Source organism: Azospirillum sp. VT-I1, assembly GCF_055698305.1.
The window spans coordinates 230,369-284,657 of the sequence record NZ_CP168802.1; the positions used below are offsets into that span (position 1 = coordinate 230,369).

A 54,289-nucleotide genomic window follows, 5' to 3' on the forward strand; every position below is an offset into this window, starting at 1 on the left:
GGGGACCACGCCGGCGGCGATCGCCATGCGCACCAGGGTCGGCAGGCTGTCGGCCCGCATCTTCTCCATCACGCGCGCGCGGTGGATCTCAACGGTGCGCGGGCTGATCGACAGTTCGAAGGCGATGACCTTGTTCGACTTGCCGGCCACCAGCCAGCGCAGCACATCCAGCTCCCGCGGCGTCAGGGCGGCGAGGCGGTCCAGAACCTCGGGCGGGGCGGCGGGCGGCGGGGCCGGCTGTTCCGGGGCCGGAGCGGGCTGCGCGGCTTCCGCCCTCCGGCTGTCCGCCGCGCGGGCAAGGGCAAGGGCGGAGCGCACGGCGGCGAGCAGCGCCTCCTCCTCGAACGGCTTTTCGACGAAATCGACCGCCCCCGCCTTCATGGCGCGCACGGCGAGCGGCACGTCGCCATGGCCGGTCATCACCACCACCGGCATGGCGTGGCCGCCGCTGGTCAGCCGTTCCTGCACGTCCAGGCCGCTCATCTGCGGCATCCGCACATCGACCAGCAGGCAGCCGGGCCGCGACGGCGCGCCGGAGTCCAGGAAGGCGAGCGGGGTGGAGAAGCTCTCCGCCCGGAAGCCGGCGCAGTCCAGCAGAACCTCCAGGGAATCGCGGATCGCGTCGTCGTCGTCGACGATGAAGACGGTAAGGTCGGAGTCCGCATGAAGCGTGGCGTCAGCGGGCATCGCCGGCCTCCTGAGTGGCATCGGATGCGGACAGCGGAACGGTGAAGACGAAGCTGGCGCCCGAAACGGGCGGAGGGGCCGCCGGCTCCAGCCACAGGCGTCCGCCATGGGCCTCGATGATCGACCGGCAGATCGACAGGCCGAGCCCCATGCCGCTGCTCTTGGTGGTGACGAAGGGCTGGAACAGCTGGGCGCGCACCGTCTCCGGCACGCCGGGGCCGCTGTCGCTGACGGCGACGCGGCGGAAGGCGGGCTCGCCCGGCTCGGCACCGGTGTGGACGGTCAGCACCCGTTGCGCCCCTGCCGGGCTTCCTGCGCCATCGCCTCGATGGCGTTGCGGACGAGGTTGAGGATCACTTGCTGGACCTGGACCTTGTCGATCAGGACCAGCGGATCGGCGGCGTCGAAGTCGAAGCGCACATGCAGCTCCCGCTCCTTGGCGCCGACCAGGGCGAGCGCGCTCGCCTCCTCCACCACCTTGTTGAGCGGCTCGACCGAGCGGTGGGTCTTGCCCTTCTCGATGAAGCTGCGCAGGTGGCGGATGATCTGGCCGGCGCGGGTGGCCTGGGCGCTCGCCTTGTCCACCATGTCCATCGCCTTGGCCACGGTTTCCGGCCGTTCCATCAGCCGCTTGGCCGCCTTGGCGTAGTTTATGACCGCGGTCAGCGGCTGGTTCAGCTCGTGCGCCAGCGTCGAGGCCATCTGCCCCATGGCGCTGACCCGGCTGACATGGAGCAGTTCCGACTGAAGCTCCTGCAGGCGCCGTTCGGTGGCCTGCCGTTCGGTCAGGTCGCGGACGAAGCCGGTGAAGCGGCGCTGGCCGGCCAGCAGCACCTCGCCCACCGCCAGTTCCATCGGGAACACCGACCCGTCGCGCCGCTGGCCGGAAACGATGCGGCCGATGCCGATGATGCGCCGCTCCCCCGTCCGGCCGTAGCGCTCCAGATAGCCGTCATGCTGCTCGCGGTAGGGCGAGGGCATCAGCATGCTGATATTGCGGCCGACCACCTCCGCCGCCGCATAGCCGAACAGACGTTCGGCCGCCGGGCTGAAGGATTCGATCAGACCCTTCTCGTCGATGACGATGATCGCCTCGGGCACCGTCTCCAGGATGGAGGTCAGGCGGGCCTCGCGCTCCCGCAGCGCCGTTTCCGCCCGCTTGGCCTCGGTCAGGTCGCGGATGATGCCGATATAGACGGGGGCGCCGTCCTGGCTCGCCTCGCCGATCGACAGATCCATCGGGAAGCAGGAGCCGTCCTTGCGCAGGCCGGTCACCTCGCGGCCGATGCCGATGATGCGGCGCTCGCCGGTGCGGTGGTAGCGCTCCAGATAGCCGTCATGCTCCTCCTGATAAGGCGACGGCATCAGCATCTTGACGTTGCGGCCGATCACCTCGGCGGCGGTCCAGCCGAACAGCCGCTCGCACGCAGGGTTGAAGGTCTTGATCCGGCCGCGGGCGTCGATGATGACGATCCCGTCGGGCACGGTGTCCAGCATCGCCTGCAACTGCGAAAGAGCGTCCAGGTTCTCATCCCGGATGTCGTCGGCCACGTCCAAACCCTCACATGATATCAATCGGCTGTCGTCCGTCTCCACCCCCAGAGTAGTTGAGTGCAACCGTGGGTCAAGGCTGCAGATCGGGCGAGGCGGACACCGCCCCGCTGCCCAGCGCATCCAGCTCCAGATCGTCGACCGCGAGGTTCTTGGCCTTGGCCTCCACCTCGAAATCGGCCCAGGAGAGATGGTCGGCCACCAGCCGGTTGACGGCGCGGTTCCACATGCGTTGCGAGTGGGCCCGCAGATCCTTCGTCGTCAGCCCGCGCGCCGCCAGCGCGGCATAGTCCGGCAGGCTGTCGGCCGGCCAGTCCGCCAGCAGATCCTCGCGCGACACGCTGATGTGGGCGACCGGACGCACCCCGCGCCAGGAGCCGATGACGACGGCGATGCGCGGATCGTCGGGACGCAGATACTCCCCCTGCGTGCGGACCCAATGATGGTGGAGGTCGAGCACGATCGGCACGGCGTCGGCCAGCGGCAGCAGGTCGTCCAGGCCGAAGGACATCTCGTCGTTCTCGACGGTCAGCAGGTTGCGCGCGTCCTCCGACAGCAGGGCGAGGCCGCGGCGGAAGCCGGCGATCCCCTCCCCGCGCCCGCCGCCATGGATGTTGACGTGGGCGCCCCGCGGGTGCCAGCCGCCGGCCAGCCCCATCATCCGCAGGATGTCGGCATGGTATTCCAGCTCCGCCACCGCATTGTCGAGGGTGGACGGGTTCGCACTGTTCAGCACGCAATACTGGTCCGGGTGCAGCCCGATGCGGATGCCCGCCTCCATCGCCTTGCGGCCGGCATGCTCCAGCCCGCTCTGCACCAGCGCCTGGATGCCGGGCTGGCGGTAGAGCGGCCGTCCGACCTCGTGGGTGTAGGCCGGCAGCAGCCCGCTGTTGACGCGCAGCAGGCGGCGGTAGGCCGGATGCCGGGCGACCTCGTCCAGCTGCAGATGCAGGGCCAGCAGGTTGCGGCGCAGCACCTCCGTCAGCTTCTCCTCGGCACGGGAGGGGCCGAGCTTGCTCAGCGTCGCGATGGTGACGGTGCCGGGATTCATGCGCTTGGCAAGGCCGGCATCGCCATCGGGCGGCACGAACTGGCAGCACCAGCCGAAGCGGGGGGCGGACGAAGGCGGGATCGGAGAGCTGTCGGGCATCGGTCGGCAACGTGAAGCGGACGGGCCATTTGATATGGACCGCCGGCAGACGCCGTCCACCGCATGGGCCGAGCGGTCTCATCCCATCCCGCCCATCCGACGCAGCGCCCCGGCCGCGACCGCCGGCAGATCCGTGCCGCGGGCATCGCGCGGGCCAGCCGCGGCGAGCGTGCCCAGCCGGTCGGCCAGCGCGCGTTCGGGGGCGCACAGATCCTCGCACAGGGCGCGCATCTCGGCGATGGAGGGACGCCATTTGCGACTGCGGCGCCAGCTGCGGGCGGCGGCGTCGATCACCCAGGCCGGGTATTCGCCCAGATCCTCGGCCCAGTCGAGCGCCATCATCCGCTCCACCTCCGGCGACAGCCCCTTGGCCGGGAAATGGCTGAGCAGGGTCAGCACGCGGCCGAGCAGATGGTCGCTGTCGGCCGGGGCCAGCACGGTGGCGTACAGCTCCTCAAGGCTCTGGCGGGCGAGGGCGGCCTCGGCGGCGGTGACGCCGTCGGGCGGCGACCACAGCTCGATCATGCCGTCGAAGCCGTCGTCGCCGAAGCGCGGGCGGCGGTCGGTCCGGCCCTGGGCCAGACGCCGCTGGAGCGCGGGCGGCAGCGCGGCGGTCAGGCGGGCCTGTCGAAGCGGCGCCGGCAATCCCGGTTCGAAGCTGGCCGTCAGCGAGGGTGGGACCGGCGGGGTCGGGACGGGGGAGTGCCGCAGGGCGGTGACGGTGGCGCTTCGCTTGGGGCGGCTTCCGGTTTGGACGGTCATCGGTCTCCCCTTTCTCAGGACCAGGAGGGGACGGGGGAGGGGGCGGCGCGGCGGCGCAGATCCGCGGCGGCGGCGGCCCAGGCGCCCAGCCGCTGTTCGGCGGCAGCGGCGGCGGATGGGCGGGCGGGCGGAGCGGCCAGCGGGGATGAGGCGCCGTTGCGGACGACTGGAGCCTTGCCGGCCGCGGCATCCTGGGCCAGCCAAGCCCGCCATGCCGAGGAAACGTCGCGGTAGCGGTAGCCATGGGCACGGCAGCGCAGGATGAACCCTTCGACATGGCGGCCGAGGTCGATCTCGGCATGGCGGGCCTTGGCCCAGGCGAGGTCGTCGGCGGTCGGCATCCAGTCCTCCGGAACCGCCTGCGCCGGGTCGCGTCCGCCCGAAGCGTGCGAGTCCGGAATCTGTTTGGAATGGACCTGTTCCTGACTCGCTGGCGGACAGGGGATGTGCATGTCCGAGTCATCCCTGTCGGCGGGCCGGACAGGGCGTGCCGAGACGGACTCCCGGTCGGAGGCTTCGGTGGCATCGGCCACGGCATCGGCCGGGGTGAAGCGCAGGCGGTAGAGGCAGGACAGGCGGGCGCCGTCGCGGCCGCGGCGGTGCTCCACCCCGACCAGCCCGATGTCGCTGAGGCCCTGGATGATGCGGTTGATGGTGGGGCGCGACCGCTTCAGCTTGGCGGCCAGCGTGGATTGCGAGGGCCAGCACAGGCCATCCTCGTCGGCGAAGGTGGCGAGCGCCGCCAGAACGGCGAATCCGTCGGCGTCCAGCCCGGGATGGTCCAGCCACCAGGCGGGAATCCGCCCCCACCGTCTGGCGTCGAGGGGATTGGTCGCCGGTGTGGCGGTCGTTGATATGGGCATGGGGAAGAACTCCGCGTAGCTTTGGGGCCGGCATGGATGGAGCCGGCGAACTTGCGCGAAGGATTCCGCCGCTCGGCGCAGCCGTCGAATCGCGGGCAAAAGGGACCGAGTCGGTTGTGTCCCAATGGCCCGCGGTTGTGTCCCATCGGCCCGCGACTGTGTCGCCGCCGGTCGCGGATATGTCCCCTTTGGTCGCGTTTGCTCTGCGAATCGGATTCGATCCCGTTTGCCCGCGCTTTGCCGGAGGCCGGCGGCAGCCGCGGCGGGACGGGCTGTCCCGCTTGCCCGCGGTTGGGGCCTTGGCCTGCGGTCCGGACCGCGGACTGTTGCCGCGGAAGAAGGCTGCCGGCCAGCCCCGCCGGCCGGATCTGTCCCATTTGCCCGCGTTTCGCCGTCCGGCAGGGGGGCCCGCGAGGTTCGCAGGGGGTTTCATGTGTCCCCAATGCTCGCGGTTGGGAGCCTTCCGTCGCCGGGACTGTCCCGTTTGCTCGCGCTTCGTCGTCTTGTGGCGGGACGCGGCGGTCCCGAGTCTCTGTCCCATTTGCCCGCGTTTCGCCCAACGACCCCGCGATTCGCAGCGGACCGCCCGCTCCGACGCCCGCCGGGCGGCGCCATCCGGCGGGCCGGGAGCGAAGTGCGGGCAAACGGGACACAGCTGCGGGCATTTCCTACACAAGCGCGGGCAAACGGGACACAGGGCTGCGGACGGACTCCGCCCTGCCGGTTGCCACCGTCCGACGGCACCCCCTATCGTGGCCTTTGGCGAGGAGGGATGAGCCATGAGCAAGGCGAACGCGGTCCAGCTGACTCTGTTCGAGATGGAGGACCGCAGTCAGTCCCATATGATCGCGCTTTACGACACGGCGCCGCGCTTCGTCTTCGTGTCGAAAGGCCGGGGGACCGAGCCGGAGCTGCCGGCCGCCAACGCGTTCGTCCAGTCGGTGCACAAGGAGTTTCCCTTCAAGGACGCCCTGTTCACGCTGACCCTGCAGCCCGCCCGCATCTATCGCCCGGCCAAGCCCGGCCCCGGCGAGGATCCGGCCGACAAGCGCATGGTCGAGTATGAGGTGTTCCCGTCGGAGCGCGAACAGATCGTCGAGCAGGTGGTCCGCCGCCTCGCCATGGACCGCTCGCGCCTGTCGCTGATGGGGGACAAGCAGGACCGGGTGCGTGTCCATTTCTCGCTCTATGAAATCCGGCGGGAGCTGCGCGCGGTCAACCGCACCATGGACACGGCGGAGATCCGCGAGGCGCTGGAGATCCTGGCCCGTACCCGCATGATCATCAGCAAGGTGCCGGAGAACGGCCGCAAATCGGCGCGGCCGGTGCTGGAATCCTCGGTCTTCCCCACCCTCTACATCCGGCCGCGCACCGGCGAAGGCGGCGAGGATGACGAGAACGACACCTATCTGGAGTTCAACGCGCTGGTCGCCTCGGCCATCCGCAACCTGGAATTCAAGCCGATCTCCTACCAGTGGATCATGCGGCTGAAGAGCCCGGTGGCGCGCTGGCTCTACAACCGGCTGTCCATCGAGTATGGTGACCTCGATCTCGCCCGCCTGCCCGACGGGGGGCACAACGTGCCGCCGATGATCCTGTCGGCCGACGACATCATCAACAACAGCGGCATGAACGAATGGAGCCGCCGGCGCGACACGCTGCGCACCGTGACCTCCGCAGTCGATTCCCTGGTGGAGGAAGGAATCCTCGACCGGGTGGAGAAGACGGTGTCGAAGGACGGCCGGCGGATCAACGACATCGAATACATCATGATGCCGAGCCGGAAGTTCCTGGATCAGGTCCGCCGCGGCAACGACGTGCAGGAGGCCAACGCCGCCACCTATCGCGCCATCGCCGGCAGCGACGAGCGCCCGAAGGAGTTCCTGCCCATCACCCCCGGCCAGAGCGTCGAGGTCCGCCGCCGCCGCGGCACCCTGCTGGGCGCCCGCTCCGGCCAGGGCGAAGGCTGACCCATCCTCAAGCGTCGGCGCATCGCCGTCCGGCATCTGCTCTAATCGGGCGCCCTTGGCGAACGATGCGGGAGATGAGCGATGCAGACATCCGATGGACGCAGCGAAAAGGAAAAGATGCTGGCCGGCGATCTTTATGACGCCTCGGCCCCGGAGATCCAGGCGGATCAGGCCGCCGCCAAGGAGTGGATGGTCCGCTACAACGCGGCCCTCGCGCTGCCGCCCGGCGAACGGCGCAAACTACTGCTGGAACGTTTCGCCGCGGTGGGCGACGGGGCCGTGATCCGCCCGCCCTTCCACTGCGACTACGGCTTTAACATCAGCCTCGGCGCGGGCGTCTTCCTCAACTTCAACTGCATCATCCTGGACGTCGTGGCGGTGACCATCGGCGACAGGACGCAGATCGGGCCGGGCGTCCAGATCCTGACCGCCGACCATCCGCGCGATTTCGCCGCCAGGGAGGCCGGGCTGGAGTTCGGGCGGCCCATCCATATCGGCCGCAACGTGTGGATCGGCGGCGGCGCGCTGATCCTGCCCGGTGTTACCATCGGCGACGATGCCATCGTCGGCGCCGGCAGCGTGGTAACGCGCGACGTGCCGGCCGGGGCCACCGTGATGGGAAACCCGGCGCGGGTTCGCTGATCGCTTCCGCCGGACCGGTGGCGGCACCCCGTTCCGGCGGCGGATCCGGCGGGCGGTGCGGATGATTCTCCATCCGCACCGCGTCCAAATATTACGAAGTAATCCTCCCTCTGCCGTAAAGCGGGAAATGCCCTCTACGGGATGGTTGTTTTTCTTCTGTCACATCATAGAATAAAACGATCCTGGCCGGCCGTTCGGATAATAAATAATTCGAAACAACTTGCGGCGTGAATCACCGCCGCATGTCTTTCAGAAGTCCCGGGCTATGACCTGTCCGTAAGGTGGATACGGAGGCATTTTGCCGGGGATTTCGTCAGGGAGGATGCCGCCATGCGAGAAGCGCAGTCCGGTTCATTGCGCGGTTTTCTGCATCGTGCCTATGGTCTCCGACCCGGAAGCGGATGGGAAGGCGCGCTCCATTTACTTCCCGTCTCCGGCGGTGTCCGGCCCTGTTTTGCCGTACTGGGTGTCCTGGCCCTTCCCCTTCAACCGGCCGATGTGTCCGCCCGGCTCGGTCCCGATGCCTTCGGCGCGGGCTGCTGCCTGCTGCGGACCGGGGCGGCGGAGGGACCGGCGGACAGCACGCTGGAATCCTGGCTCGGCACGCGGGAGAAGGAGCCGGCTCCCGCGCCGCAGACCGACGCGGCACCCACCCGGACGACGGTGATCCGGAAGGAGGGCGAGGCGGAGACGGATTGGCGGCTGATCCCCTTCATCGCGGCGCAGGCATCCAGCGGCATTCCGGGACAGCCGACCCTGCTGTCCATCGCCGTCACCTCGCCCTACGGGCAGCCGAACCCGCAGCATGAGGCGATCACCTATGTGCTGATCGACAACCTGCCGCCCGGAACCACCCTGTCGGGCGGCGACAGGATCGCGGACGACACATGGCGTGTGCGGCTGGAGGAATTGCCCGGACTCACCATGACCCTGCCGCCGGAGACGGCGGACAGCGTGACGCTGCACCTCACCGCGGTGACCGATCACGGCGGCGGCGTGATCGCCAAGCAGGCCCGGGATCTGACGATCCCGATTCTGTCGGCGGCAACCGAGACCGCCGCGGTCGACAGCGCCGCCACGCCGGAACCGGGCGGCACCCCGCCGCCCGCCCAGGGCGGCTCGTCGCAGAGCATCGAAACCGCAGCGCTTGGCGACAGGACCGAACCGGACCCGGCAGCATCCGGGCAGTCGGCTCCGCAGGCGGCGCAGGAGCCCGCCGAAGGTGAGGCAAGCGCACCCGCGCCAGCCCCCATTGCGGAGGCGGCACCCGAACCTGCGCCGGCACGGGCGCCGGAACAGCCGGTTGAGGCGGCAGTCGTGCCGGTGTCGGCTCCTGCCCCGGCGGCAGCACCGGAAATCGCCCCGGAACCGCCGGCCCCTGCGCCGGTCACCACGGTCGCCGTGGCTGCCCTCCCGGCGGTCGCCGCCCCGCCGCCGGCCCCGGAGCGGGTGCCGCCGCGGGAGGCGGCAGTGCAGCGCCCGGCGCGGCTGCCATCGGCCATTCCCGAGACGACGCTGATGAAGCGGGGCGACGACCTGTTCGGTCAGGGCGATCTGGCGGGCGCGCGGCTCTATTACGAGATGGTCGCCGAGACCGGCAACGCGGCGGCGGCCCTGGCGCTCGGCCGGACCCACGATCCGCTGGTGCATGAGCGGCTGCGCGTCCGCGGGCTTCCGCCCGATCCGGAACAGGCGGCGGTCTGGTACCGGCGAGCAATCGCCGCCGGCAGCGGTGACGCCGAACAGCAACTTCAGAAGCTGACGGTCTGGCTCGCCGCCAAATCCAGGTAGCAAGATGACGGAAATCGGGGAGGGAGCCATCATGAAGCCATCGATCGTCCGCGCTCTTCTTGTGGGGGCGTGCCTGTTCGCGGGCGCCGTTTCTCCGGCATCTGCCGCCGACCCGCGCGGTGTCAGCGCCAACAGCGGGACCGTCGGCATCGTGTCGGGCGGGGTCGAGGGGACCTATGTGCGCATCGCCGCCGATCTGGCCGCGGTGCTCGACGACGGCGACGCCCTGCGCGTCCTGCCGATGCTGGGCAAGGGGTCGGTCCAGAACCTGAAGGACATCGTGCTGCTGAAGGGGATCGACGTCGGCATCGTACAGTCCGACGTGCTGGCCTATGCCAAGCGGGAGCGGCTTCTGCCCAACCTTGACCGGCGCGTCAAGTACATCGCCAAGCTCTACAACGAGGAAATGCACATCCTGGCCGCTCCCGACGTGACCCGCATCGAGGATCTCGCCGGGCGCAAGGTGAACTTCGACGTGCAGGGCAGCGGCACGCACATGACGGCGTCGCTGGTCTTCGACATGCTGGGCATCAAGGTTGAGCCGCAGGGCAACGACCAGTCCCTGGCCCTGGAGAAGCTGCGTCGGGGCGAGATCGCGGCCATGGCCTATGTCGCCGGCAAGCCGACCCGCCTGTTCCGCGACCTGAAGGCCGGCGAGGGCCTGCATTTCCTGTCCATTCCCATGAGCGCCGCCCTGCTCGACACTTATCTGCCGTCGCGCCTGACCAGCGCGGATTACGAGGGGCTGATCAAGCCCGGCGAGCAGGTCGACACCGTCGCCGTCGGCGCCGTCATGGCCGTCTATGGCTGGGAACGCGACCTGGAGCGGCACCGCAAGGTCGCCCGCTTCGTCGACGCCTTCTTCGGCAAGTTCGACGAGTTCCTGAAGCCGCCGCGCCATCCGAAATGGAAGGAGGTCAATCTGGCCGCCGACGTGCCCGGCTGGACCCGCTTCGAGCCGGCCGAGCGGTGGCTGCGCCAGGAAGGAGGCGACAGGACGGCCGACGGAAAGACGGCCGTGAAGGAACTCCAGCCCGCCACGCTGGTGTCGTCGCCCGTCTCCCGTTGATCCGGCCCGCGCCGACCCGTCAGCCGGCCGCCCCCGGTCCGGGAACCGCACCCGGCGGGCATTTGCCGAGGATGATCATCCCCAGCACCTCGTCCTTCGTCACGTCGGCGACGCGGGCGGTGCCGACCAGCTTGCCGTTCTTCATCACATGGATGCGATCGGCAAGGTCGAACACGTCGTGGATGTCGTGGGAGATCAGGAAGATGCCGATGCCTTCCTGCTTCAGCTGCTTCACCAGCTCTCCCACCTGCTGGGTCTCGGCAGGGCCCAGCGCCGCGGTCGGTTCGTCCATGATGAGGACGCGGGCGTCGAAATGGATGGCGCGGGCGATGGCGACCGACTGGCGCTGGCCGCCGGACAGCGCCTTCACCGGCTCCTTGAAGCGGCGGAAATGCGGGTTCAGGCGGCCCATCACCTTGCGCGCCTCCGCCTCCATCGCGTGGTCGTCCAGCGTGCCCCAGGGGGTCAGCTTCTCGCGGCCCAGGAAGATGTTGGCGGCGGCGTCCACATTGTCGGCCAGCGCCAGCGTCTGGTAGATCGTCTCGATGCCGCAGCGCTTGGCGTCGCGCGGGCTGGTGATGTGGACCGGCTCGCCGTTCACCCGGATCTCGCCATGGTCGGCGGCATAGGCGCCGGACAGGATCTTGATGAGCGTCGATTTGCCGGCGCCGTTGTGGCCGAGCAGCCCGACCACCTCGCCGGGATAGAGGTCGATGCTGACGCCGTCCACCGCCTTGATGCCGCCGAAGGCGATGGAGACGTCGCGCATCTCCACCAGCGGGGCGGTCACGGCCGCCGGGACTGCCGTTGCCAGAGCGGTCATTTGATCCCCCTGCGGTAGAGCGTGTCGATGTAGACCGCGGCGACAAGGACGATGCCGACGACGATGTTCTGCATCGGCGCGTCCACCCCCAACAGGACCATGCCGGACTGCAGCGACTGCATCACCAGTGCCCCCAGCATGGCGCCCAGGATGGTGCCGACGCCGCCGGCCATGGAGGTGCCGCCGATGATCGCCGCGGCGATGACGTACAGCTCGTCCAGCGTGCCGTTGGCGTTGGTGGCGGCGTTCAGCCGGGCGGTGGCGATGCAGGCGGACAGGCCGCACAGCGCCCCCATCAGCCCGAACACCATCACCATCACCCGCCGGGTGTTGATGCCCGACAGCTCCGCAGCCTCCGGATTGCCGCCGATGGCGAAGACGTAGCGGCCGAAGCGCGTGCGCCGCGACAGGAAGGTCACGCCCACCCCCACCGCCAGCGCGATCAGCACCGGGATGGCGAAGCCGTGCGCCACGAAGGGAAGCCCGCCGTCTGTGGCCAATCCTTGCGCCTCCATCATCCGGCGCACCACCGGGACCGGCAGGGGATAGGAATTGACCACCATCACCGCGCCGACGATGGCGGCGGCGACCAGCAGGATCACCACCCCTTCCGCCCACAAGGGCCGCACGGGGAAGCCGAAGCCGGCCCGCCGGCGGCGCGTCACCAGGATGGCGGCGACCGACAGCAGGATGGCGGCGATGCCGACCGCCCAGCTGGGGCCGGCGCCGATGGCGCCCTCGAACCCACCGCCCAGCCGCTTGAACAGCCCGTCCATCGGCGCCACCGTCTGGCCGGTCGTCACCCACCAGGCGGCGCCGCGCCAGACCAGCAGCCCGCCCAGCGTGACGATGAAGGACGACACGCCGAGATAGGCGATGACGGCACCCTGCAGCGCCCCCACCGCCCCGCCGACGGCGACGGCCGCCATCACCGCCACCACCCAGGTCAGCGGATGGTCGAAGCCCCAGATCTCCGGCAGGATGCGGGCCTGGAGCACGCCCACCACCATGCCGGTGAAGCCCAGGATGGAGCCCACCGACAGGTCGATGTTGCGGGTGACGATGACCAGCACCATGCCCGTCGCCATCACCGCGATGGAGGCGGTCTGCACCGACAGGTTCCACAGGTTGCGCGGGGTCAGGAAGGCGCCGCCGGTCAGGATGTCGAAGCCGATCCAGACGACGGCCAGCGCCCCGATCATCCCGACCATGCGGGTGTCCAGCTCCAGCGCGCGCAGGGCGTCGCCGATGCCGGCCCGCCGTCCGGCCGGCGCCTCCGTGGAGGCGGCCGGGGACAGGGTGGTGGACGGCTCGGCCATCAGTTGCAGACCTTGACGCTGCCGGGCTTGACGCCTTGGCAGACCACGTCCTTGGTCACCCAGCCGGCATCGACCACGAGGTCGAGGTTGTCCTTGGTGATGGCGACCGGGGTCAGGAACAGGGAGGTCATCTTCTGCTTCTTCGGACCGCCGTCGAAGGTCGTGGCGCCGGCGATCTCGGTCATCTTCTTGCCGCCGGCAAGCTCCATGGCGATCTCGGCGGCGCGGCGGCCCAGTTCGCGGGCGTCCTTCCACACCGACACCGTCTGGGTGCCGAGCGCGATGCGGTTCAGCGCCGCCTTGTCGCCGTCCTGGCCCGACACCGGCACGGTTCCCGCCAAGCCCTGCGCCGCCAGCGCAGCGACCGCGCCGCCCGCCGTGCCGTCGTTGGAGGCGACCACGGCATCGACCTTGTTGCCGGTCTTGGTCAGGATCTGCTCCATGTTCTGCTGGGCGATGGCCGGCAGCCATTTGTCGGTGTAGGCCTCGCCGACATTCTTCACGTCGCCGCGGTCGATGGCGGCCTTCAGCACCTCCATCTGGCCGGCGAACAGGAAGTCGGCGTTGGGATCGGTGGAGCTGCCCTTGATGAAGGCGTAGTTGCCCTTGGGCTTCATCGCGAAGACGCTGCGCGCCTGCAGCCGGCCGACCTCCTTGTTGTCGAAGGTGATGTAGAAGGCCGACGGGATTTCGATCAGCCGGTCATAGCCGACGACCGGGATGCCCTCCGCCGCCGCCTTCTCCACCGCCGGGCGGATGGCGTCGCCGTCCTGCGCCAGGATGATGAGGGCCTGGGCGCCGCGGGAGATCAGCGATTCGATGTCCGACAGCTGCTTGGCCGGCGAGGATTGGGCGTCGGCCGACAGGTATTTGCCGCCGGCCTTCTCGATCACCGCCTTGATCGCCGCCTCGTCGGTCTTCCAGCGCTCTTCCTGGAAGTTGGACCAGGAGACGCCGACGGTGGTGCCGGCGGCGAGTGCGGTGGTGGAGGTCATGGTGGTCACGGCGGCCAGCGTCAGGAACAGGCCGGCGGCGGTTGCGGCGAGGCGGTGCTTCATCGTGTTTCCTCCCTGTGTGGCCGCATCTGGGCGGCGGATTTGTTGATCGACGAAAGCAGTGGAGTGGGCATCGCCCCCTCTCCCGTCCCGGGAGAGGGAAGGGGCCCGCCGCGAAGCGGTGGGAAGGGTGAGGGGTGGTGCAAGGAACCATGCGGTTCTGGAGTCTTGGATTCCCCCTCACCCTCCCCGCCTTCGGCGGGTCCCCTCCCTCTCCCGGGGCGGGAGAGGGCATACAAAGCGCGCCCTTCAGACGTACCGGTTGACGATGTTCTCCAGATATTCCTGCCGGCCGGAGCTCGGCTGGGGGTTGACGTTGCCGGTCAGCGCGCGGTCGGCCAGCGTGGCGAGGTCGCGCTTGCCGGACAGGATCGCCTGCCCCTCCGCGCCGTCCCAGCCGGCGTAGCGGTCGGCCAGCGGCTTGGTCAGGGCGCCGTCCTCCAGCATCTGCGCCGCTTGCAGCAGGGCGCGGGCGCAACTGTCGACGCCGCCGATGTGGCCGTGCAGCAGATCCGCCGGGTCGAGCGACTGGCGGCGGATCTTGGCGTCGAAGTTCAGGCCGCCGGTGGTGAAGCCGCCGCCCTTCAGGATGTCGTGCATGACCACCGTCAGCTCGCCGATGTCGTTGGCGAACTGGTCGGTGTCCCAGCCCAGCAGCGGGTCGCCGCGGTTCATGTCGAGCGAGCCGAAGATGCCCAAGGCCAGCGCCAGCGCCACCTCGTGCTGGAAGCTGTGGCCGGCGAGGATGGCGTGGTTCTGCTCGATGTTCACCCGCACGTCGGCCAGCAGGTCGTAGCGTTCCAGGAAGCCGTAGACGGTGGCGACGTCGAAATCATACTGGTGCTTGGTCGGCTCGCGCGGCTTCGGTTCGATCAGGATCGGGCCGTCGAAGCCGATCTTGTGCTTGTGCTCCACCACCATCGCCAGGAAGCGGCCCATCTGGTCCAGCTCGCGCTTCAAGTCGGTGTTCAGCAGCGTCTCATAGCCCTCGCGGCCGCCCCACATGACGTAGTTGGCGCCGCCCAGCGCGTGGGTGGCCTCCAGCGCCGCGCGCACCTGCCCGCAGGCGTAGAGGAAGACGTCCGGGTCGGGGTTGGTCGCCGCACCGGCCATGTAGCGGCGGTGGGAGAACAGGTTGGCGGTCCCCCACAGCAGCCGGACCTTGGCGGTCTCCATCTTGGCCGCGAACAGCTCGGTGATGGCCTTCAGGTTGTCGACGCTCTCGGCCAGCGTGTCGCCTTCCGGGGCGGCGTCGAGGTCGTGGAAGCAGAAGAAGGGGATGTCGAGCAGGCGGAACATCTCGAAGGCGACGTCCGCCTTGGCGCGGGCCGCCGCCATCGGGTCCTGGCCGGGGCGCATCCAGGGGCGCTGGAAGGTCTCGCCGCCGAAGGGGTCGCCTCCCGGCCAGCAGAAGCTGTGCCAGTAGCAGGCGGCCAGCCGCAGATGGTCCTCCATCCGCTTGCCCAGCACGACACGGTCCTTGTCGTACCAGCGGTAGGACAGCGGGTCGCGGCTGTCCGGACCGCGGTAGGCCACCGGGGACAGGTCGCCGAAGAAAGAAGCGGTGCTCAAGACGCGAACTCCTTGGCAAGGGGGTAGAGCCGGCGCCAGCGCAGCCAGGACTGGCTGTACGCCTCGGCGCGGGCCGGATCGGGGGTGAAGGTCTCAAGACGGCGGGGCTTGCGGCAGACGGTGGCGGGGGGCTCCCCGGTCGCCGCCATGCGGCCGAGATGGGCGGCGCCGAGCGCGGCACCGACCTCGCCATCCTCGATGCGGTGGATGGTGACGCCCAGCGCGTCGGCGCAGATCCGCGCCCACAGCCGCGAGCGGGAACCGCCGCCGGCAAGGTCGAATGCCGCAGGGGCGCCCGCCCCCAGTGCCACCAGATTGTCGCGGGCGGCGAAGGCGACGCCTTCCAGCACCGCCTGGACCATGGCGTTACGGTCGGTCTCGGCCGAGAGGCCGGCGAACAGGCCGCGGACGGTGGCGTCGTTGTGGGGGGTGCGCTCGCCCGACAGGTAGGGCAGGAAGGCGACCGGCGAGGGACTGTCCACCGCGTCGCCGAGCGGGGCCAGCAGCTCCGCCTCCGGCGCGCCGAGGGTGGAGGCCGCCCAGGCCAGCGAGGCGGCGGACGACAGCATGACGCCCATCTGGTGCCAGACGCCGGGCAGCGCGTGGCAGAAGGCATGGACCGCCATCGCCGGGTTGGGCAGGAAACGGTCGGTGGTCCGCCACAGCACGCCGGAGGTGCCGAGGCTGAGAAAGCCGTCGCCGGGCGTGATGGCGCCGAGGCCGACGGCGCTGGCGGCGCAATCGCCTGCCCCGCCCGCCACCACCGGCGGCTCCCGCATGCCCCAGCGGCGGGCGAGCTCGGGCGACAGCCGGGCGACGGCGTCGGAGCCTTCGGCGAGGTCCGGCATGTGGGCGCGGGTCATGCGGGTGGCGGCCAGCAGATCGTCCGACCAGTCGCGCCGGCCGACGTCCAGCCACAGCGTGCCGGAGGCGTCCGACATCTCCTCCACCATCGCGCCGGTGAAGCGCCAGCGGACGTAAGCCTTGGGCAGCAGCACCTTGGCGAGGGCGGCGAAGACCTCCGGCTCCTCCTCCGCCACCCACAGCAGCTTGGGCGCGGTGAAGCCGGGCATGGCGATGTTGCCGCTGATCGCCCGCAGCGTCGGGAGCGTTTCCTCCAGCGTCGCGCATTGGCGGTGGGAGCGGCCGTCGTTCCACAGGATGGCCGGGCGCAGCACCCGGTTGTCGGCGCCCAGCAGAACCGCGCCGTGCATCTGGCCGGAGAAGCCGATGCCGAGCACGGCGGCGAGGGCTGCCGGCTGCCGTTCGGCCAGCTCGTCCACCGCGGCGACGGCGGCGGAAACCCAGTCTTCCGGCTCCTGCTCCGACCACAGGGGATGGGGGCGGGAGACGGTGCAGGGGCGCGACGCGCTGCCGGCGACGGCCCCGTCGGCGTCGGTCAGCACCGCCTTGACGCTGGATGTGCCGATGTCGATCCCGAGAAACATGTCTTTCGACCCTATTTGTCGCCCGTCAGGGCAGGTTGTCGCGCAGGATGACCTGGACCCGGATATGCTCCTGCGCCGCGACGATCTCTTGTCCTGTGACCAGGGCATGGAGCACCCGCGCCATCGAGCGCGCCTCGTGCCCCGGATCCTGGGCGACCAGGGCGGCGAAGGTGCCGTCCAGCAGCATGCGGCGGGTGGCGGGCGTCAGCTCGTGCCCGACGCAGAGGATCTTGCGGGCCAGACCGGCCTCGGCCAGCGCCTCGCCGATGCCGACGGAGCCTTCGCCGGTGTTGTAGATCGCCACCAGATCGGGGGTGTCGGCCAGCATGCGGCGGACCAGATCGCGGTTGCGGTCGGGGTCATCGCGGCCCTCCACCGGGATCAGGCGGGTCAGGTGGGGATATTCCTCCGCCAGCACCTGCCCGAAGCCGAAGCGGCGTTCGGCATGGTCGCGCAGGCTGCCCGATCCGGTGACGATGCCGACCGCGCCGCCCGGCTCACCTTCGCGCGGCGGGCCGAGGAAGCGGCCGACCAGCGACCCGGCGGTGCGGCCGGCGGCGATGTTGTCGATCCCGACATAATGCTGGCGCCGCGACGACGGCGCGTCCGATACCAGCGTCACCACCGCCATGCCGCCTTCGACCAGATCGTCGATGGCCGCGCGGATGCGGGGATGGTCGAGCGCCACCAGTGCCACCGCGTCGAAGCGGCCGGGCAGCCCGGCCAGCTCCGCCGCCAGGGTGTCGGCGTCGAACACGTCGGTCTCGACGATCTCCACCCCGATGCGCCGGGCGCGGAACCAGTCGGCCTGGGCGCGGATGTTGTCGGCGATGTCCATCATGAAGCGGTTGCCGCCGCCGGGCAGGACCACGGCGAAGCGCCAGGAGCGCGACCGCGCCAGCTCCGCCGCCGCCGCCAGCGGGCGGAAGCCCAGCCGCTGCACCGCCTCGTGCACCTTGCGCGCGGTCTTGGCGCTGACGCCGGGCCGGCCGTTGACGACACGGTCGGCCGTCGCAAGGCTGACCCCGGCCGCCGCCGCCACGTCGCGCAACGTCAAAGGTGCATCGTTGATTTGATTGTTCATGAAGCGAACCATATTCCGGCGATTTGAGGTGCGCAACTCAATTCTTGAGGTACGCGCCGCCCTCTGCCTTTCGGGTTATCCGCGCCGATGCTGGGCAGACCATCCGGTGGCAGCTTTCAGGTGCGTACGTCAGTATGCGGCGGCCCGTCGCCATCATAGGGCTTAGGCGGCGCGAATCGCTGCCCCCGACCGGAGGCGGCGCTACTCCCGATGGGGTCCCTCACCTCCGATTGCACCCATGACCGGGGGACTCGCGGGAATTTAGGCTTGCTCCTCCCTCGCGCCACAACGAGAGCAGGGTGGAATGCCGCAGCTGAGAACCCATCAGCAACTGGTCAGCGCCATCGCCAACGCCATCGGCCAGCAGCAGACGGAGGTTCGCGACGTTCTGGCGGCGGTTACGCCCGGCGGGGGGAAGTCGCTGCTGCCGGTCATCATGGCGGCGGCGCTGCACAAGGCGGGGCGGATCGACCGGGTGTGCTGGATCGTGCCGCGCGACAGCCTGCGCCAGCAGGCGGAGGAGGCCTTCGTCGATCCGCGCTGGCGCGAGGTGTTGGGACACACCCTCGCCCTGCGCGCGGCGGAGAATGGGCGGGACCTCTGCCGCGGCCTGCAGGGCTACATCACCACATATCAGGCGGTGGCGGCGGCGCCGGACCTGCACCTGCAGGAGTTCCGCCGTCACCGCTACCTTCTGGCGGTGGACGAGCTGCACCATCTGCCGGCGGTGTTCGACACCGACCGGATGGCTGCGGTGGAGGAGGAAACCGCCTGGAGCCGGTCGATCCTGCCGCTGCTGGAGAATGCTTCGGCCCGGCTGCTGATGAGCGGGACGCTGGAGCGCGCCGACGGCCGGCCGATCCTGTGGCTGCCCTACCGCGCGCCGCAGGGAACCCGCAAGGTGCGGGAGATCGACTTCAAGGCGCCGGGCTGGGCGGTGGTCGGCTATTCCCGCCGGCAGGCGCTGGCCGAGAAGGCGATCCTGCCCGTCACCTTCGGCGCGATGGACGGGTCGGCCTCCTGGCTGGATGCGGAGCGCACCAACCGTTGGGTCGATGCCCTGTCCAAGGCGGGGGAGAACACGCGCGACGCCCTTTTCACCGCGCTGCGCACCGGCTTTGCCCAGGCGATGCTGCGCGAGGCCTACCGCTCCTGCCGGGAGCACCGGGCGAAACGGCGGGCGGAGCTGAAGCAGCCGGCGGGGCGCGAGGGGCCGGGGTTGGGTAAGCTGCTGGTGATCGCGCCGGACCAGGAGACGGCGCGCTTCTATCTGGAGACCCTGCAGGGCTGGATGCCGAAGGAGCAGGCCGGGCGCATGGCGCGGCTCGCCATCTCCGACCGTCGCGACGCGCAGGAGGTGGTGGCCGCCTTCCGCCTGCGGCCCGAGCCGGCGGTGCTGGTCTCCGTCGCCATGGCCTATGAGGGGCTGGACGCGCCGTCCATCACCCATGTCGCCTGCCTGACCCACATCCGCTCCCGCCCCTGGCTTGAGCAGGCGATTGCGCGGGCGACGCGGGTGGACCCACATGCCGGCCCCTACGACCAGCAGCGCGCGCTGATCTACCACCCCTCCGACGCGCTGTTCGAGCAGTTCCGCACCATGGTGGAGACCCAGCAGGGCACCCGCGCCATGGTGAAGACCCGCCGTCCCCAGCAGGAGCTTCCCTTCGAGCGCAGCACGGACCGCGAGCCGGAGATCATCCCGCTGGAGTCCAACGCCACGGCGCTGCGCTTCGCCGTGGTGGCGCCGGGGCCGGATTTCGGGAGCCAGTCCCGCGATCCGGGGGAGCTGCCGCTGACGCCGAGTGCGGCGGAGCATCATCTGCGCCAGCGCATCGGCCAGTTGGTGGCGGCACAGGTGATCGAGGACGAGGACAACAACCTCGTCGCCGAGGGGCCGACCGGCTACCACATCTACAACGCGGTGCTGAAGCGGCTGATGAAGAAGGCGCGTTCCGAAATGACCCTGTCGGAACTGGAGGCGACCGTCGGCTGGCTGGAGCGCAACCGGCTGTCCGACCACCGCCACCTGATCGCCGACGACCCGCAATTCCAGTGGTCCACCCGGCGGCGGGGGCATACCATCGCATATGGCTCCCTCTCCCGCCCCGGGAGAGGGAAGGGGCCCGCCGCGAAGCGGTGGGAAGGGTGAGGGGTTGAGCACGAAGCCGTGCGGTTCGGGATCCTTGCTTTACCCCTCACCCTCCCCACGCCTATAGGCGTGGGTCCCCTCCCTCTCCCGGGGCGGGAGAGGGCGTTTTCGGTCACTTCGACCGCGGACACCGCCCCTCCAGCAGGTCGCGGTCGCGGGTCAGCGCGTCGGCCATGAAGTCCAGGAAGGCGCGGACGCGGCCCATGTGGCGCAAATCCTCGTGCGTCAGCAGCCAGAGCTTGGCGTCGGCCTCCGGCACCGGATCGCCGATGCGGCGGAAGCCGGGGTCGCGGTCCACCACCCCGCAGGGCAGCAGGCCGAGGCCGATCCCGGCCCGCACCGCCTCCACCGCCCCGGCGACCGAATTGACCCGGTAGCCGATGGACGCCGCCGGCACCGTCCGCTTCATCCAATGGGCGAGGGAGGTGTGCTCGAAGGACTCGTCCAACCCCACCCAGGGATGGCGGTCCAGGTCGCCGGCATCCCCCGCCCGCTCCAGATAGGAGGATGCGCCGTAGACGGCGAAGGCCAGCCCCGACACCGCACGCCCGACGAGGTTCTCCGGCGGGCGGCTGGTGGCGCGGATCGCCACGTCGGCCTCGCGCCGGGTCAGGCTGAGCGACGCCTCCGCCGCCACCAGATCGACGCGCAATTCGGGGTGGAGACGGCGGAAGGCGGCGATGTGGCGCGGCAGGATGTAGAGCGTCAGGATGTCGACGGTGGTCACGCGCAGGCTGCCGCCGATCCGGGTGTCGCGGCCGGACAGCAGGCGGTTGGCGGCGGCCAGATCCTCTTCCATCTTCTGTGCCACCCGGTGCATCTCGTCGCCCGCCGCGGTCAGCACATAGCCGCCGGGCAGCTTGTCGAACAGCTGGGCACCCATCGCCAGTTCCAGCGCCGTCACCCGGCGCAGCACCGTGCTGTGGTTCACCCCCAGGACGCGGGCGGCGGCCGACAGGGAGCCGTGCCGCGCAACGGCCAGCAGGTAACGCAGGTCGTCCCAATTGTTACCGTTTCCCATTTTATTCCCGCTCATTCCTGCAGATGCTTTTTGCAAAACTCGCGAATTTGCGCTCACCAGAGCACAGGTTAGGGTCTGCACCAAGCGCATCCTGCGCCACGTCGTCCCAATCCGGCTGTCCGCATGTCCGAGCTGCTTCAAGACCCCTTCGTCCAGTCCAGCGCCTTGCCCTTGGCAGTCAGCCTGATCCTGGTCGGTGCCCTGCACCTGTTGCGCCGCCCGCTGGCGGCGGCCGGGATCGCGGCCGGATTCCTGGTGGTCTTCGCCATGGTGGTCGGCCTGCCGGCCCTGCCCCCGCCGTCGAGCATGGGCAAGCTGTTCTGGTCGTCCGCCGCCGGGCTGCTGCTGGCCGTCGCCGCCGACGCGGCCGGTGTGCGCGGCCGCGCCGCCTCGGCGGCACTGGCGCTGTGGCTGGCCGGCTCGCTGCTGTGGATCGCCCTGCCCGCCCTGGATTCCGCGGCGGCGGTCGTCAGCTTCGTGATCCTGCTGGCTGCGGGCGCCTGGGTCGCCTTTGCCCGCGGTTCGCAGACGCAGGCGTCGGATTCGGCCGAGAGCCCGACAGCGCCGGCCGCCTCGCTGCTGGCGCTGGCGCTGGCCGTCGGCGGCACGGCGCTGATCGGCTCCTCTGCCTCCATTGCCCAGATGGCTTTGGCTCTGGCGGCGTCGGCCGGCGGCTTCCTGCTGTGGAACTGGCCGGTCGAGCGCCATGGCTGGGGCCTGTCGGGCCGGGTCGCCACCGGCATCGCGGTGCTGCTGGCCGCCGTGCTGACCCTCTTCACCCAGGCGCAGACCGCCGTGCTGCTGCTGGCGCTGCCGGCGCTGCTGGCCGGCCATGTCAGCCGCGTCCTTCCCCAGGGCCATGGCCCGGTCGGCCGGGCCGCCTCGTCGGCCGCCGTCACCGTGGTCGCGGTCCTTCCGGCGCTGGCCGCCATCGGTGCGGCCTATGCGCTGACCGGCGGCGAAGCGTCGCCCTACTGATCCTCCATCCCCATCATCCGAACCCAATCCCCGGAGCTCCGTTCATGAAGAAGACCCTGTTCGCCGCCGCCCTGTTCGTCGCGACCGCCGCCGGCAGCCTCATTCCCATGTCGGCCCCCGCCTTCGCCGCCCCGGTCAGCTACAAGATCGATCCGGCGCACACGGCCGTCGCCTTCATCGTCAATCACATCGGCTTCTCCAACGTGATCGGCAGCTTCAACACGGTCGGCGGCGACATCAGCTTCGACAAGGACGCGGTGGAGAAGAGCACGGTCAACGTCACCATCGACGCGGCCAGCATCGACACCAACCACGCCAAGCGCGACGAGCATCTGCGCTCCCCCGACTTCTTCAATGCGAAGGAGTTCCCGAAGCTGACCTTCAAGAGCACCAAGATCGAGAAGACCGGCGACAAGACCGGCAAGCTGCACGGCGACCTGACCATGCTGGGCGTGACCAAGCCGGTGGTGCTGGACGTCACCTTCAACAAGGACGGCGTCAGCCCGGCCAGCAAGCTGGAGACCGCCGGCTTCTCCGCCCGCGGCACGGTGAAGCGCACCGATTTCGGCATGAAGTACGGCGCCCCGGCCGTCGGCGACGATATCCAGCTGCTGATCGAGATCGAGGCGGTCAAGTCCTGACCGAAGCGCCGCTTCCGTCTGTTGCAATGTGGAGGGGACCGGTTCGCCGGTCCCTTTCCGTTTCCACCCCCTGTTTCCACCCCTTTTGATTGGAGGCCGCGATGCCGCAGCTTGTGAATGGTGTCTGGGTGAAGGGCGACATCGCGGCCAGCGAGATCAGGAACGGCGCCTTCCACCGCGAGCCGACCCGCTTCCGCGACTGGATCACGCCGGACGGCGGCCCCGATGCGGAGGGGCGCCCCACCCTGCCGGCGGTGGCCGGACGCTATCACCTCTATGTCTCCTACCTCTGCCCCTGGGCCTCGCGCACGCTGATCTTCCGCGCGCTGAAAGGGTTGGAGGGGGTGATCGGCCTGTCCGCCGCCGAACCGGTGCTGGGCGAGGACGGCTGGGTCTATGCCGAGGACCAGGAGGCCGGCGAGGGCGTCGGCCCCTTCCGCCACCATTACCGGCTCTATACCGCAAGCGATCCGACCTACACCGGCAAGGTGTCGGTGCCGGTGCTGTGGGACCGGCAGGAGCGCCGCATCGTCAACAACGAGTCGGCCGACATCATCCGCATCCTGAACACCGCCTTCGACGGCCTGACCGGCAACCGGCTGGATCTCTATCCCGAGCCGCTGCGGTCGGAAACCGACCACTGGAACGAACTGGTCTATGCCAGCGTCAACAATGGCGTGTACCGCTGCGGCTTCGCCAAGTCGCAGGCCAGCTACGACGAGGCGTTCGACGGGCTGTTCGCCACGCTCGACCGGCTGGAGGACCATCTGTCGGCAAGCCGCTATCTGGCGGGGGAGTATCTGACCGAAGCCGACTGGCGCCTGTTCGTCACGCTGGTGCGGTTCGACGCCGCCTATCACGGCGCCTTCAAGTGCAACCTGCGCCGGATCGAGGATTACCCGAACCTGTCCGCTTACCTGCGCGAGCTGTACCAGTGGCCGGGCATCCGCGACACGGTGAAGCTCGACCACATCAAGGCGGGCTATTACACCAATCCCGCCATCAACCCGCTCCTGATCGTGCCGAAGGGGCCGGCGCTGGACTTCGACCGCCCTCATGACCGCGACCGGCTGCCGGGCAAGGGGATCTGGCAGCGGGGGTGAGGGATTATCGCTTTCTGCGCTTCGGCCGGGTGAGCAGGACGACGGCAGTCATCAGTTGGGAGAGCGTCCAGAAGACGCCCGCCGCCGCCAGCAGCGCCATCGACGGCCACCACACCGCCGCCAGCCGCAGGACCGCGGCGGCGGCCATCAGCGCCACGGCGATGGTCGCGGCGGCCGGGAAGCGTTCGGGCTCCGCCTCCCGCTGCAGGGTGGTGCGGATCATCATGGCGCTGGCGAGGATGCCGAGCGCGCCCACCCCCAGCATGTGCCAGCCGGCGGCCGGCGGCAGGTCCGAAAGCACCGCGAAGGCGGTCAGCAGCCAGCCGATGCCGAGGCAGAGATAGCCCAGATGGAGGCTGGCGATCTCCGGCTGGCGCAGCAGGAGAAGCGGCTTCCAGCGGGCGAGCCGCAGCAGCGCGCTCGTCCCCGCCATCGCCGCGCCCGCGGCGCCCAAGGCCGGCAGCAGACCGGTCGCCGCCGACAGCAGGCAGAGCACGGCCCCGGCCACCCCCATCGCCTCCAGCCGCGGCTGCACCCGCTGCGCCAGGGTGATGCCGCGGCGGCGCAGCGCGCCGGCCGTCGCCGCGGGAATGACCCGCCCGCCCATCGTCAGCAGCAAGGTCGCGATCAGCAGCAGCCCGACAGGCATCCCTCCGGCCGGGACGAAGCCGAGTTCCGCAGCCCAGAACAGCGCCTCCGCCAGCAGGAAGGCGCCGATCAGCGGGCCGAACACCGCATTGTGCCCGCTGCGGCCGGTCCGCAGGAACGGCAGGCCGGCGACCACGAACAGCAGCAGCGGATAGGCGAGGCCGACCGGGATGGCCGCCGCCGCGGGCAAGCCGCCCAGCAGCGCCAGCCGCCCGGCCAGCCAGCACAGGAAGGCAACGGCCAGCATCCGCGGCGACAGCCGCGTCATCAGGAAGCCGCCGACCACGGCCAGCGCATAGCCCAGCGTCATCTCGTGGGCGTGCAGGGCCGGCGACCAGCCCACCGGCAGCAGGCCGCCGACCGCCGCCAGCCACAGCGGCACGGCCAGCGCGGCATGGATGGCGGCGACCGGATACATCAGGCGGTGGGCGCCGGTGATCGGGGTGGGGGCGTGCATGGGCGGGCGGGCTCTTCGCTAATCCGGGACGGCCATTCTGACGGCGGGCTTGCGGGCGCGCTTTGACCGGCAACAAATTCGCTTACGAATGGGTATGGATTGGCCGCTACAGTGTCGGGCCAGACCCGGACCGAGCCAGGACGACCGCCATGCCCCCGCCCCCCGATCCCGCCGTTCTGCGCGGCATGCCGCTGTTCGCCGGGCTGGACGCCGGCGCGCTGGCGGAGGCGGTGGCGCTGGCCCGTCCCCGCCGGCATTCCCGCGGCGCCGCGCTGTTCACGCAAGGGGAGCCGGCGGCGGCCGGCCATGCGCTGATCGACGGGCGGGTGAAGATCGTGCAGACCGGCCCAGACGGCCAGCAGGTGGTGATGCGCTTCATCGGCCCCGGCGAGATGTTCGGGACGCTGGCGATCTTCACCGACGGCCTCTATCCGGCCGATGCCGTGGCGGTTGCCGATTGCGTCGAGCTGTCCTGGCCCGCCGCCGCGATGACGGAGCTGATGGACCGCCATCCCGCCATCGCCCGCAACGCGCTGTCCATCGTCGGCGGGCGGCTGCGCGAGGTGCAGAACCGCCTGCGCGAGGTGGCGACCGAACGGGTGGAGCGCCGCATCGCGCACGCCTTGCTGCGGCTGGTGCGTCAGGCCGGCCGGCGGGTGGAGGCGGGGGTGGAGATCGACTTCCCCCTGTCGCGCCAGGATGTGGCGGAGATGACCGGCACCACGCTGCACACCGTCAGCCGGACCCTGTCGGCCTGGGAAAGCCAGGGGATCGTGGAGAGCGGCCGCCAGCAGGTGGTGATCCGCAAGCCCCACGCGCTGGTCGCCATCGCCGAGGATCTGCCGCCGATCCCGCCGCGGACCTGAGTGCGGGGCTGAATGCCGGGCGCTTGCTGTGGCGCAAAGACCGCATGTCGCCGGGCGACTAAGCTGGCGGCCTGTCCCCAGCGCAGGAGCATGCCGCCATGGCCGCCCTTTCCTCCATGGCCCGGACCACCGCCGGGACGGCGGTCGCCGACATGACCATGGCCGACCTGATGCGCGACCGCCCCGCCGTGGTGCCGGTCCTGCTTCGCCGCGGGCTTGCCTGTCCCGGCTGCGCCATGGCGCCTTTCATGATCTTGCGGGAGGCGGCCGAGGCCTATGGGCTGGAGCTTGACGCCCTGCTGGACGATCTCGCCGCCGCGGACGGCCGGCCTTCCCTTTCCCCGGAGACCCGGTGATGCACACCGACAGCCTGACCGGCCGGATCCTGCATGACGACCACCACCGCGTGCTCGACCTGCTGGACCGGCTCGACGTCCTCTTCGCCCGCCATGGCGAGGATACCCTGCCCGTCCTGACGGCGGAGGACCGCGAGACGATCTCGGTGCTGGCCGGTGAGCTGGACGGCCCGCTGGAGCGCCATTTCGCCGCGGAGGAGGCGCTGTTCCCGGCGCTGGCCGCGGCGGGCGGGCATGAATGGACGGCCGACCTGCTGGACGACCACGAGCATATCCGGCCGGTCGCCCGCCGGCTGGGCCGCTTCTGCGCGTTGGCCTTGCGCGAAGGGTTCGACCGGGAAAGCTGGCCGGTCTTCCGCAGCTTCGGCGAGGAGCTGGTCCGCGCGCTGGTCCTGCACATCCAGAAAGAGGAGACGACGCTGGTGCCCGCCACCGACGCCCTGCTGTCGGCCGACGACGACCGCGCCTTCGCCAAGGCGATGGCGGGCTGACGCCACTACCCTTTCCCGCGTTTGTGCTGGAGCAAAGAAGGCATCAGCGATCCGGGTTACAGCGGTGCAGGCGATCCTGCCGCTCCCCCACAGCCAGACGGACGACGATGCCGACCACCAACCATGCAACGCAGGCCGAACCGCTCCTCGACCTCCGCGCGATCCCGCCCTACCAGCGCCACCAGCTGATCTTCCAGTCGGTGCAGGATCTGAACCCCGGCGACGGTTTCTCGCTGGTCAACGACCATGATCCGCGCCCGCTGCACCATCAGCTCCTCAACCTGTTCGGCGCCGGCTTCTCCTGGGAATATCTGCGGCAGGGTCCCGAGGTCTGGCAGGTCCGCATCGCCCGTCCGGAAGGGGCGGCGGCGACCAGCCTGCGCGTGCGCATCGACCGCAACGGCGACGTCACGGTCGCCGCCGACGACGCGCGGCTGGGTCCCGACGGCAGCGGCGCGTCGGTCTGCGAGGTGACGGACTGCCCGCCGGGCACGCTGCCGGCCGACGTGCTGTCGCTGCTGCAGGGCGTCATCCCGCCGGCCGGCGTCGTCAGCATCGCCTATGAACGGCTGCTGGCGCGGCGCAACGGCTCCTGCTGCGGGGGCATGTGCGGCTGAGGACAGGGTGGCGGGGCGGCCGTTCCCGGTTTCGGTATGGCTGCCGCCCATTCCGGCCGGCAACCATTCCGGCCCCGCCCGGTTCTGTGTGTGACGCCCGACCAAGGAGACGCGCATGGACCGGAGTGACGACACCGTATCGCCGCAGGACCCGCGGTACAAATATCCCCAGCCGCCCTTCAAGGGACAGTCGCAGCCCTGGCCGGGGCTGGCGCGTGACATGGACCCGCCGCCGGACCATGGCGAGACCAGCTACAAGGGCTCCGGCCGGCTGGCCGGGCGGAAGGCGCTGATCACCGGCGGCGATTCCGGGATGGGACGGGCCGCCGCCATCGCCTATGCCCGCGAGGGCGCCGACGTCGCCATCAACTATTTCCCGACCGAGGAGCCGGACGCCCGCGAGGTCGTGGCACTGATCGAGGCGGCGGGCCGCAAGGCCGTCGCCATCCCCGGCGACCTGCGCGACGAGGCGTTCTGCCGGCAGATGGTGGCGGATGCCGTCGCCGGGCTCGGCGGGCTCGACATCCTGGTGTGCAACGCCGCGCGGCAGCAGGCCTGCGAATCCATCCTCGACCTGACCAGCGAGGAGTTCGACGCGACGATGAAGACCAACATCTACGCGCCGTTCTGGACCATCAAGGCGGCGCTGCCGCATCTGAAGCCCGGCTCGGTCATCATCGGCACCACGTCGGAACAATCCTACGACCCGACGCCGGAGCTGTACCACTATGCCCAGACCAAGGCGGCGACGATGAACTACGTCAAGTCGCTGGCCAAGCAGTTCGCCTCCAGGGGCATCCGCGTCAACGGCGTGGCCCCCGGCCCGATCTGGACCCCGCTGCAGGTCAGCGGCGGCGCCACCCAGGAGAAGCTGAAGCAGTTCGGCGGCCAGACCCCGCTGGGCCGCCCCGGCCAGCCGGCCGAGCTTGCCGGCATCTATGTCCAGCTCGCGGCGGAGGACGGCAGCTACACCACCGGCCACATCTATGGTGCCGCCGGCGGCAGCGGCCAACCGTAACGGGGACGCCGTTGCATTGAAGACAAGTGGCCGCCGGTCCGGTGCCGGGGGCCATGGCCGCACCAATGTCCTGCCGCTATCCCATGATGTCCTCGCCAAGCCTTCTGCCGTTGCAGTGGAGGCTACCCGCCCGGTCAGCAGGCAGGTCGATGCAGAGGTCGATCCCGATCAGCAACCCGATGCTGAGGATCGACACGGCGATGGCGATGAACAGGATACTCATGGGATCGCTCCGTCCGGAGGCCGTTGGCGTCGTCGGAGCGATCCTGGGCGCATCGTCGCCCCGGTGCTGTGAGTGGCCCCACAGGTGGGTTCATTTCGGAACGCGTCGGCGCGCGACGGGCAGGACGGCGAGCACCGCCCCTGTCCCCGCCGCCGCCAGCAGGACCCGGCTTTCCGCCGCCCCCATGCCGTACAGGGTCAGCCAGCCGGCAAGGCACCAGGCCAGCGGGATGACGATCAGCAGCCAAGACCAGCGCCCGGCCGCCATCATGACCAGTCCCAAGGTGGCGATGGCGGTCGGGTCCGGCAGGATGCCGAAGACCTCCGCTCCCCGCATCGACCGCCCGGTCAGCGGCGCCGTCAGCGGGTGCAGGACAAGGGCGTAGAGGAACAGCCCGAGCCCCGCCACTCCCCGCCCGGTCCAACCGAACGACCAGCGCAGCCGGCTGCCGATCAGCGCCAGCAGCACGGCCTGCAGCGCGAACAGCGGTGCAATGTAGGCTGCCGCCCAATTGATGGTGGTGTAGCGCTCCCACAGGAAGCTCCAGGCGACCCAGGCCCACAGGACCGCGAGGCTTCCCGCGACCGCCCGGTGCGACCATGGCCGCGGCCTGAGCAGAAGCCACAGGATCGCCACGCCGAGCAGCAGGGCCGGCAACTGCGCCGGCCACAGCGCCTCGTTGTGGCGTTCGATCAGCCGCCAGTAGGTGCGCGGGCTGAACAGCAGGAAATCCTCGGCCGAATAGGTCCACCATTCCGGCATCAGAGCGCCCTCACATGGTCGGCCATGCGCTTCCTCATCGCGGCGTCGGGCATCGGCCCGCCCATTGCAGCCATGTTTTCCCGCACATGCGCGACCTTGCTGGTCGCCGGTATGGCGACCGTGACGGCGGGATGGGAGATGATGAATTTCAGGACGACCTGCGCCCAGCTGGACGCGCCGATGTCGGCGGCCCAGGCGGGCAGCGGCTGGCCGGACAGCCGGCGCAGCAGCACGCCCTGCTGGAACGGGCGGTTGACGATGACGCCGATCCCGCGATCCGCCGCCAGCGGCAGGATACGCTCCTCCACCTCGCGGTCGACGATGTTGTAGGTGAGCTGCACGAAGTCGAGCGGCCGGCTGGCCATGATCGTCTCCAGCAGGTCGTGGCGCCGGCCTTCGGACGTGGTGATCCCGACATAGCGGAGCTGGCCGGCCGCCTTCATCGCGGACAGCGTCTGCAGATGCTCCTCCCAGGACAGCAGGTTGTGGACCTGCAGCAGGTCGAAGCGCGGCACGCCCCACAGGCCGCGCGACTGTTCGATCTGCGACGGCCCGCGGCTGCCGGAGGAAATCCACACCTTGTCGGCCGAGAACAGGCTCTTGGGCTGCCCCAGCTTGCGCAGGCCGTATCCGACCACCTGCTGTGCGGAGCCGTACATGGGGGAGGAGTCGATCATCCCGCCGCCGGCCCGGAAGAAGGCGTCCATCACCGCCGCGCATTCGTCGCGCAGTTCGTCGTCGTCGCCGACATTGAAGGTGATCCAGGTGCCGAGCCCCACGGGCGGAATCGCCTCGCCCGTGGATGGAATGCGCCGCGTCGCCGGTTCGCCGGCCTGCCGGTCGGCCTGTGCTTGGGCGAACGCCGGCTGAATCGCCATGGCCGTCGCGGCCAGGGCACCCTGCAGGATCGCCCGTCTTGTCGCTGTCATGCTCCCTTCCCTCCTGCGCCCATGTCGCCAAGCCTGTCGGCGGTCTGGACAGTCAGGTAGTGCGCGCAAGCCGGGACCGCCTTACCCGATCTTTCGGAAATGTGCTTGCTGTGGCGCAACGATGCCGGGCGGGCGGGCCGGCATGTGGCTTCAACGCCGTTCAGGAAGGGCGGCACCGGTTGAGCCGCGCGTAAACACTGGAAAAACTGTGCCTTGCTTTGTTTCGTTGATAATGGCGGCGTCGTTTAGCTGGCGCCTATCGAGCTGTCCTCTTGAGCAGCGCTTCACTCCTTGGCGTACTCCTGCGGCTGCGCACCACCGTCGTCGTCCCAGCCACGAAGCCGGGCGCCACGCTCCAGCTCGTGTTGCCGCTTATCGGCGATGCTCACGGCAACCGGGAGCGCCGAAGCGGTCTGAATGAACATCTTCCCGCGCTGAAAAAGGACCGACGACGGGCGCTTGCTTGGGTGGGTGGCTTGCATGACGGCTTCTCCTCTCCGGTGCGGTCCAATAGGAACTGGACTGACTGTACCGATCTCGTGTGTTCCTCGCGGTGACAGTCACCCCGGTATGAGGGTGAAGGCACCCAGCCAGTCCTCATCCGGTTTCACTGGCCCTGTGAACCATGCCCCTGCGAACCGTACTGGGGCTCCGTTTCCGCAGATGCCAGGATCCTGTCCAGTTCATCCGGGTCGATGAGCGCTGTCTGGGCCATACCCAACCCTCCATTGGAGCGTTCATCGGCATGCGGCAGATGGATCCAGGTCGCAGTACGGCGGTACACGGGGAAAGAGAGCGAGTCGATCAGCTCCTCGTCGGTTTCCACGACGTAGCTCCCCGCCGGCTGCACTCCGTCCAGGCCGTTCAATTCGAAGGGACGGGTGAACGTCACGGTCCTGGTGGTTGTGCGGGTGAATGCGGTGCTCATCGGAAGATGCTCCCGTGCGTGTCCGGCGATTTCTGAAGATGCTCTCCAGGTCAGGTCGCCGGTTGGACGAATGACCCGGTACTCGCATTTTGATGGGGAGGGAGGTGCCCGTTCGAATCGACAGGCTTGCGGTGGATAGCGCCCTGCAGATGGTCCGGGTGGTCAGCGCAGTCGTCGTCTTTGCAGAAGGTTCATCTTGCAGCAGACACGCTATCCGCTGAAGCCCGAGAACACCAACCCTGCAAGAAAGCCGACCGACATGCCAAGTGTCAGATAGGCCATGCTCTTCCATTTCGGCGCGGACAAAGCCCAGGCTGCGCGCTCTGAAGAAGTCCACTTTGATAGCGTCGTGTGTCTGAACGTCACCGCGACCTCCTGTTAAGAACTATGTAATTAATATGGCGGCAATAAATTGTATAACAATGGCCGCTTCCAAATATTTGCAGATACAATAATCGATACCTAATTCCGTTTGCTTAATTTTGTTTGGTAGCTATGCGCTTTTACATTCTTGATGTGGGGTGCGATCCATTCTCTCCGCTCCATCGCGGCAGGTCGCTGCGACGCCGTCGCGATGCCCGGCTCAAGAAGCCATGAACCGGACCGCCTTGACCGATTGCCAGATGGTGAAAGTCGCGACGAAGAGGACGGCGGCAGCAGCCGCCAGGGACAGCGCCAGCAACACCCCGTCCTCTTCGAGATAAGCCAGGGCGATCAGCATGATCGTCACCGCCGGCACGATGTTGCTTAAGGGAATCGGGACGAAGAAGACGCTTGTCAGCGCCAGGACAACCAGCCCGACCACGCGTGTCGTCGCGTCGAACGGAGTCTTCCAACGCGGGTGTATGACCCTCTCCATGCGCCTCAACACCGGCACGGCACGATCGACCAGCCGGACCAGGCGCCGTGTCGAAAAGCGCCGGGATGTGATCATAAGGGGAAAAACCGGACTCTCGCGCGCCAGGATCATCTGGAGAGCGGGAATGGTCAGCAGCAGTCCGACGAGCGGCGACGTTCCCGGCGCCAGCCCGATCAGCGCCAGCAGCAGCAGAACGATGCCGAAGGAGCGCTTGTGGAGCTTGTCCAGCAGCCAGCCGAACGTCACGCAATCCGCCGGAGCCTCGGCCAGCAAGCGACGCAGAACCTCGGATGTCGGAATATGCAGCGTCATGGCCCCCGTGCTCCGGCGGTTTGGCATCGTCGCTATCGCGCGGTCATGCGGGGATTGACACCGTGACGGTGGTGCCTTTGTCGGACCTGACGGTCACGCTGGCTTCGATCTGTTCGGCCAGCAACTCCATCAGGGTGAGGCCGAGCGAACCTTCGCGTCCCTCGTCGGGCATGCCGACGCCATCGTCACCGATGGTCATGCACAGAAGGCTGCGTGAGGTGTGGCGGAATGAGACGGCGATGCGGCCGGAGCGTCCATTCGGGAAAGCATATTTCAGCGCGTTGATCATCGCCTCGTTGGCGATCAGGGCGAGTGGGATGGCTTGGTCCGGTTTCAGAAACGCTTCGTCGGCATCGATATCCAGCACCACCCGCAAACCGTGCGCGGCCACAAAGGACGCCAGCAGGTCGCGGCACAGCATCCCCAGATATCCACCGAACTCAATCTCCTGCAGCCCCTGCGCCCGGTAGAGCTTCTCGTGGATCTCGGCCATGCGGTCCAGCCGTTCCACGGCGCTGTGCAGCGCCTCCTGGACGGCCGGTTCCTGGCTCTGAGCGATGCTCATTTGGATGCGCAGGAAGGACGAGGCCATCTGCAAGGTGTTCTTGACCCGGTGGTTCACCTCCCGCATCAGGTCGTCCTTGTCGCGCAGCAGCATATCCTTGTCGTGAAGCGTGTTGCGCAGCACCCGCTCCACGTCAACGCGGCGCTCGACTTCACCGGCGAGCTGGCGGTTGAGTTCGTCCAGCCGCTCGGTGCGCAGCGAGACGCGGCGGTCGAGATCCTCGTTGAGCTGCCGCAATTCGTCTTCCGCCGTCTTGCGCTCGGTGATGTCGACAAAGGACGCGAAGTGGTAGCGGATGCGGTCCTCCTCGAAGACTGGGGCGACATGCTGGAGCATCCACAGCCGCGTTCCGTCCTTCCGGTAGAGCTGCACCGGGCGCACGATGGCCTCCCCGGCGCGCACGGTCAGGTCGATGGCACGTGCCACCTCCGGGTCAGTGTCGACGCCGGACAGTAGGTGATAGTTCCTGCCCAGGATCTCCTCGCGCGTATAGCCGCTCAGCTTGATAAACGCGGCATTGACGAAGACGATCGGCACGTCCGGCAGGGTCGGATCGGCGATCAGCATCGGCATCAGGGTGGATTCCGCAGCCACCACGAAGGGACCGCCGCGCGCCTCCTCCGCCTTGACCATCTGCTCGGCGTCCTTCTGGTCGCGGGGATTTCCGGGCATGCAGCGCTCCCTGCGTCTGGTGGTTTCCTTTTGAAAAGATACAGGTGCGGACCACAGGCTCATTATGCGCAAAAGTGGCGCCGACACATCGCCAGATGTCTGGTCAGACAAGGAAAATGTAACAGTTTTCAGGAAAAATAATTTGCTCGGAGCCGCGAATTTGAAAGGCAGAAATTATGTGATGCCAAATATAGCCTCTTTTTTCTTGCGATTTTTAGTGGGTTTCTTCAAATAATATTTCCATACCGGTTGAATTTTTGCGGTGCAGCATAATATGAGACTAAGTCATTCAGGTCGAGCCCGACGCTCCCTGCCTGCACCCAACCATCATCCCGAACAGTCATGGAGACGACATGGACGACGGCACGCACCCGACCTCCACCACCCGACCGACCATTCACAGCGCCAGCGACGAAGCCGCGGCCAACGCCGAGGCATCCAAGAGGCCCAGCATCCGCAGCGCCAGTGAAGAGCAAGCACCAAAAGCCGGCGCAGCGGCAGCGCAGGCCTCCCGCAGCGTGGACCAGCAGCCGAGGCCCTGGCCGCCGAAGCTGCCCGGCGCCGGCAACATGGGTGGTCTTCCGGAAGCCGGGCGGGCGACGGAATCCGGCAATGCTCTGACCGCGGGTTATGGAGGGGTCTTCTCGGAGGCCGTCACCTTCATGAACCAGGCGGTCGACCGCCAGAACGAGATGATGAGCAGCATGCTCCGGGCGCACGGCCCGCAGGACATCATGATGGCGGGCAGCCGCTATCTGCTCGGCGGCTGGCTGGCCTTCTTCGAGGTCAATGTCCGCATTTCCCAGGCTGCATCCCGCTTTGCGGAAGACGCCAAGTACAACCCGGCCCGGCCCGGCCTCTGACACCGTCGGGATCCAGCCGCCTCTTTCCAGCTTCCTGGCCCCGCGGAACCGCGGCACCAGAACCGCAGGAGGACCTCCGTTGAGCAACTCGGACGATAAGGAGCCGCAGACGCTTCTCGCCGTCGAGGAGCGGGTGAGCGTGCACAAGCGCACGCAGGTGACCGGAGCGGTTCACGCCCGCACCCTCAGCCACGAACACGAGCAGCCTGTCGAAGTCGACCTGTCGGGGGAGACGCTTGAGGTCGAGCGGGTCGCTGTCGGTCGCTTCGTCGATGGCCCGATCCCCGACCGCCAGGACGGCGACACGACCGTCATCTCGGTGATCGAGGAGGTGGCCACCGTGGAGGTCCGCCTGAAGCTGGTGGAAGAGGTCCGCATCACCCGCCGCATCACGACCCGCAGGATGACCGACCACGTCATGGTGCGCCGTCAGGAGGTGGTCGTCGACCAGGCCCCGCCACCGGACGCTCCTGCAGCCTGAGCGGCCGGGAATGCCTGAACATCCCAGACCATCTGAAATCCATTTGGAGAGCATCATGAGCACGATCGTCGTCGGACTTTACAAGGAAACCGGTTCCGCCAAGAAGGCCTTCCAGGCCCTGATCGCGGCGGGCTGCCAGGAAACGGACATCGAAACCTTCGGCGGCGCCGACAGCGCTGACAAGGCCGCCCAGGGCCTGCTGGGGCACGGCTTCGAGAAGGAACTGGCCGAGCAGTATGGCGCGGCCGTCCGCCAGGGCCACACCCTGCTCGCGGCCGACATCGCCGACCAGGACGCCGACGCGGCGGAAGCCATCCTCGATGAAAACGGGTCCGTTGACCTGCCCGAGGCTCCGGCGGTGCAGAAGGCGGGCAATGGCGGCACCGTCGAGCAGGAAACCCTCCAGTCGGTGAAGGAGGAGGTCGAGATCGGCAAGCGCCGGGTCGCCAAGGGCGGGATGAGGCTCACCTCGCAGGTCAGCGAGACGCCGGTCCGGGAAACCGTGACGCTGCGCGACGAGGCGGTGGACGTGGAGCATCGCACGGTCGACCGCCCCCTGAGCGCAGACGAGGAGAAGGTCGCCTTCGATGACAAGACCATCGAGCTGACGGCGACCTCCGAAATGCCGGAGATCACCAAGGAGGCCCGCGTCGTCGAGGAGGTCGTGCTGTCCAAGACGGCGTCCGAACAGGAGAAGACCGTGGAGGCTGTCGCCCGCCGCACCGATGTCAAGGTGGAGCCGGTCGCCGGCACGTCAGGCGGCAAGCCCAGCAACAAGCGCTGATTTAAGAAACGCATGAAAAAGGCGGACCTGAACCGCCCATAAGGACGACAAGACAGCCGCTGCCTCGACCGCAACCATCCCGGCTGTGGCCGAGGCGAAGGTTGGTCTGCCGAAGACCTCCACAGGAACGTTGGTTCTTATAATTTCCGGAAAGATACCGGATGACGAAGCCGGTGCGACCCGCTCTTGCAGATCGTCAGATACCCCAGAGCTATCCTTAATATTGATTGAACATACATTATTCAATCCCCAGTTAGCCTCTTCTGAGGCCACTCCAGGCTCTCTTTTTCTGCTGATGATTTCAGGTCTGAAGCTCTTCCTGGCGTGACTCGATCCAAACGGCACGATCGCTGCCGCCATTGCCGGCAGACCGGCCCAGATCGGAGAGCACCCATGGATGCCAGGACAAGGCTCGCCTTCTTCATCTTGAAATCGCATTCCGGTTGGATCGTCCGGGCGGACGGCTTCGTCTATCCGCCCTGCATCGACCGAGCAGATGCGCTCGCCAAAGCCATTCGCGAAGCCAGGGCGGCGGAACGCCTCGGCTTCGCCAGTGTCGTGCTGGCCCAATCGGCGGCGGGGGAACCCTTTTCTGTCCGCTGGTCCTGTGCCGGTGCCGCCGGAACTCCAAGGGCAGCCACGGAAACTCCGTATTCGGCAATTCCGCCAATTGCGGGCATACCGCCGTTCGCACATCGACCGGAGGAACGCGCATGACCACCCTGTTCCACTCCATCGACGGGCGACACGCCCATGGTGCCGACATGCTGCGCGAACAGCTGCGCTGGGGGGACGCCGAACGCCGTTGGCATCCGGTACCTCACAAGGCCCCATCCGATCGGCTGCCCCCTGGCTACCCACCACCGGGCCACGCCAGCCTGCTGCAGGGCGCCCTGCTGACCCGTCTCACCACGGCCTGTGCCGCGGTCGGCATGACCGCCACGAAGAAAGGGTGACCCCATGAGCCTTTCCGCCCATTACATCGTGTCATGCCAAACGGATGGCTGGTTCATCATGCTGGAAGGGGAGCGCTACGGCCCCTTCCTAGACGGTCAGGTCGGCGCCCTCATCGCCGCGGTGCAGGCCGCCAATCATGCCGGAAAGGACGGCCACGACGCCCGCGTGCTGTTGCGCGCGAAGAACGGGTGCGTCTCCACCGCCTGGATCTTCGGCACCGACAGCTACCCGTCGCCCTGGGTGGAGGAACTGCATCGGATCGCCTTGCTGCCGCGCCGGGAGCGTGCCCACGCGTCTGTCCCTCCGGGGCCCTCGATGGCGCAGGATGCTGCGGTCGCCGGTCAGGCGTGACTGGACGGCGGTGCCCACGGGGCGGGGGAATCAGGCGGCCACCTCATCCGTCCAGACCTGGAACTCCGTCAGCGTGTTGGAGCCGAAGGTGTGGGTGAGCGGCACGTCGGCCGCATCGCGTCCCTGTGCGATCAGGATGCGCCCGATCCGGAGAGCGTTGTTCCGCAGGTCGAAGACATGCCAGCGGCCGCCCTGATACACCTCCATCCAGGCCGCGAAATCCATCGGCGCATGAGGGAGCGTTATGACAAACAGGATTCTGCGATTACGATAAACTCCCTCCCTTACACGACAAAGGCCATAGACTGCCCCTGGCCAGCCTGTGAGGGACTACAGGCGCTATATCTCGACAATGCGTGCGATTTTAAGACTTCAGGCTTCCCCCGGAGAAACCGCTGGCGGTGAAGCAAGTTGGAACAGATGTTCGCACGGCGTCTTTACAGTCCCAGCTCGGTTCCCCATTTCACGCCTTCTTCCATGAACCGGGAATGACATCTTGCCTGGCTCAGCTTGAGTTGGGCCATACCGGCTCACCATCCGGAGGAAATCACGGGTCAGATCATGGCCGAGCAGCGGCTTGCAGCCGAGACCGAGCGTCAGCGACGGCTGTTCGAGCAGGCGCCAGGCTTTGTGGCGGTGCTGGCTCAGCCGGATCATACCTTCGAGTTCGTCAACCAGGCTTACAGGCGCCTGTTCGGTGATCGTGACTTCGTCGGCAGGACCGTGCGCGAGGTCTTCCCCGAACTCGTCGGGCAAGGATTCTTCGAGCAGCTCGACGACGTTTACGCCAGCGGCAAGCGCTTCGCTGCCCATCACCAGCCGATCCGTCTCCGGTGCTCGCCCGGTCCGATGGCGGAGGAGCGCTTCCTCGACTTCATCTACGAGCCCGTGTGGGACGAGGCCGGTCGCGTCACCGGGATCTTCTGCGAGGGTCACGATGTCACCGAGGTTCATCTGGCCCGGGCTGCCGTCGACGCCAGCAACGCGCGATACAGCAGTTTGCTGGCGGCGATGAGCGAGGGCTTCCTTGTTCTCGACGAGGATTACCGCGTCACCGAGATCAATGCCGAAGGCCTGCGGATCGACGGCCGGCCCGCGAGCGAGATCCTGGGAAAAACCCGCCGGGAGCTGTTCCCCGCCTCGGTCGGAACGCCGGTCGAGGCGGCCTACCGCCGCGCGATGGGTGAGCGCGTGCCGGTGGAGTTGAACCATTACTACCAGGATGCGCGCGTGAGGCTCTCACGCTCCTTGAAGAGGATGCTGCCCGGTTCGACGTGGTGTTCTCGGACGTGGTCATGCCGGGGATGAGCGGCATTGAGCTGGGAAGGGAAATCCGGCAGCGCTTTCCTGGTCTTCCAGTGGTGCTGACTTCCGGCTACAGCCATGTGCTGGCCGAAGAGGGGCGGCACGGCTTCGATCTGCTGCACAAGCCCTACGCCGTTGACGACGTATCGCGTGTGCTACGTCGATTGACACGACGGCGTAAGTCGCAGGAATGGCTCGGGAGGCATTGTCACATCAACGATGGTGGCCTGGGATGGTGGCCTGGCGATCTGACGGTAACCTCGCGGGATGTCGCGGCTCTCGCACGCCCGCCACCACTTCCCGCCCGCGATTATCCAGCATGCGATCTGGCTTTGTCTGCGGTTCACTCTGAGCGGCCGGGACGTCGAGGAACTGCGGGCTGAACGCGGCATCGACGTGTCTTACGAAACCGTACGCCGCTGGGTCGTGAAGTTCGGGCCGCCCATTGCTTGCAACTCGCGGTGCCTTCGGCCGAAACCCAGCCGGCGCTGGCATTGGAAGAGATGGTGATCAGGGACAGTGAAAAGCTGATGTATTTGTGGCGGGTTGTTGATGATGAAGGCGAGGTGTCGGAGATGCTCGTCCAGCGCTGGCGCGACAAGGCTGCGGCTTTGAGATTGATGCGCAAGCTGCTGAAGAAGTATGGCTTCGCCCCCATCATGGTCACGACCGACAAGCTCCTTTCCTAAAGGGCCGCCTTCCGCGAAATCGGTCTGACGGCCCTCCATGAACAAGGGCGGCGAACGAACAACCGGGCAGAAGTCTCGCACCAGCCGGTGCGGCGACGGGAGCGGACGATGCAGCGGTTCAAATCGTCCGCGTCCACTCAGCGCTTCCTGGTCCCCCGCCGTACCCTGCGCACCGTCCGGGCGCAGGCCAGGGCCGACTGGCAGGCAGCGACCGCTGCGGCGTGAGCTGCCGGGGATTCGAAGCATGCTGCGCGCCGGCCCGGTTTTCGTGACAAAGCCGGAAAGGAGGCGTCAGGTCAGGATTTGAGCGCGGCCAGCTTGGCCTGCACGGCGGCCAGACCATCCTTGCCGTCCAGCGTGGTGACGCCGGACAGCCAGGTCTTCAGGATGCCGGGATTCTTCTTCAGCCAATCGGCCGCCACCGCTTCCGGCTTGCGGCCGCCATTCATGATGCCGTCCATCACCGAATTCTCCATATCCACGGTGAAGACCAGATTGGAGAGGAACTTGCCGATGTTCGGGCATTCGGCGGCATAACCCTTGCGCACGTTGGTGCTGACGGTGGCGCCGCCGAAATTCGGACCGAACCAGTCGTCGCCGTCGGCGAGATAGGTGATGTCCATCGTCTTGTTCATGGGATGCGGCGCCCAGCCCAGGAAGACGATCCATTTCTTGGCGCGGACCGCGCGCTTCACCTCCGCCAGCATGCCGGCCTCGCTGGACTCCACCATCTTGAAGTCCTTCAGCCCGAAGGCGTCGGCTTTCAGCATCTTGTCGATGATCAGGTTGCCGTCGTTGCCGGCCTCGATGCCGTAGATCTTGCCGTCCAGCTTGTCCTTGAACTTCGCCAGATCCTTGAAGCTCTTCAGCCCGGCCTCGGCGGCATAGGTGGGGACGGCCAGCGTGTATTTGGCGCCCTCCAGATTGACCCGCGTCACCTCGACCGAGCCGTCCTCCAGCACCGGCTTGATGAAGGTCTCCATGGTGGGCATCCAGTTGCCCAGGAACACGTCCAGCGACTTGGTCTTCAGCCCGAGATAGACCACCGGCACCGACGAGACGCTGGTGGTCGGCTTGTAGCCCAGTGCTTCGAGCGTGACGGAGGCGAGCGCCGTCGTTGCCGCAATGTCGGTCCATCCCACATCGCCGAAACGCACCGCCTTGCAGGATGCCGGATCGGCGGCCTGCGCTGTCCCCGCCGGCAGGACGGCGGTCCCGGTCGCCAGCATCAGGCCGACAGCCAAAGCGGAGAGTTTGGCGGCGGAGAATTTGCCGGCGGAGAATTTACCGAATGTCTTGGCCATGTCCCTGTTCTCCTTGCTTGTGGTTGTCGTTGTCGTTCTCGCTGTGCGGGGAGCGGGTCTCAGGCCCGCAGCCGTTGGTCCTTTACTGGCTCCTTCTGTCTGATGGCCGCGTCGGCGACGTAATAGGGCACGTCGGCGCGCGGCAGCGGCGGACGGCCGCGCACCGCGTCGGCCAGCTTTTCCGCCATCATGATGGTCGGCGCATTCAGGTTGCCGGTGATGATGCGCGGCATGATCGAGGCGTCGATGACGCGCAGCCCCTCCAGCCCATGAACCCGACCCTGTCCGTCGACCACCGCGCCGTCGTCGGTCCCCATCCGGCAGGTGCCGCAGGGATGGTAGGCCGTCTCGGCATGGTGGCGGACGAAGGCGTCGAGGTCGGCGTCGGTGACGCAATGGGCGCCGGGGCTGATCTCCTCCCCGCGGTAGGGAGCGAGCGCGCGCTGGCGCATGATGTCGCGGGTGATGCGGATGCCGGCGCGGAACTCCTGCCAGTCTTGCGGATCGGCCATATAGTTGAACAGGATGCTTGGCGCCTGCCCCGGATCGCGCGAGCGGGCGTGGACGCGCCCCTTGCTGGGCGAGCGCATCGAGCCGACATGGGCCTGGAAGCCGTGCGCCTCCACCGCGTTGGTGCCGTTGTAGCTGATGGCGACAGGGAGGAAATGATACTGGATGTTGGGCCAGGGCACATCGTCGCCGGTGCGGATGAAGCCGCCGGCCTCGAACTGGTTGCTGGCGCCGATGCCGGTGCCCATGAACAGCCATTCGGCGCCGATGGCCGGCTGGTTCCACCATTTCAGCGCCGGATAGAGCGACACCGGCTGGCGGCAGTGATACTGGATGTACATCTCCAGATGGTCCTGGAGATCGCCGCCGACCCCCGGCAGGTCGGCCACCACCGGGACGCCCAGTTCGCGCAGCAGCGGCGACGGGCCCACGCCCGAGCGTTGCAGGATCGCCGGAGAGGCGATGGCCCCGGCGCACAGCAGCACCTCCCGCCGCGCCCGCGCCGTGACCGGCGTGCCGTTGCGCAGATAGGCGACGCCGACGGCGCGGCGTCCGTCGAACAGGATGCGGTCGGTCAGCGCATGGGTGACGATGGTCAGCCCCAGCCGCCCGCGCGCGAGGTCCAGATAGCCGCGGGCGGTGCTGCACCGCCGGCCCTGCGTGGTCACCGTGCGGTCCATCGGGCCGAAACCCTCCTGGCGGTAGCCGTTCAGGTCGTCGGTGCGGCCATAGCCGGCCTGCACCCCGGCCTCCACCATCGCCTCGTAGAGCGGGTTGACGCCGGGCTTGGCGGTGGTGACGAACAGCGGGCCGTCGCCGCCATGATAGGCGTTGGGGCCGGCGTCGCGCGTCTCCGCCTTGCGGAAGTAAGGCAGGCAGTCGAGATAGCTCCAGTCCTCCAGACCCGGCAGCTCGGCCCAGCCGTCATAATCCAGCGCGTTGCCGCGGATGTAGCACATGCCGTTGATCAGCGACGATCCGCCCAGCCCCTTGCCGCGCCCGCACTCCATCCGGCGGTTGTCCATGTGCGGTTCGGGCTCGGTTTCAAAGGCCCAGTTGTAGCGGCGGCCCTGGAGCGGAAAGGCCAGCGCCGCCGGCATCTGGGTGCGGTAGTCCAGCCGGTGGTCGGGTCCGCCGGCCTCCAGCAGCAGGACGCTGACGCCGGCATCCTCCGTCAGGCGGCAGGCCAGCACGTTGCCGGCCGACCCGGCGCCGACGATGATGTAGTCATACTCGCCCGCCGCGGGGGAGATGGCGGGCACGGCGGCGCCGTTCTCCGGCGCAGCGGCCCCGGAGGTCGGTTGTTTCGACATCGAAGACCCCTTCTCTGAAAAGCGGGCTCAGAACACCGATGAATAGGGTCCCAGTTCGACCTGAACCGATTTGACCCGGGTGTAGTGGTCGAGCGTCTCGACACCGTTCTCGCGGCCGATGCCCGACTGCTTGTAGCCGCCGACCGGCATCTCGGGCGGCGATTCACCCCAGCCGTTGATCCAGCAGATGCCGGCCTCCAGCCGGTGGATCACCCGATGGGCGCGGGCCAGATCGCTGGTGACCAGCCCGGCGGCGAGGCCGTAGCTGGTGGCATTGGACCGCGCGATGACCTCGTCCTCGTCGTCGAAGGTCAGGATCGACAGGACCGGGCCGAAAATCTCCTCGCGCACGATGGTCATGCCGTCGTGGCAATCGGCGAAGACGGTGGGCGCCACATAGGCGCCGCGCGCGAAGGCCGGCCCTTCCGGAACACCACCACCGGCCAGCAGCCGCGCGCCTTCCGCCTTGCCGGCCTCGATGTAGCGCAGCACCTTGTCGTGGTGGGCGAAGCTGGCGAGCGGGCCGAAATTGGTGTCGGGATCCAGCGGATCGCCCATGCGGATGCGGCGCACGCGGGTCAGCAGCCGCTCTTCGAAGGCCGCCGCGATGCCGCGGTGGACGAACACGCGGGTGCCGTTGGTGCAGACCTGGCCGGAGCTGTAGAAGTTCGCCATCATGGCGATGTCGGCGGCGCGGTCGAGGTCGGCGTCGGCGAAGACGATCAGCGGCGATTTGCCGCCCAGCTCCATCGTCACCTCCTTCAGGGTCGATCCGCCCGCCGCGGCCATCACCCGCTTGCCGGTCTCCACGCCGCCGGTGAAGGACAGCTTCTCGATGCCGGGATGGGTGGCCAGCATGGCGCCGACCCGGCCGTCGCCCTGCAGGACGTTGAACACGCCGTCGGGCAGCCCGGCCTCGCTGTAGATCGCCGCCAGATGAAGGGCGGTCAGCGGCGTCACCTCGCTCGGCTTGAAGATCATGGCGTTGCCGGCGGCCAGCGCCGGGGCCGATTTCCATAGCGCGATCTGGATCGGATAGTTCCAGGCGCCGATCCCGGCCACCACCCCCAGCGGCTCGCGCCGGGTATAGACGAAGGAGCTTGGCCGCAGAGGGATCTGCCGCCCTTCCAGGGCCGGGGCCAGGCCGGCGTAATATTCCAGCACGTCGGCGCCGGTGGCGATGTCGACCGCACGCGTCTCGCTCAGCGGTTTGCCGGTGTCCAGCGTTTCGATCTCGGCCAGCGCGTCGTTGCGCTCCCGCAGCAGGGATACCGCCCGGCGGAGCACCCGTGCCCGCTCCATCGCCGTCATCGCCGCCCACACCGCCTGCCCGCCCCTCGCGCTGTCCACCGCGCGGTCCAGATCGGCGGGCGTCGCCTGCGCCACCTCGGCCAGCGTTTCGCCGGTCGTCGGATCGACAGTGGCGAAGCGCTCCTCACCCTCGCCCGCGACAGGAAGACCGTGGATGTAATGGGCCTGCCGTCCGAATCGCGTCATGTCCTGTCTCCCATCCTCCCGGTCCCAGATTCCGGGCCCCCAGAATCCCGGCCCCAGGGTCCAAGAGTGCATTGGTTCGCAGCACCATCATTCCAGGAGCACAGCCTGATTTTTTTGATTGAACGTTCAATTTAAAAAGACCGGGTGGCGATTCCGTTCTCCGGAATGGTCGTGTCCAAACAACCCGGAGGTCTGGCAGCCGGCCACAGGCCCGGCGATCGGGCCGCCCCGTGCGGGACAAGGCCGTGCCATCCGCCGGCAGGGCTCCGATCCAGGTTAACGGATTTTGGCGGCGGGAATGGCGTCGAGGGACGTTGGTGCGGGAATGGGGGTCTGGGGCGTTGTCACGGGACCGGGGGGCGGCGCGAGGTGGTGGCTGCGCTGAAACATCGCATCGGCCGCGAGGACCGCGAACTGTACGACCTGATCGACCGCGCGGGACTTACCAGCGCCGCCTGAGAACGGGTTTTGAAGCTTAAACTTGACCGAGGTCAATGACGGCGGGCGATTAGCGGATTTGATGGGCGGCGGAATGACCGATAAGGAGGGACTCCGCCCATGCGTGAGCCCATGCGTGAGCCCGCTGTCGCACCGACCGCGATTGACGACGACCGGGCCCGACGTTTCGAAGCCAGCCTGAGCCGTGCCGGGCTCGGGCTCGTCCCGCGGCTGGGGGAGAGGGTCAGCGATGCCTTGCTGGCCCGGCTCCTCCGCGTGCTGGCCGAACGCCACCCGCGCGCCTTCGACGCTCTGCGCGAGATGCAGGACGCCCGCGTGCTGATCGAGCCGGTGGATGCGCCGGTCGCGCTGGTGATGCGCGTCGGGCCGGAGCTGTCGCTGCATGCCCTGCCCCGCGGGGCGGAGGGTGCGGCCGGGGCCGATGCCGTCATCCGCGGTCCCTATGCCCGGCTGCTCGACCTGCTGGAGGGGCGCATCGACGGCGACGCCCTGTTCTTCCGGCGCGAGCTGACCATCTCCGGCGACACCGCCCTGATCCTGGCCCTGCGCAACACGCTGGACGGGGAGGAGATGGACCTGATAGCCGACGCCGCCTCCATCGCCGGACCGCTGGCCCGTGCCCTGCCGGTGCTGCGCCGGAATGCCGGGCCGGTGCTGGACCGCGTCGAAGCGGCGCGCCGGCTGCTGCCGCCGCCGCTGCGGCGCGGGATCGAGCGGATCGGCGCGCGGATCGAAGCCCGCCTGACCGGAACCGTTCCTGGGACGAATCCGGGGGCAAATCCGGGGGCTGGGGCGTGAGGACCATGGACAATTTCGAACTGATCTGCCCGGCCGGCACCCCGGCCGCCCTGCGCGCCGCCGTCGATGCCGGGGCCGATGCCGTCTATCTCGGCTTCCGCGACGAGACCAACGCCCGCAACTTTCCGGGGCTGAACTTCACCCGGCAGGATGTGGCCGACGCGGTGGACTATGCCCACGCCCGCAAGGTGGAGGTCTATGTCGCCATCAACACCTATCCGCAGGCCGGCAATCTCGGCCCCTGGCAGAAGGCGGTGGACGATGCGGCGCGGCTGAAGGTGGATGCGGTCATCCTGGCCGATCCGGGCCTGTTGGCCTATGCCGCCAAGCGCCATCCCGACCTGCGCCTGCACCTGTCGGTCCAGGCGTCGGCCGCCAATGTGGAGGCGATCCGGCTGTACCGCGACGCCTTCGGGGTGCGCCGGGTCGTGCTGCCGCGCGTGCTGACGGTGCCGGAGATCGCCAAGCTGAACGCCGAGATCGACGTGGAGACCGAGGTGTTCGTCTTCGGCGGCCTCTGCCCGATGGCGGAGGGGCGCTGCTCGCTGTCCTCCTACGCCACCGGCCTGTCGCCCAACAAGCAGGGCGTCTGTTCGCCGGCCAGCCATGTCCGCTACGAGCAGCGCGGCGGCGCGCTGGCCTCCACGCTGGGCGACTTCACCATCAACGTGTTCGGCGAGGGCGAGCCGGCCGGCTACCCGACCCTGTGCAAGGGCCGCTTCGTCGCCGGCGGCGCGCCTGCCTACCTGTTCGAGGAGCCGACCAGCCTGAACGCCATGGACCTGCTGCCCGAGCTGAAGGCGGCCGGCGTCCACGCGCTGAAGATCGAGGGGCGGCAGCGCGGCAAGGCCTATATCGGTGCCGTCGTCCGCGCCTATCGCGAGGCGCTGGACAGCTTCGCCGCCGGCCGGCCGGTGCCGCACATCGACCTGCAGGCGATGGTGGAGGGCGGAACCCAGACCACCGGCGCCTACACCCGCGCCTGGCGCTGAGCCCGTCGGGCGGCAAGGAGCATTACGGAATGACTGCGTCACTCACTTTGGGGCCGGTGCTGTTCAACTGGCCGGTCGACCGCTGGCGCGACTTCTACGCCCGCATCGCCGACGAGGCGCCGGTGGACACGGTGGTCGTCGGCGAGATCGTCTGCTTCAAGCGGGCGCCCTTCTTCGCCGAGGCGATGGGGGAAGTGATCGAACGCCTAAGCGCCGCCGGCAAGACCGTCTGGCTCGCCAGCCCGATCCTGGTCGGCAGCGAACGCGAACGGTCGGCGATGCGCGATCTGGTGTCCGCCGATGTCGGGATTGTCGAGGCGAACGACATGGGCGCGCTGGCCCTGCTGGCGGGGCGCCCGCACGCCGTCGGCCCGACGATCAACGTCTACAATGAGGCGACGCTGGCCTGGATGGCGGAGCGCGGGGCGGTGGCGGTGTCGCTGCCGGCCGAGCTGCCGGCGGCGACCGTCTCGGCGCTGGCAAAGGCCGGGCGGGAACTGGGCGTGGCGGTGGAGGTGCAGGCCTGGGGCCGGGCGCCGCTGGCCATCTCGGCGCGGTGCTATCACGCGCGCGCCCATGGGCTGCACAAGGACGGCTGCCAGTTCGTCTGCGGCAACGACCCGGACGGGCTGCCGGTGACGACGATGGACGGCCAGCCCTTCCTGACCGTCAACGGCACGCAGACGATGTCGCACGGGTGTTTGTGCCTGACGGCGGAACTGCCTGCGTTGGTGGAAATGGGTGTTTCGCGCTTCCGCCTATCGCCGCAGGCGATGGACATGGTGCGGGTGGCCGAGGCGTTCCGCGCGGTGCTGGACGGCAAGCGCGACGGCGCCGAGGTGGCGGCGGAACTGGGCGGGCTGATCGGGGCGCCGCTGGTGAACGGGTTCTACCACGACACCGCGGGGGCGCTGCGGGTGGCGTGAGGGTGTGGGTGCGGCTGGTGCCCCCTCCCCATCCCTCCCCGCTTCGCGGGAGAGGGGGTAGAACGCTTGTCGGCGTAACCTAACCGCCGAAGCGGCGGAGTTCCCTCTCCCGCCGAAGGCGGGGAGGGTTAGGGAGGGGGCAAGCGCCGCCCCCTCCCCCATCAAGCGATCGGCTTGCGCTCCTCCTCCTCGTCCTTCAGGCCGGACTTGAAGCTCTTGATGCCCTTGGCGAAGTCGCCCATCACCGACGGCAGCTTGCCGGCGCCGAACAGCAGCAGGACGACCAGCAGAACGATGGCCCAGTGGAACAGGCTGAAGCTTCCCATGACGATGATCCGATCTCTCAGGCGGGCAGCCGCAGGATGCGGCCGTCGGGGTGGGTGAAGCGGGCGGTGACGCCGGGATGGGCTGCCAGGATGGCCGGCACCCGATCCTCCGGCGCCACCGAAAGCGCGGTCGACAGGGCATCGGCCGTCGTGGCGTCCGGTGCCTGTACCGTAACCGCCTGCCAATGGGCGGCGCAAGCGCCGCTCGCGGGGTCGAACAGGTGGGTGAAGCGGCCGGCGGCGTCGAAGCGGGTGCCGTAGCCGCCGGTGGTCGCCAGCGCGCCCTCGGCAAGTTCCAGCGTCTCGGCCATGCGGTCGGGGTCGGCGGGATCGGCAAGCCCGACGGTCCAGGGACGGCCGGAGGGGTGATGGCCGAGCGCCCGCAATTCCCCCATGTCGACCAGCACATGCTCCATGCCCTCGGCCTTCAGCCGCTCGGTCACCCGGTCGGTGATGTAGCCTTGGGCGATGCCGTTCAGCGTCACCGCCATGCCGGGGCGGTCGAAGGCGATGCGGTCGGGCTCCACCCGCAGTGCGCGGACATCGACCAGGGCGCGGGCGGCGCGGATCACGGCGTCCGGCGGGCCGGCGGGGTCGGCGTTCGCGCGTCCGAAATGGCCGGCATAGAGCTGCCAGAGCGGCTGGACCGTGGGATCGAAGGCGCCGCCGGTGCTGCGGCCGAAGGCGGCGGCCTGGGCCAGAAGGCGGACGAGATCGGTCGGCGGCGCCTCCAGCGAACCGTCGCGGTTGAGGCGGCGCAGGGCGGAGTCGGCACGGTAGAGGCTGAAGACGCGCTCCAGCCGGGCGACCTCCTCCAGGCTCAGCGCGATCAGGCGGTCGGCCTCGGCCGGGTCGGGATGGGCGATGGTCAGGCTGGCGTCCGCCCCCAGCGCCACGCCGCGCCAGACGCGGACGGGCACGCCCCCAGCGCGCAGAAGCCGGTGCGGCAGCAGCGACAGGCCGGCGGCGGCGGCGCCGATGGCGAGGACACGGCGGCGGGAGACGGCGATGCTCATCAGTGGCCTCCCTCGGCAACGGGGCCGGCGGGCGGGGTGAGGATCTGGTCCTCATGCACCTCGGCGAAGCGCTGGACCGTGCCGCCATTGGCGGCGGCGAAGGCGCGGGCGGCGGCTTCCTCGGCGAAGGGATAGGGTTCGGCATCGCCCATGCCGCCGCGAAGCTTGCTGCCCAGAACGTACCAGGCATTGCGCGCCTCCACCCAGACGGTCAGGTCGGGGGCGGCGGGGTCCTTGGCCTTGCCGACGTCGGTGACGTAGATGGCGCTGATCTCCCTCGGCTCCTCCGGCAGCATGGTGAAGGCGAAGGTGTCGCGCACCGACGACAGCCAGATCGGCCGCTGCTGCCCCTTCACCAGGATCTGGCCCTTGGGACCGGGATGGTCGGCGAGGTTCATGCCGCAGTAATGGCCGACGGCGTCGGCGGTCAGGGTGGCGGGCGGCGGCGGGGCGAGGTCCGCCTTGTCCTGCTTGCAGGCCGACAGCGACAGCAGCAGCGCGGCGGCGAAAAGGATGGGGATGGTGCGCATCAGATCTGCTTCCTCGAAAAGAGGGCGGCGGCCAGCGCCAGCGGGGCGGCGATCCAGCCGGCCATCACCGCCAGCAGCAGCGGGACCGACAGCTGGACATGGGCGGCAAGGCCGGTGGTGCCGGCGAAGGTGCTGACGCCCTTGAAGCCGGTCAGGTTGAACAGGCGGTAGGCGTCGGCCGGGTTGGCGAGCAGCAGCCAGTTCAGCGCCTCCACCCCGATGCCTGCACCCCCGGCCAGCAGGCCGAGCAGCGCCATGTCGTAGAGCAGGACGAAGCCCAGCCACACCGCCACCGCGATGCCGGCGGCCGTGCCGCGGTCGCGCACGATGGTGGAGGCGAGATAGCCGAGCGCCGTGAAGGCGGCACCCAGCATCACGCTGGATCCGATCATCGAGGCGAAGGCGCGCCAGCTCTCATGCCCGATGGCGGTGTCGCCCATGGCGAGCGCCACGCCGGCGGCGCCATAGCCGACCACGGTCGCCAGCGCGATCACCGCGGCATGGCCGAGGAACTTGCCGAGCAGCAGCTGCCAGCGCGCCACCGGATAGGACAGCAGCAGGGTCATGGTGCCGCGGTCGATCTCCCCCACCACCGCGTCGAAGGACAGCAGCAATGCTATCAGGGGAAGGAGGAAGATGGTCAGGCTGGACAGGCTGACGATGGTGACCTCCACCGGGCCGACGCCGACCGTGCCGGTGGGGACGGATCCCAGGAAGCTGAGCGTCAGGGCGAGGGCGGCCATCAGCAGGGTGGTGGCGACGACCCAGCGATTGCGGGTCGCCTCGCGCAGTTCCTTGCCGGCGATGATGAGCAGCGTGTTCATTCGGCGGCCTCCCGGCGCAGGAAATGGGCGTACATCTCGTCCAGGCTGGGCTGGACGATCTCGATGTCGGCAACTGTGGGGCCGTCGCAGGCGATGCGGCGCACCAGACCGACCTTGTCGTCGTTGGCGCAGGCCAGTTCGACCACGCCGCCGGCCAGACGGGTGAGCGCGGCGCCCTCCCCTACTCTGGCGGCCAGCGCGTCGATGTCGCCGGTCGGCAGGGTCAGGCGGATGCGCACCGGCAGTTGGGCGAGGCTGCGCAGGGTGGCGAGCGAGCCGTCGGCGACCTTGCGGCCCCGGTTCATCACCACGACGCGGTCGGCCTGCCCTTCCAGCTCGGTCAGGGCGTGGCTGCACAGCAGGACGGTGGTCCCCTTGTCGCGCAACTCCGCCACGATGGCATAGAAGCTCTGGCGCAGTGCGGGGTCGAGGCCGGTGGTGGGCTCGTCCAGGAACAGCAGCTTCGGGCCGCCGAGCAGGGCCTGGGCCAACGCTAGGCGCTGGCGCATGCCCTTGGAATAGGTGGAGACGCGGCGCCTGATCGCGGCGGGCTCCAGCCCGACCTTCTCGAACAGGGCGTCGTTGCCGCGGCGCGGCGCGCCCTTCAGCCGGGCGTAGAAGTCCAGCGTCTCCCGCCCGGTCATGTTGGGGTGGAAGGCGACGTTTTCCGGCAGGAAGCCGATCTGGCGGCGGATGGGGGAACAGGCGGCGCTGGCCGGGTCGCCGCCCAGCACGCGGATGCGGCCCTCGCTGGGGGTGGTCAGGCCGAGCATCAGCTTGATGAGGGAGCTTTTGCCGGCGCCGTTGTGGCCGACCATCGCCACGCATTCGCCGGGCGCCAGCGTCAGGTCCACGCCGCGCACCGCCTCGGTCTCGCCATAGCGCTTGGTGACGCCTTGCACCTCTGCGGTGAAGTCGGTCATGGCTGTTTCCTTTCGGCAGTCTGAAGCGGAGCGGGCATGGGGGGAGGCGCCATCAGCGGGGCGCTGTCGGTCACGCCGCCGGGATGCAGGGCCGGGAACTGCTTCTGCGCCCAGCGGATCACCTGGACGCCGGGGCTGTTCATCAGCAGCTTGGCCGCCGGATAGGCCCACATCACGCGGTCGACCACGTCGTTGGGGCGATAGGGCTCGTCGGATATGCCGTCGCCGTTCAGGTCGAAGGCGGCGTTGTCGGACCAGTAGTTGCCGCGCCCCTTCTCCGACCAGTCGAGATAGCGGGTGCCGACATATTTGACCTGAGTGCGGTTGCCGATGAAGGCGTTGCCGGTCATGCTGTTGCGCTCCGACCCGGCGGTGAAATGCACGCCGATCTCGCAGCCCTCGAACCGGTTGCCGGTGAAGCGGTTCTTGTTGGCGTTGTAGATGAAGACGCATTTCCAGGTGCCGCTGCGCAGCCGGTCGCTCATCGCCTCGCTGTCGCGGGGGATGTCGTTGTCGGCCAGCGCCTCGCCGCTATCGGACACGGCACCGGCGAAGCGGCCGGCGACGCTGTTGTCGGCGATCACCGCGCTGTTGGCGGCGTTCAGCAGGAAGCCATGCTCGCGGTCGGCGACGGAGCGGTTGCCCCGGATCACGAGGTTGTTGGAATACATGATGGCGTAGCCGACGCCGTTGCCGAGCGAGAGGTTGCCCGACACCTCGGAGTCGTTGGTGTACATGTAGTGGACGGCGAAGCGGACCCGTTCGAAGCGGTTCCCGGCGAACAGGTTCTTGCGCGATGTGGTGGTGAAGATGCCGTCACGGGCGTCGTGAACGCTGTTGTCGAGCACGCGGGTGCCCGGCGCGTTCCAGATCTGGATGCCGTTGCCGCGCTCCGACACGCGCAGGTCGGTGCGGCCGCCGACGTCGTTGCGGCGGACCAGACTGTCGTCGGCGCCCCAGACATAGATGCCGATCAGCGTGTCGCGCAGCCGGTTGTCCTCCACCACCGCCCGCTTGGCGGTCTTGCCGAGGAAGATGCCGGAATGCTGGTCGAACAGGCTGGTGCCGCTGTTGCGCAGCTCCAGCCCGCGGATCGTCACGTCGGGGGCGGTGACGGTGAGGATGCTGCCCTTGCCGTCCCCTTCCAGCACGGCGCCGGGTTCGCCCTCCAGGGTCAGCGGCTTGTCCACGGTCACCGGGCCGATGTGCCGGCCGGCGGCGAGGCGCAGTGTGTCGCCCGGCGCGGCCGTGGCGATGGCGGCGGTCAGCCCGCCCGGAGCGACCGCGACGGTCGCAGCCAGCGCCGGGGTGGCGAGCAGGGCCATGCCGAGGAGGGTCGCCGTGCGGAGGAGCATGGTGGCTACGTCCTTGGGTGGGGAAAAGCCCCTCTCCCGTCCCGGGAGAGGGAGGGACCCGCCGAAGGCGGGAGGGTGAGGGGGGCAAGGAACCATGCGGTTCGGGAGTCTTGCGCTACCCCTCACCCTTCCCAAGCTTCGCTTGGGCCCCGCGGTCGCTCGCAAGTCTCGCGACCGCATTACGCCTACGACTGCTTTGCAGTCGTCCGGCCTTCGGCCGTCGGCTCCATGCCCTCTCCCGGGGCGGGAGAGGGAGGTCTTCGGAGCGATCAGGTCGAACGCGGTTCGACCAGCATGCGGCCGCCCATTTCCATGTGCAGGGCGTGGCAGAACCACTGGCAATAGTACCAGTGCACGCCGGGACGGTCGGCGGTGAAGGTCACCGATGCGGTCTGCTGCGGGCCGATCTCCATGCAGACGCCGTGGTTGGTCATGGTGAAGCCGTGGGTCAGGTCGTCCACATCGTCCATGTTGGAGATGTAGACCGTCACCTCGTCGCCTTGGCGAACCGTGAACTCCTCCAGGCCGAAGGCCGGGGCGCGGCTCCACATGTAAACGCGGACCTTGTTGCCGTCGCGGATCACCTTGGTGTCGTTGTCCAGGTCCACCCCGTCCTTCTTGGCCTGGATGCGGGCGTCCTCCCACATCTTGTCGTCGCGGGTGTAGACGCTCTTCGGGCTGACCTTGGAGCGGTGGACGATCAGCGTGTCGTGCGGCTCGGCGAAGGTGGGGCCGTCATGCACCAGCTTCATCTCGTCGCCGGAGATGTCGATCAGCTGGTCGTTCTCCGGCTTCAGCGGGCCGACGTTCAGGAAGCGGTCCTTGGAGAACTTGTTCAGCACGATCAGCCATTTGCCGTCGGCCTCCTTGGTCTGGCCCATGGAGGAATGCAGGTGGCCCGGCTGGTAATGCACGTCCAGCTTCTGGACGATGGGATCGACCTTCTCGCCCTTGAAGGCGCGCTTGGCCTTGTCGATGTTCCACTTCACCACCTGGCTGTCGAGGAACAGGGTGGTGTAGGCGTTGCCGCGCCCGTCATAGGCGGTGTGGAGCGGGCCGAGGCCGACCTGCGGTTCGGCGACGATCACGTCGCGCGGCTTGATCTTGTCGTCGAACAGGTCGTCCAGTTTGCGCACGTCCATCACCGAGACGGTCGGCGACAGCTTGCCGTTCACCGTGACGTGGATGCCGTCGGGCGCGGTGTTGACGCCGTGCGGGCTGTTGGGGATCGGGATGTAGCGGGTGTAGGGGCCGCCGTGACGGCCGTCCACCACCGGCACGCCGTTGATGACCTCGACCTTGCCGGCCTTCACCGCCTCTTCGATGCGCTTGATGTTGAAGACAACCAGCCAGTCCTGCTCGTTGGCGGTCATCTCCGCCGTCGTCACACCTTCCTCGGAGTTGTAGCAGGTCGAGAAGACGTATTTGCCCTGGTAATCGGCGTCGGTGTTGTCCAGGTTGCCGTCGACCCACACCTGCCACGCAATCTTCATCGTGTCGCCGTCGATGGCGGTGAAGTGCGAGCGGTACTTCTTCGGTTCGTCCAGGATCTTGCCGTCGTTTGGCGTCGGCACGCGCTGCTCGCCGTTGCAGAAGACATAGCCGGTGCGCGGGTATTTCTGCAGGCGCAGGCCGTGGATCGCCGAGGCGTTCGGCACCTCGATGATGACGTCCGGCTTCATGATGTCGCAGCGGATGCGCGTCACCCGGCTGTTGGCCTTGTCGTTGGCGAAGATGTAGCGCCCGTCATAGGTCCCGTCGGTGAAGGACATGTGGGGGTGGTGCAGGTCGCCGTTGAAATACTCGCCGCCGCGCTTGGCGAGGAAGGACTTGGTCTCCGCCGTCAGGTTGGAGGTGAGGATCTTGCGGCTTTCGTTGGTCAGGCCCCAGCCGGTGGCGGAGCAGCGGCTGAACACCGGGATGCGCATCAGTTCGCGCATCGACGGCAGGCCCATGATGCGGACCTCGCCGGAATGGCCGCCGGAATGGAAGACGTAGTATTCGTCGAGGTCGCCGGGCTTCACCTCGACGCTCTGGTGGCCGGCCTGCGGGGTCGCCGCCAGGGCAGCGGAGGCGCCGAACAGCGCGTTCCCGGCAATGCCGCCGGCGGCGGCACCGCCCACGGCGCCGGTCAGGCCGGCGAGCGCCGCCGCCTTCGCCGTTCCGCCCAGAAGGGCACGGCGGTTGACGCCTGCCGTGTTGTTCGTCTCGTTCGACATGGTCTGCTCCTTCGCTGACCCCGCTTCGGGGTTGTCATGGGACCCGTTGCGGCCGGGTCCGGTTATGGGGATGAGAGGGGGATGGCGGTCAGGTTCCGTGCGGCCGGATCGTCAGCCGGCCGGTGGCCGGGTCGGCGGTCGCCACGGCAGCGCGGGCGGCAGGTTGGGCGGCGGCTTTCTTCTCCGCCGCAGCCTTGGCCTCGGCGGCCTGCCACTTCTCGCGCTTCTGCCGCTTCTGGATCATGACCGGGCATTTGCGGTCGTGGTGGTAGAGCATCTGGCAGTGCAGGCACTGGATGCATTCGTTGGGGTTGATCGTGCCGTCGGGGTGGATGGCCTGAACCGGGCATTCGTTGCCGCAGCGCTGGCACGGGCTGCCGCATTCCTTGTAGCGGCGCAGCCAGTCGAACATCCGCAGCCGGCCGGGGATCGCCAGCGCCGCGCCCAGCGGGCAGAGATAGCGGCAGAAGAAGCGTTCGATGA

The 54,289-nt window shown here is 68.6% G+C and carries 55 protein-coding genes and 3 pseudogenes (2 of these 58 cut by a window edge); 24 read left to right on the forward strand and 34 right to left on the reverse strand.

Annotated elements, in window-relative coordinates; all coding sequences use genetic code 11:
• The 6 genes from AB8P05_RS15160 to AB8P05_RS15185 form a co-directional block, all read right to left on the reverse strand.
• Positions 1–687: the 5' portion of a response regulator transcription factor gene (locus tag AB8P05_RS15160; protein WP_472759916.1), read on the reverse strand. 12 nt of this gene lie to the left of the window's left edge; the window shows 687 of its 699 coding nt (coding positions 1–687); its start codon is at positions 685–687; its stop codon lies off the left edge, out of view.
• Positions 677–976, reverse strand: coding sequence for an ATP-binding protein (locus AB8P05_RS15165; RefSeq protein WP_472759917.1), 300 nt, complete (start codon positions 974–976; stop codon positions 677–679). Before AB8P05_RS15165 ends, AB8P05_RS15160 begins: the two co-directional genes overlap by 11 nt.
• Positions 970–2,238 (reverse strand): PAS domain S-box protein, encoded by a 1,269-nt coding sequence (locus AB8P05_RS15170; protein WP_472759918.1) that lies wholly within the window; start codon positions 2,236–2,238, stop codon positions 970–972. The genes AB8P05_RS15165 and AB8P05_RS15170 overlap by 7 nt, the downstream gene beginning before the upstream one ends.
• A 73-nt stretch (positions 2,239–2,311) precedes the next feature.
• Positions 2,312–3,388, reverse strand: coding sequence for an apurinic/apyrimidinic endonuclease family protein (locus AB8P05_RS15175; protein WP_472759919.1), 1,077 nt, complete (start codon positions 3,386–3,388; stop codon positions 2,312–2,314).
• Between the two features lie 78 nt (positions 3,389–3,466).
• Positions 3,467–4,150: a hypothetical protein gene (locus AB8P05_RS15180; RefSeq protein WP_472759920.1), complete on the reverse strand. Its 684-nt coding sequence runs from the start codon at positions 4,148–4,150 to the stop codon at positions 3,467–3,469.
• A 14-nt stretch (positions 4,151–4,164) separates the two neighbouring features.
• On the reverse strand, positions 4,165–5,013 hold the full coding sequence (locus tag AB8P05_RS15185; RefSeq protein WP_472759921.1) for a helix-turn-helix domain-containing protein: 849 nt from the start codon (positions 5,011–5,013) through the stop codon (positions 4,165–4,167).
• A 779-nt stretch (positions 5,014–5,792) separates the two neighbouring features.
• On the opposite strand from AB8P05_RS15185, the gene AB8P05_RS15190 reads away from it, so the two are divergent.
• From AB8P05_RS15190 to AB8P05_RS15205, 4 genes are all read left to right on the forward strand, one after another.
• Positions 5,793–6,983: a plasmid replication protein gene (locus AB8P05_RS15190; RefSeq protein ID WP_472759922.1), complete on the forward strand. Its 1,191-nt coding sequence runs from the start codon at positions 5,793–5,795 to the stop codon at positions 6,981–6,983.
• 81 nt (positions 6,984–7,064) lie between these two features.
• A complete protein-coding gene (locus tag AB8P05_RS15195; protein WP_472759923.1) occupies positions 7,065–7,625 on the forward strand; it encodes a sugar O-acetyltransferase in 561 nt (186 codons plus the stop codon).
• A 498-nt stretch (positions 7,626–8,123) separates the two neighbouring features.
• Positions 8,124–9,416, forward strand: a complete 1,293-nt coding sequence (locus AB8P05_RS15200) for a hypothetical protein (protein WP_472759924.1) — start codon at positions 8,124–8,126, stop codon at positions 9,414–9,416.
• 31 nt (positions 9,417–9,447) lie between these two features.
• A complete protein-coding gene (locus AB8P05_RS15205) occupies positions 9,448–10,485 on the forward strand; it encodes a TAXI family TRAP transporter solute-binding subunit (RefSeq protein WP_472759925.1) in 1,038 nt (345 codons plus the stop codon).
• 19 nt (positions 10,486–10,504) lie between these two features.
• Here AB8P05_RS15205 and AB8P05_RS15210 read toward each other — a convergent pair whose 3' ends face one another.
• The 6 genes from AB8P05_RS15210 to AB8P05_RS15235 form a co-directional block, all read right to left on the reverse strand.
• Positions 10,505–11,308: an ATP-binding cassette domain-containing protein gene (locus AB8P05_RS15210; protein WP_472759926.1), complete on the reverse strand. Its 804-nt coding sequence runs from the start codon at positions 11,306–11,308 to the stop codon at positions 10,505–10,507.
• Positions 11,305–12,627 (reverse strand): sugar ABC transporter permease, encoded by a 1,323-nt coding sequence (locus AB8P05_RS15215; RefSeq protein WP_472759927.1) that lies wholly within the window; start codon positions 12,625–12,627, stop codon positions 11,305–11,307. Before AB8P05_RS15215 ends, AB8P05_RS15210 begins: the two co-directional genes overlap by 4 nt.
• Positions 12,627–13,622 (reverse strand): D-xylose ABC transporter substrate-binding protein, encoded by a 996-nt coding sequence (gene xylF, locus AB8P05_RS15220; RefSeq protein ID WP_472760142.1) that lies wholly within the window; start codon positions 13,620–13,622, stop codon positions 12,627–12,629. The genes AB8P05_RS15215 and xylF overlap by 1 nt, the downstream gene beginning before the upstream one ends.
• Before the next feature lie 309 nt (positions 13,623–13,931).
• Positions 13,932–15,254, reverse strand: a complete 1,323-nt coding sequence (xylA, locus tag AB8P05_RS15225; protein WP_472759928.1) for a xylose isomerase — start codon at positions 15,252–15,254, stop codon at positions 13,932–13,934.
• Entirely contained in the window at positions 15,251–16,702 is a 1,452-nt protein-coding gene (gene xylB, locus AB8P05_RS15230) for a xylulokinase (protein ID WP_472759929.1), read from the reverse strand. The genes xylA and xylB overlap by 4 nt, the downstream gene beginning before the upstream one ends.
• 25 nt (positions 16,703–16,727) lie before the next feature.
• Entirely contained in the window at positions 16,728–17,786 is a 1,059-nt protein-coding gene (locus tag AB8P05_RS15235; protein ID WP_472759930.1) for a LacI family DNA-binding transcriptional regulator, read from the reverse strand.
• 304 nt (positions 17,787–18,090) lie between these two features.
• Here AB8P05_RS15235 and AB8P05_RS15240 point away from each other — a divergent pair, with 304 nt between their 5' ends.
• Positions 18,091–19,938, forward strand: coding sequence for a DEAD/DEAH box helicase (locus AB8P05_RS15240; RefSeq protein ID WP_472759931.1), 1,848 nt, complete (start codon positions 18,091–18,093; stop codon positions 19,936–19,938).
• A 112-nt stretch (positions 19,939–20,050) separates the two neighbouring features.
• Here the strand turns inward: AB8P05_RS15240 and AB8P05_RS15245 are convergent, their stop codons facing one another.
• Positions 20,051–20,959 carry a LysR family transcriptional regulator gene (locus tag AB8P05_RS15245; protein ID WP_472759932.1) on the reverse strand — a complete coding sequence of 303 codons (909 nt, stop codon included), beginning with the start codon at positions 20,957–20,959 and terminating at the stop codon, positions 20,051–20,053.
• Positions 20,960–21,082: 123 nt separating this feature from the next.
• Here AB8P05_RS15245 and AB8P05_RS15250 point away from each other — a divergent pair, with 123 nt between their 5' ends.
• From AB8P05_RS15250 to AB8P05_RS15260, 3 genes are all read left to right on the forward strand, one after another.
• Entirely contained in the window at positions 21,083–21,937 is an 855-nt protein-coding gene (locus AB8P05_RS15250; protein ID WP_472759933.1) for a hypothetical protein, read from the forward strand.
• A 44-nt stretch (positions 21,938–21,981) separates the two neighbouring features.
• Positions 21,982–22,578, forward strand: coding sequence for a YceI family protein (locus AB8P05_RS15255; RefSeq protein WP_472759934.1), 597 nt, complete (start codon positions 21,982–21,984; stop codon positions 22,576–22,578).
• A 101-nt stretch (positions 22,579–22,679) separates the two neighbouring features.
• The gene (locus tag AB8P05_RS15260; RefSeq protein WP_472759935.1) at positions 22,680–23,681 is read left to right on the forward strand and encodes a glutathione S-transferase family protein; all 1,002 of its coding nucleotides are present in this window, start codon (positions 22,680–22,682) and stop codon (positions 23,679–23,681) included.
• Between the two features lie 4 nt (positions 23,682–23,685).
• Here AB8P05_RS15260 and AB8P05_RS15265 read toward each other — a convergent pair whose 3' ends face one another.
• A complete protein-coding gene (locus tag AB8P05_RS15265) occupies positions 23,686–24,786 on the reverse strand; it encodes an NnrS family protein (RefSeq protein WP_472759936.1) in 1,101 nt (366 codons plus the stop codon).
• Positions 24,787–24,935: 149 nt separating this feature from the next.
• On the opposite strand from AB8P05_RS15265, the gene AB8P05_RS15270 reads away from it, so the two are divergent.
• From AB8P05_RS15270 to AB8P05_RS15290, 5 genes are all read left to right on the forward strand, one after another.
• On the forward strand, positions 24,936–25,652 hold the full coding sequence (locus AB8P05_RS15270) for a Crp/Fnr family transcriptional regulator (protein ID WP_472759937.1): 717 nt from the start codon (positions 24,936–24,938) through the stop codon (positions 25,650–25,652).
• Between the two features lie 98 nt (positions 25,653–25,750).
• Positions 25,751–26,008, forward strand: a complete 258-nt coding sequence (locus AB8P05_RS15275; protein ID WP_472759938.1) for a DUF1858 domain-containing protein — start codon at positions 25,751–25,753, stop codon at positions 26,006–26,008.
• On the forward strand, positions 26,008–26,499 hold the full coding sequence (locus tag AB8P05_RS15280) for a hemerythrin domain-containing protein (RefSeq protein WP_472759939.1): 492 nt from the start codon (positions 26,008–26,010) through the stop codon (positions 26,497–26,499). Before AB8P05_RS15275 ends, AB8P05_RS15280 begins: the two co-directional genes overlap by 1 nt.
• Before the next feature lie 107 nt (positions 26,500–26,606).
• Complete coding sequence (locus tag AB8P05_RS15285; RefSeq protein ID WP_472759940.1) at positions 26,607–27,116, forward strand: DUF2249 domain-containing protein; 510 nt, start codon at positions 26,607–26,609, stop codon at positions 27,114–27,116.
• Positions 27,117–27,231: 115 nt separating this feature from the next.
• A complete protein-coding gene (locus AB8P05_RS15290) occupies positions 27,232–28,134 on the forward strand; it encodes an SDR family oxidoreductase (protein ID WP_455173256.1) in 903 nt (300 codons plus the stop codon).
• Between the two features lie 76 nt (positions 28,135–28,210).
• Here AB8P05_RS15290 and AB8P05_RS15295 read toward each other — a convergent pair whose 3' ends face one another.
• The 7 genes from AB8P05_RS15295 to AB8P05_RS15325 form a co-directional block, all read right to left on the reverse strand.
• On the reverse strand, positions 28,211–28,357 hold the full coding sequence (locus AB8P05_RS15295; protein WP_455173257.1) for a hypothetical protein: 147 nt from the start codon (positions 28,355–28,357) through the stop codon (positions 28,211–28,213).
• Between the two features lie 90 nt (positions 28,358–28,447).
• On the reverse strand, positions 28,448–29,119 hold the full coding sequence (locus tag AB8P05_RS15300; protein ID WP_472759941.1) for a DUF6064 family protein: 672 nt from the start codon (positions 29,117–29,119) through the stop codon (positions 28,448–28,450).
• Entirely contained in the window at positions 29,119–30,048 is a 930-nt protein-coding gene (locus AB8P05_RS15305) for an aldo/keto reductase (RefSeq protein WP_472759942.1), read from the reverse strand. The genes AB8P05_RS15300 and AB8P05_RS15305 overlap by 1 nt, the downstream gene beginning before the upstream one ends.
• A 284-nt stretch (positions 30,049–30,332) precedes the next feature.
• A complete protein-coding gene (locus AB8P05_RS15310; protein WP_472759943.1) occupies positions 30,333–30,530 on the reverse strand; it encodes a hypothetical protein in 198 nt (65 codons plus the stop codon).
• A gap of 125 nt (positions 30,531–30,655) precedes the next feature.
• On the reverse strand, positions 30,656–30,976 hold the full coding sequence (locus AB8P05_RS15315) for a hypothetical protein (protein WP_472759944.1): 321 nt from the start codon (positions 30,974–30,976) through the stop codon (positions 30,656–30,658).
• A 583-nt stretch (positions 30,977–31,559) separates the two neighbouring features.
• Complete coding sequence (locus tag AB8P05_RS15320) at positions 31,560–32,147, reverse strand: exopolysaccharide biosynthesis protein (protein ID WP_472759945.1); 588 nt, start codon at positions 32,145–32,147, stop codon at positions 31,560–31,562.
• Between the two features lie 43 nt (positions 32,148–32,190).
• The gene (locus AB8P05_RS15325) at positions 32,191–33,384 is read right to left on the reverse strand and encodes a histidine kinase dimerization/phosphoacceptor domain -containing protein (protein ID WP_472759946.1); all 1,194 of its coding nucleotides are present in this window, start codon (positions 33,382–33,384) and stop codon (positions 32,191–32,193) included.
• A 353-nt stretch (positions 33,385–33,737) separates the two neighbouring features.
• Here AB8P05_RS15325 and AB8P05_RS15330 point away from each other — a divergent pair, with 353 nt between their 5' ends.
• The 3 genes from AB8P05_RS15330 (at position 33,738) to AB8P05_RS15340 (ending at position 35,512) form a co-directional block, all read left to right on the forward strand.
• Positions 33,738–34,247, forward strand: coding sequence for a hypothetical protein (locus AB8P05_RS15330; RefSeq protein ID WP_472759947.1), 510 nt, complete (start codon positions 33,738–33,740; stop codon positions 34,245–34,247).
• A gap of 79 nt (positions 34,248–34,326) precedes the next feature.
• Positions 34,327–34,728, forward strand: coding sequence for a DUF2382 domain-containing protein (locus AB8P05_RS15335; protein ID WP_472759948.1), 402 nt, complete (start codon positions 34,327–34,329; stop codon positions 34,726–34,728).
• A gap of 55 nt (positions 34,729–34,783) precedes the next feature.
• Positions 34,784–35,512, forward strand: coding sequence for a YsnF/AvaK domain-containing protein (locus tag AB8P05_RS15340; protein WP_472759949.1), 729 nt, complete (start codon positions 34,784–34,786; stop codon positions 35,510–35,512).
• Here AB8P05_RS15340 and AB8P05_RS15345 read toward each other — a convergent pair.
• Positions 35,483–36,082: a hypothetical protein gene (locus AB8P05_RS15345; RefSeq protein WP_472759950.1), complete on the reverse strand. Its 600-nt coding sequence runs from the start codon at positions 36,080–36,082 to the stop codon at positions 35,483–35,485. The genes AB8P05_RS15340 and AB8P05_RS15345 overlap by 30 nt on opposite strands.
• Before the next feature lie 143 nt (positions 36,083–36,225).
• Between AB8P05_RS15345 and AB8P05_RS15350 the strand changes: the two genes are divergently transcribed.
• Complete coding sequence (locus tag AB8P05_RS15350; RefSeq protein ID WP_472759951.1) at positions 36,226–36,468, forward strand: hypothetical protein; 243 nt, start codon at positions 36,226–36,228, stop codon at positions 36,466–36,468.
• Between the two features lie 4 nt (positions 36,469–36,472).
• Positions 36,473–36,820, forward strand: a complete 348-nt coding sequence (locus AB8P05_RS15355) for a hypothetical protein (RefSeq protein ID WP_472759952.1) — start codon at positions 36,473–36,475, stop codon at positions 36,818–36,820.
• Between the two features lie 30 nt (positions 36,821–36,850).
• Here AB8P05_RS15355 and AB8P05_RS15360 read toward each other — a convergent pair.
• A pseudogene (locus tag AB8P05_RS15360) lies at positions 36,851–37,057 on the reverse strand (transglutaminase family protein); the annotation flags it as partial.
• Between the two features lie 324 nt (positions 37,058–37,381).
• Between AB8P05_RS15360 and AB8P05_RS15365 the strand changes: the two are divergent.
• The 3 genes and pseudogenes from AB8P05_RS15365 (at position 37,382) to AB8P05_RS15375 (ending at position 39,039) form a co-directional block, all read left to right on the forward strand.
• Positions 37,382–38,128 (forward strand): PAS domain-containing protein, encoded by a 747-nt coding sequence (locus AB8P05_RS15365; protein ID WP_472759953.1) that lies wholly within the window; start codon positions 37,382–37,384, stop codon positions 38,126–38,128.
• Positions 38,047–38,313, forward strand: a pseudogene (locus tag AB8P05_RS15370) (response regulator); the annotation flags it as partial. The gene AB8P05_RS15365 and the pseudogene AB8P05_RS15370, both read left to right, overlap by 82 nt.
• Positions 38,314–38,392: 79 nt before the next feature.
• Positions 38,393–39,039 (forward strand): annotated as a pseudogene (locus AB8P05_RS15375) (IS6 family transposase).
• A gap of 71 nt (positions 39,040–39,110) precedes the next feature.
• Here AB8P05_RS15375 and AB8P05_RS15380 read toward each other — a convergent pair.
• From AB8P05_RS15380 to betB, 3 genes are read right to left on the reverse strand one after another with little or no spacing between them, the layout of a single operon-like run.
• Positions 39,111–40,118, reverse strand: coding sequence for a choline ABC transporter substrate-binding protein (locus tag AB8P05_RS15380; protein WP_472759954.1), 1,008 nt, complete (start codon positions 40,116–40,118; stop codon positions 39,111–39,113).
• A 59-nt stretch (positions 40,119–40,177) separates the two neighbouring features.
• Complete coding sequence (betA, locus tag AB8P05_RS15385) at positions 40,178–41,941, reverse strand: choline dehydrogenase (protein WP_472759955.1); 1,764 nt, start codon at positions 41,939–41,941, stop codon at positions 40,178–40,180.
• 27 nt (positions 41,942–41,968) lie between these two features.
• Positions 41,969–43,438 (reverse strand): betaine-aldehyde dehydrogenase, encoded by a 1,470-nt coding sequence (gene betB, locus AB8P05_RS15390; RefSeq protein ID WP_472759956.1) that lies wholly within the window; start codon positions 43,436–43,438, stop codon positions 41,969–41,971.
• A 558-nt stretch (positions 43,439–43,996) separates the two neighbouring features.
• On the opposite strand from betB, the gene ubiT reads away from it, so the two are divergent.
• The 3 genes from ubiT to ubiV are packed head-to-tail and all read left to right on the forward strand — an operon-like array spanning position 43,997 to position 46,613.
• The gene (gene ubiT, locus AB8P05_RS15395; RefSeq protein ID WP_472759957.1) at positions 43,997–44,695 is read left to right on the forward strand and encodes a ubiquinone anaerobic biosynthesis accessory factor UbiT; all 699 of its coding nucleotides are present in this window, start codon (positions 43,997–43,999) and stop codon (positions 44,693–44,695) included.
• A gap of 5 nt (positions 44,696–44,700) precedes the next feature.
• Entirely contained in the window at positions 44,701–45,687 is a 987-nt protein-coding gene (gene ubiU / locus AB8P05_RS15400) for a ubiquinone anaerobic biosynthesis protein UbiU (RefSeq protein WP_472759958.1), read from the forward strand.
• Between the two features lie 29 nt (positions 45,688–45,716).
• Positions 45,717–46,613 (forward strand): ubiquinone anaerobic biosynthesis protein UbiV, encoded by an 897-nt coding sequence (ubiV, locus tag AB8P05_RS15405; protein ID WP_472759959.1) that lies wholly within the window; start codon positions 45,717–45,719, stop codon positions 46,611–46,613.
• A gap of 161 nt (positions 46,614–46,774) precedes the next feature.
• On the opposite strand, the gene AB8P05_RS15410 is transcribed toward ubiV, so the two are convergent.
• The 8 genes from AB8P05_RS15410 to AB8P05_RS15445 all read right to left on the reverse strand — a co-directional run.
• A complete protein-coding gene (locus AB8P05_RS15410) occupies positions 46,775–46,939 on the reverse strand; it encodes a twin-arginine translocase TatA/TatE family subunit (RefSeq protein ID WP_310115551.1) in 165 nt (54 codons plus the stop codon).
• Positions 46,940–46,956: 17 nt separating this feature from the next.
• Positions 46,957–47,955 (reverse strand): FAD:protein FMN transferase, encoded by a 999-nt coding sequence (locus tag AB8P05_RS15415; RefSeq protein ID WP_472759960.1) that lies wholly within the window; start codon positions 47,953–47,955, stop codon positions 46,957–46,959.
• On the reverse strand, positions 47,955–48,485 hold the full coding sequence (locus AB8P05_RS15420) for a nitrous oxide reductase accessory protein NosL (protein ID WP_472759961.1): 531 nt from the start codon (positions 48,483–48,485) through the stop codon (positions 47,955–47,957). The genes AB8P05_RS15415 and AB8P05_RS15420 overlap by 1 nt, the downstream gene beginning before the upstream one ends.
• The gene (locus AB8P05_RS15425; RefSeq protein ID WP_472759962.1) at positions 48,485–49,309 is read right to left on the reverse strand and encodes an ABC transporter permease; all 825 of its coding nucleotides are present in this window, start codon (positions 49,307–49,309) and stop codon (positions 48,485–48,487) included. The genes AB8P05_RS15420 and AB8P05_RS15425 overlap by 1 nt, the downstream gene beginning before the upstream one ends.
• Complete coding sequence (locus tag AB8P05_RS15430; RefSeq protein WP_472759963.1) at positions 49,306–50,232, reverse strand: ABC transporter ATP-binding protein; 927 nt, start codon at positions 50,230–50,232, stop codon at positions 49,306–49,308. The genes AB8P05_RS15425 and AB8P05_RS15430 overlap by 4 nt, the downstream gene beginning before the upstream one ends.
• Entirely contained in the window at positions 50,229–51,587 is a 1,359-nt protein-coding gene (locus tag AB8P05_RS15435; protein ID WP_472759964.1) for a nitrous oxide reductase family maturation protein NosD, read from the reverse strand. The genes AB8P05_RS15430 and AB8P05_RS15435 overlap by 4 nt, the downstream gene beginning before the upstream one ends.
• 269 nt (positions 51,588–51,856) lie before the next feature.
• Positions 51,857–53,806, reverse strand: coding sequence for a TAT-dependent nitrous-oxide reductase (gene nosZ, locus AB8P05_RS15440; RefSeq protein WP_472759965.1), 1,950 nt, complete (start codon positions 53,804–53,806; stop codon positions 51,857–51,859).
• Positions 53,807–53,894: 88 nt separating this feature from the next.
• On the reverse strand, positions 53,895–54,289 hold the final stretch of the coding sequence (locus tag AB8P05_RS15445; protein ID WP_472759966.1) for a 4Fe-4S binding protein. It continues 1,885 nt past the right edge of the window; only the last 395 of its 2,280 coding nucleotides appear in the window; its start codon lies beyond the right edge, outside the window; the stop codon is at positions 53,895–53,897.

What these genes read in the sequence shown, in the direction of transcription:
- AB8P05_RS15350 (WP_472759951.1), top strand. Translation starts at nt 36,226, where the DNA reads ATGACCACCCTGTTCCACTCCATCGACGGGCGACACGCCCATGGTGCC.
- ubiU (WP_472759958.1), top strand. Translation starts at nt 44,701, where the DNA reads ATGGACAATTTCGAACTGATCTGCCCGGCCGGCACCCCGGCCGCCCTG.
- AB8P05_RS15430 (WP_472759963.1), bottom strand. Translation starts at nt 50,232, where the DNA reads ATGACCGACTTCACCGCAGAGGTGCAAGGCGTCACCAAGCGCTATGGC.
- AB8P05_RS15195 (WP_472759923.1), top strand. Translation starts at nt 7,065, where the DNA reads ATGCAGACATCCGATGGACGCAGCGAAAAGGAAAAGATGCTGGCCGGC.
- AB8P05_RS15290 (WP_455173256.1), top strand. Translation starts at nt 27,232, where the DNA reads ATGGACCGGAGTGACGACACCGTATCGCCGCAGGACCCGCGGTACAAA.
- AB8P05_RS15415 (WP_472759960.1), bottom strand. Translation starts at nt 47,955, where the DNA reads ATGAGCATCGCCGTCTCCCGCCGCCGTGTCCTCGCCATCGGCGCCGCC.
- AB8P05_RS15410 (WP_310115551.1), bottom strand. Translation starts at nt 46,939, where the DNA reads ATGGGAAGCTTCAGCCTGTTCCACTGGGCCATCGTTCTGCTGGTCGTC.
- AB8P05_RS15265 (WP_472759936.1), bottom strand. Translation starts at nt 24,786, where the DNA reads ATGCACGCCCCCACCCCGATCACCGGCGCCCACCGCCTGATGTATCCG.
- AB8P05_RS15435 (WP_472759964.1), bottom strand. Translation starts at nt 51,587, where the DNA reads ATGCTCCTCCGCACGGCGACCCTCCTCGGCATGGCCCTGCTCGCCACC.
- AB8P05_RS15205 (WP_472759925.1), top strand. Translation starts at nt 9,448, where the DNA reads ATGAAGCCATCGATCGTCCGCGCTCTTCTTGTGGGGGCGTGCCTGTTC.
- AB8P05_RS15245 (WP_472759932.1), bottom strand. Translation starts at nt 20,959, where the DNA reads ATGGGAAACGGTAACAATTGGGACGACCTGCGTTACCTGCTGGCCGTT.
- AB8P05_RS15180 (WP_472759920.1), bottom strand. Translation starts at nt 4,150, where the DNA reads ATGACCGTCCAAACCGGAAGCCGCCCCAAGCGAAGCGCCACCGTCACC.
- AB8P05_RS15420 (WP_472759961.1), bottom strand. Translation starts at nt 48,485, where the DNA reads ATGCGCACCATCCCCATCCTTTTCGCCGCCGCGCTGCTGCTGTCGCTG.
- xylB (WP_472759929.1), bottom strand. Translation starts at nt 16,702, where the DNA reads ATGTTTCTCGGGATCGACATCGGCACATCCAGCGTCAAGGCGGTGCTG.
- AB8P05_RS15175 (WP_472759919.1), bottom strand. Translation starts at nt 3,388, where the DNA reads ATGCCCGACAGCTCTCCGATCCCGCCTTCGTCCGCCCCCCGCTTCGGC.
- xylF (WP_472760142.1), bottom strand. Translation starts at nt 13,622, where the DNA reads ATGACCTCCACCACCGCACTCGCCGCCGGCACCACCGTCGGCGTCTCC.
- ubiV (WP_472759959.1), top strand. Translation starts at nt 45,717, where the DNA reads ATGACTGCGTCACTCACTTTGGGGCCGGTGCTGTTCAACTGGCCGGTC.
- ubiT (WP_472759957.1), top strand. Translation starts at nt 43,997, where the DNA reads ATGCGTGAGCCCATGCGTGAGCCCGCTGTCGCACCGACCGCGATTGAC.
- AB8P05_RS15250 (WP_472759933.1), top strand. Translation starts at nt 21,083, where the DNA reads ATGTCCGAGCTGCTTCAAGACCCCTTCGTCCAGTCCAGCGCCTTGCCC.
- AB8P05_RS15315 (WP_472759944.1), bottom strand. Translation starts at nt 30,976, where the DNA reads ATGAGCACCGCATTCACCCGCACAACCACCAGGACCGTGACGTTCACC.
- AB8P05_RS15365 (WP_472759953.1), top strand. Translation starts at nt 37,382, where the DNA reads ATGGCCGAGCAGCGGCTTGCAGCCGAGACCGAGCGTCAGCGACGGCTG.
- AB8P05_RS15215 (WP_472759927.1), bottom strand. Translation starts at nt 12,627, where the DNA reads ATGGCCGAGCCGTCCACCACCCTGTCCCCGGCCGCCTCCACGGAGGCG.
- AB8P05_RS15275 (WP_472759938.1), top strand. Translation starts at nt 25,751, where the DNA reads ATGGCCGCCCTTTCCTCCATGGCCCGGACCACCGCCGGGACGGCGGTC.
- nosZ (WP_472759965.1), bottom strand. Translation starts at nt 53,806, where the DNA reads ATGTCGAACGAGACGAACAACACGGCAGGCGTCAACCGCCGTGCCCTT.
- AB8P05_RS15380 (WP_472759954.1), bottom strand. Translation starts at nt 40,118, where the DNA reads ATGGCCAAGACATTCGGTAAATTCTCCGCCGGCAAATTCTCCGCCGCC.
- betB (WP_472759956.1), bottom strand. Translation starts at nt 43,438, where the DNA reads ATGACGCGATTCGGACGGCAGGCCCATTACATCCACGGTCTTCCTGTC.
- AB8P05_RS15185 (WP_472759921.1), bottom strand. Translation starts at nt 5,013, where the DNA reads ATGCCCATATCAACGACCGCCACACCGGCGACCAATCCCCTCGACGCC.
- AB8P05_RS15320 (WP_472759945.1), bottom strand. Translation starts at nt 32,147, where the DNA reads ATGACGCTGCATATTCCGACATCCGAGGTTCTGCGTCGCTTGCTGGCC.
- AB8P05_RS15295 (WP_455173257.1), bottom strand. Translation starts at nt 28,357, where the DNA reads ATGAGTATCCTGTTCATCGCCATCGCCGTGTCGATCCTCAGCATCGGG.
- AB8P05_RS15190 (WP_472759922.1), top strand. Translation starts at nt 5,793, where the DNA reads ATGAGCAAGGCGAACGCGGTCCAGCTGACTCTGTTCGAGATGGAGGAC.
- AB8P05_RS15325 (WP_472759946.1), bottom strand. Translation starts at nt 33,384, where the DNA reads ATGCCCGGAAATCCCCGCGACCAGAAGGACGCCGAGCAGATGGTCAAG.
- AB8P05_RS15280 (WP_472759939.1), top strand. Translation starts at nt 26,008, where the DNA reads ATGCACACCGACAGCCTGACCGGCCGGATCCTGCATGACGACCACCAC.
- betA (WP_472759955.1), bottom strand. Translation starts at nt 41,941, where the DNA reads ATGTCGAAACAACCGACCTCCGGGGCCGCTGCGCCGGAGAACGGCGCC.
- AB8P05_RS15355 (WP_472759952.1), top strand. Translation starts at nt 36,473, where the DNA reads ATGAGCCTTTCCGCCCATTACATCGTGTCATGCCAAACGGATGGCTGG.
- AB8P05_RS15340 (WP_472759949.1), top strand. Translation starts at nt 34,784, where the DNA reads ATGAGCACGATCGTCGTCGGACTTTACAAGGAAACCGGTTCCGCCAAG.
- AB8P05_RS15330 (WP_472759947.1), top strand. Translation starts at nt 33,738, where the DNA reads ATGGACGACGGCACGCACCCGACCTCCACCACCCGACCGACCATTCAC.
- AB8P05_RS15210 (WP_472759926.1), bottom strand. Translation starts at nt 11,308, where the DNA reads ATGACCGCTCTGGCAACGGCAGTCCCGGCGGCCGTGACCGCCCCGCTG.
- AB8P05_RS15300 (WP_472759941.1), bottom strand. Translation starts at nt 29,119, where the DNA reads ATGCCGGAATGGTGGACCTATTCGGCCGAGGATTTCCTGCTGTTCAGC.
- AB8P05_RS15285 (WP_472759940.1), top strand. Translation starts at nt 26,607, where the DNA reads ATGCCGACCACCAACCATGCAACGCAGGCCGAACCGCTCCTCGACCTC.
- AB8P05_RS15235 (WP_472759930.1), bottom strand. Translation starts at nt 17,786, where the DNA reads ATGAACAATCAAATCAACGATGCACCTTTGACGTTGCGCGACGTGGCG.
- AB8P05_RS15310 (WP_472759943.1), bottom strand. Translation starts at nt 30,530, where the DNA reads ATGCAAGCCACCCACCCAAGCAAGCGCCCGTCGTCGGTCCTTTTTCAG.
- AB8P05_RS15240 (WP_472759931.1), top strand. Translation starts at nt 18,091, where the DNA reads ATGCCGCAGCTGAGAACCCATCAGCAACTGGTCAGCGCCATCGCCAAC.
- AB8P05_RS15425 (WP_472759962.1), bottom strand. Translation starts at nt 49,309, where the DNA reads ATGAACACGCTGCTCATCATCGCCGGCAAGGAACTGCGCGAGGCGACC.
- AB8P05_RS15270 (WP_472759937.1), top strand. Translation starts at nt 24,936, where the DNA reads ATGCCCCCGCCCCCCGATCCCGCCGTTCTGCGCGGCATGCCGCTGTTC.
- AB8P05_RS15255 (WP_472759934.1), top strand. Translation starts at nt 21,982, where the DNA reads ATGAAGAAGACCCTGTTCGCCGCCGCCCTGTTCGTCGCGACCGCCGCC.
- AB8P05_RS15305 (WP_472759942.1), bottom strand. Translation starts at nt 30,048, where the DNA reads ATGACAGCGACAAGACGGGCGATCCTGCAGGGTGCCCTGGCCGCGACG.
- AB8P05_RS15260 (WP_472759935.1), top strand. Translation starts at nt 22,680, where the DNA reads ATGCCGCAGCTTGTGAATGGTGTCTGGGTGAAGGGCGACATCGCGGCC.